The organism is Clostridia bacterium (genome assembly GCA_035628995.1).
Lineage (GTDB): Bacteria > Bacillota > Clostridia > Lutisporales > Lutisporaceae > BRH-c25.
In genome coordinates this window covers 634,385-692,055 of sequence record DASPIR010000023.1, presented here as the reverse complement: position 1 = coordinate 692,055, position 57,671 = coordinate 634,385, and the positions used below count along the sequence as shown (strand labels likewise).

60 protein-coding genes, 1 pseudogene and 1 riboswitch (2 of these 62 running past the window's edge) are annotated in these 57,671 nt (G+C 40.8%); of the genes and pseudogenes, 42 read left to right on the top strand and 19 right to left on the bottom strand.

The window, feature by feature from the left end:
- From VEB00_10265 to VEB00_10220, 10 genes are all read left to right on the top strand, one after another.
- Positions 1-127 carry the end of a Wzz/FepE/Etk N-terminal domain-containing protein gene (locus VEB00_10265; protein ID HYF83397.1) on the top strand. The gene continues 560 nt to the left of window position 1, outside the view, so 127 of the gene's 687 nt are visible here — the last part of the coding sequence; the start codon falls outside the window, past its left edge; the stop codon is at positions 125-127.
- Positions 128-138: 11 nt separating this feature from the next.
- The gene (locus VEB00_10260; protein HYF83396.1) at positions 139-882 is read left to right on the top strand and encodes a CpsD/CapB family tyrosine-protein kinase; all 744 of its coding nucleotides are present in this window, start codon (positions 139-141) and stop codon (positions 880-882) included.
- Entirely contained in the window at positions 875-1,660 is a 786-nt protein-coding gene (locus VEB00_10255; protein ID HYF83395.1) for a CpsB/CapC family capsule biosynthesis tyrosine phosphatase, read from the top strand. Before VEB00_10260 ends, VEB00_10255 begins: the two co-directional genes overlap by 8 nt.
- 305 nt (positions 1,661-1,965) lie before the next feature.
- On the top strand, positions 1,966-2,526 hold the full coding sequence (locus VEB00_10250; GenBank protein ID HYF83394.1) for a hypothetical protein: 561 nt from the start codon (positions 1,966-1,968) through the stop codon (positions 2,524-2,526).
- A gap of 59 nt (positions 2,527-2,585) precedes the next feature.
- Positions 2,586-4,163, top strand: coding sequence for a GH3 auxin-responsive promoter family protein (locus VEB00_10245; GenBank protein HYF83393.1), 1,578 nt, complete (start codon positions 2,586-2,588; stop codon positions 4,161-4,163).
- Between the two features lie 14 nt (positions 4,164-4,177).
- Entirely contained in the window at positions 4,178-6,688 is a 2,511-nt protein-coding gene (locus VEB00_10240; GenBank protein ID HYF83392.1) for a diguanylate cyclase, read from the top strand.
- A 160-nt stretch (positions 6,689-6,848) separates the two neighbouring features.
- Positions 6,849-7,757, top strand: a complete 909-nt coding sequence (locus VEB00_10235; protein HYF83391.1) for an EamA family transporter — start codon at positions 6,849-6,851, stop codon at positions 7,755-7,757.
- Between the two features lie 164 nt (positions 7,758-7,921).
- Positions 7,922-8,452, top strand: coding sequence for an NADH-quinone oxidoreductase subunit NuoE (gene nuoE, locus VEB00_10230; protein HYF83390.1), 531 nt, complete (start codon positions 7,922-7,924; stop codon positions 8,450-8,452).
- Positions 8,449-10,206, top strand: a complete 1,758-nt coding sequence (locus tag VEB00_10225) for an NADH-quinone oxidoreductase subunit NuoF (GenBank protein ID HYF83389.1) — start codon at positions 8,449-8,451, stop codon at positions 10,204-10,206. Before nuoE ends, VEB00_10225 begins: the two co-directional genes overlap by 4 nt.
- A 16-nt stretch (positions 10,207-10,222) precedes the next feature.
- Positions 10,223-13,831 carry an NAD(P)-binding protein gene (locus VEB00_10220; GenBank protein HYF83388.1) on the top strand — a complete coding sequence of 1,203 codons (3,609 nt, stop codon included), beginning with the start codon at positions 10,223-10,225 and terminating at the stop codon, positions 13,829-13,831.
- Between the two features lie 123 nt (positions 13,832-13,954).
- Here the strand turns inward: VEB00_10220 and VEB00_10215 are convergent, their stop codons facing one another.
- On the bottom strand, positions 13,955-16,144 hold the full coding sequence (locus VEB00_10215; protein ID HYF83387.1) for a DNA topoisomerase III: 2,190 nt from the start codon (positions 16,142-16,144) through the stop codon (positions 13,955-13,957).
- 176 nt (positions 16,145-16,320) lie between these two features.
- Here VEB00_10215 and VEB00_10210 point away from each other — a divergent pair, with 176 nt between their 5' ends.
- Positions 16,321-16,875, top strand: a complete 555-nt coding sequence (locus VEB00_10210; protein ID HYF83386.1) for an NADH peroxidase — start codon at positions 16,321-16,323, stop codon at positions 16,873-16,875.
- A 79-nt stretch (positions 16,876-16,954) separates the two neighbouring features.
- Here VEB00_10210 and VEB00_10205 read toward each other — a convergent pair whose 3' ends face one another.
- On the bottom strand, positions 16,955-18,070 hold the full coding sequence (locus VEB00_10205; protein HYF83385.1) for a hypothetical protein: 1,116 nt from the start codon (positions 18,068-18,070) through the stop codon (positions 16,955-16,957).
- Between the two features lie 536 nt (positions 18,071-18,606).
- Between VEB00_10205 and VEB00_10200 the strand changes: the two genes are divergently transcribed.
- The 9 genes from VEB00_10200 (at position 18,607) to VEB00_10160 (ending at position 28,337) form a co-directional block, all read left to right on the top strand.
- Positions 18,607-19,299: a response regulator transcription factor gene (locus VEB00_10200; GenBank protein ID HYF83384.1), complete on the top strand. Its 693-nt coding sequence runs from the start codon at positions 18,607-18,609 to the stop codon at positions 19,297-19,299.
- A complete protein-coding gene (locus VEB00_10195; GenBank protein ID HYF83383.1) occupies positions 19,300-20,721 on the top strand; it encodes a HAMP domain-containing sensor histidine kinase in 1,422 nt (473 codons plus the stop codon).
- A gap of 86 nt (positions 20,722-20,807) precedes the next feature.
- Positions 20,808-23,324, top strand: a complete 2,517-nt coding sequence (locus VEB00_10190) for an FtsX-like permease family protein (GenBank protein ID HYF83382.1) — start codon at positions 20,808-20,810, stop codon at positions 23,322-23,324.
- A gap of 19 nt (positions 23,325-23,343) precedes the next feature.
- Complete coding sequence (locus VEB00_10185; GenBank protein ID HYF83381.1) at positions 23,344-24,030, top strand: ABC transporter ATP-binding protein; 687 nt, start codon at positions 23,344-23,346, stop codon at positions 24,028-24,030.
- 167 nt (positions 24,031-24,197) lie between these two features.
- Positions 24,198-24,680 carry a flavodoxin domain-containing protein gene (locus tag VEB00_10180; GenBank protein HYF83380.1) on the top strand — a complete coding sequence of 161 codons (483 nt, stop codon included), beginning with the start codon at positions 24,198-24,200 and terminating at the stop codon, positions 24,678-24,680.
- A gap of 230 nt (positions 24,681-24,910) precedes the next feature.
- Complete coding sequence (locus tag VEB00_10175; protein ID HYF83379.1) at positions 24,911-26,104, top strand: radical SAM protein; 1,194 nt, start codon at positions 24,911-24,913, stop codon at positions 26,102-26,104.
- An 18-nt stretch (positions 26,105-26,122) separates the two neighbouring features.
- The gene (locus VEB00_10170; protein HYF83378.1) at positions 26,123-26,524 is read left to right on the top strand and encodes a hypothetical protein; all 402 of its coding nucleotides are present in this window, start codon (positions 26,123-26,125) and stop codon (positions 26,522-26,524) included.
- Positions 26,525-26,526: 2 nt separating this feature from the next.
- On the top strand, positions 26,527-27,063 hold the full coding sequence (locus VEB00_10165; GenBank protein ID HYF83377.1) for a hypothetical protein: 537 nt from the start codon (positions 26,527-26,529) through the stop codon (positions 27,061-27,063).
- Positions 27,060-28,337, top strand: a complete 1,278-nt coding sequence (locus tag VEB00_10160; GenBank protein ID HYF83376.1) for a GMC family oxidoreductase N-terminal domain-containing protein — start codon at positions 27,060-27,062, stop codon at positions 28,335-28,337. Before VEB00_10165 ends, VEB00_10160 begins: the two co-directional genes overlap by 4 nt.
- Before the next feature lie 64 nt (positions 28,338-28,401).
- On the opposite strand, the gene VEB00_10155 is transcribed toward VEB00_10160, so the two are convergent.
- Complete coding sequence (locus tag VEB00_10155; protein HYF83375.1) at positions 28,402-28,899, bottom strand: FMN-binding protein; 498 nt, start codon at positions 28,897-28,899, stop codon at positions 28,402-28,404.
- A gap of 306 nt (positions 28,900-29,205) precedes the next feature.
- Entirely contained in the window at positions 29,206-29,769 is a 564-nt protein-coding gene (locus VEB00_10150; GenBank protein HYF83374.1) for an ECF transporter S component, read from the bottom strand.
- A gap of 69 nt (positions 29,770-29,838) precedes the next feature.
- A riboswitch (FMN riboswitch) is annotated at positions 29,839-29,968 on the bottom strand.
- A gap of 153 nt (positions 29,969-30,121) precedes the next feature.
- Here VEB00_10150 and VEB00_10145 point away from each other — a divergent pair.
- Positions 30,122-30,547: a DUF2383 domain-containing protein gene (locus VEB00_10145; GenBank protein HYF83373.1), complete on the top strand. Its 426-nt coding sequence runs from the start codon at positions 30,122-30,124 to the stop codon at positions 30,545-30,547.
- A 14-nt stretch (positions 30,548-30,561) separates the two neighbouring features.
- Here the strand turns inward: VEB00_10145 and VEB00_10140 are convergent, their stop codons facing one another.
- Entirely contained in the window at positions 30,562-31,662 is a 1,101-nt protein-coding gene (locus VEB00_10140; protein ID HYF83372.1) for a nitronate monooxygenase family protein, read from the bottom strand.
- 191 nt (positions 31,663-31,853) lie between these two features.
- Here VEB00_10140 and VEB00_10135 point away from each other — a divergent pair, with 191 nt between their 5' ends.
- The 4 genes from VEB00_10135 (at position 31,854) to VEB00_10120 (ending at position 36,087) form a co-directional block, all read left to right on the top strand.
- Complete coding sequence (locus VEB00_10135; protein HYF83371.1) at positions 31,854-33,125, top strand: MFS transporter; 1,272 nt, start codon at positions 31,854-31,856, stop codon at positions 33,123-33,125.
- A 107-nt stretch (positions 33,126-33,232) separates the two neighbouring features.
- Positions 33,233-34,873 (top strand): peptide ABC transporter substrate-binding protein, encoded by a 1,641-nt coding sequence (locus tag VEB00_10130; GenBank protein ID HYF83370.1) that lies wholly within the window; start codon positions 33,233-33,235, stop codon positions 34,871-34,873.
- 238 nt (positions 34,874-35,111) lie between these two features.
- Entirely contained in the window at positions 35,112-35,480 is a 369-nt protein-coding gene (locus tag VEB00_10125; protein HYF83369.1) for a hypothetical protein, read from the top strand.
- A 73-nt stretch (positions 35,481-35,553) separates the two neighbouring features.
- The gene (locus VEB00_10120) at positions 35,554-36,087 is read left to right on the top strand and encodes a hypothetical protein (protein HYF83368.1); all 534 of its coding nucleotides are present in this window, start codon (positions 35,554-35,556) and stop codon (positions 36,085-36,087) included.
- A 50-nt stretch (positions 36,088-36,137) separates the two neighbouring features.
- Here the strand turns inward: VEB00_10120 and VEB00_10115 are convergent.
- A pseudogene (locus VEB00_10115) lies at positions 36,138-36,389 on the bottom strand (pyridoxal-phosphate dependent enzyme).
- A 188-nt stretch (positions 36,390-36,577) separates the two neighbouring features.
- On the opposite strand from VEB00_10115, the gene VEB00_10110 reads away from it, so the two are divergent.
- Positions 36,578-37,471: an ATP-binding protein gene (locus VEB00_10110; GenBank protein ID HYF83367.1), complete on the top strand. Its 894-nt coding sequence runs from the start codon at positions 36,578-36,580 to the stop codon at positions 37,469-37,471.
- Between the two features lie 93 nt (positions 37,472-37,564).
- Here the strand turns inward: VEB00_10110 and VEB00_10105 are convergent, their stop codons facing one another.
- A complete protein-coding gene (locus tag VEB00_10105) occupies positions 37,565-37,723 on the bottom strand; it encodes a hypothetical protein (protein HYF83366.1) in 159 nt (52 codons plus the stop codon).
- Between the two features lie 36 nt (positions 37,724-37,759).
- Positions 37,760-37,912, bottom strand: a complete 153-nt coding sequence (locus VEB00_10100; GenBank protein HYF83365.1) for a hypothetical protein — start codon at positions 37,910-37,912, stop codon at positions 37,760-37,762.
- A 421-nt stretch (positions 37,913-38,333) separates the two neighbouring features.
- Here VEB00_10100 and VEB00_10095 point away from each other — a divergent pair, with 421 nt between their 5' ends.
- A complete protein-coding gene (locus VEB00_10095) occupies positions 38,334-39,047 on the top strand; it encodes an AzlC family ABC transporter permease (GenBank protein ID HYF83364.1) in 714 nt (237 codons plus the stop codon).
- A complete protein-coding gene (locus VEB00_10090; protein HYF83363.1) occupies positions 39,040-39,342 on the top strand; it encodes an AzlD domain-containing protein in 303 nt (100 codons plus the stop codon). The genes VEB00_10095 and VEB00_10090 overlap by 8 nt, the downstream gene beginning before the upstream one ends.
- Positions 39,343-39,356: 14 nt before the next feature.
- Here the strand turns inward: VEB00_10090 and VEB00_10085 are convergent, their stop codons facing one another.
- A complete protein-coding gene (locus VEB00_10085; protein ID HYF83362.1) occupies positions 39,357-40,514 on the bottom strand; it encodes an MFS transporter in 1,158 nt (385 codons plus the stop codon).
- Positions 40,515-40,663: 149 nt separating this feature from the next.
- Between VEB00_10085 and VEB00_10080 the strand changes: the two genes are divergently transcribed.
- Together VEB00_10080 and VEB00_10075 are read left to right on the top strand one after the other, a co-directional pair.
- Complete coding sequence (locus VEB00_10080; GenBank protein HYF83361.1) at positions 40,664-41,155, top strand: superoxide dismutase family protein; 492 nt, start codon at positions 40,664-40,666, stop codon at positions 41,153-41,155.
- Between the two features lie 34 nt (positions 41,156-41,189).
- Positions 41,190-41,633, top strand: a complete 444-nt coding sequence (locus VEB00_10075) for an Hsp20/alpha crystallin family protein (protein HYF83360.1) — start codon at positions 41,190-41,192, stop codon at positions 41,631-41,633.
- 9 nt (positions 41,634-41,642) lie between these two features.
- On the opposite strand, the gene VEB00_10070 is transcribed toward VEB00_10075, so the two are convergent.
- From VEB00_10070 to VEB00_10040, 7 genes are all read right to left on the bottom strand, one after another.
- Positions 41,643-42,185, bottom strand: a complete 543-nt coding sequence (locus tag VEB00_10070) for an Hsp20/alpha crystallin family protein (GenBank protein HYF83359.1) — start codon at positions 42,183-42,185, stop codon at positions 41,643-41,645.
- 42 nt (positions 42,186-42,227) lie between these two features.
- A complete protein-coding gene (locus VEB00_10065) occupies positions 42,228-42,554 on the bottom strand; it encodes a hypothetical protein (GenBank protein ID HYF83358.1) in 327 nt (108 codons plus the stop codon).
- Positions 42,554-42,865, bottom strand: coding sequence for a hypothetical protein (locus tag VEB00_10060; protein ID HYF83357.1), 312 nt, complete (start codon positions 42,863-42,865; stop codon positions 42,554-42,556). The genes VEB00_10065 and VEB00_10060 overlap by 1 nt, the downstream gene beginning before the upstream one ends.
- 36 nt (positions 42,866-42,901) lie before the next feature.
- The gene (locus VEB00_10055; protein HYF83356.1) at positions 42,902-43,099 is read right to left on the bottom strand and encodes a hypothetical protein; all 198 of its coding nucleotides are present in this window, start codon (positions 43,097-43,099) and stop codon (positions 42,902-42,904) included.
- A complete protein-coding gene (locus tag VEB00_10050) occupies positions 43,100-43,369 on the bottom strand; it encodes a hypothetical protein (GenBank protein ID HYF83355.1) in 270 nt (89 codons plus the stop codon). It abuts the gene before it with no gap.
- 88 nt (positions 43,370-43,457) lie between these two features.
- Complete coding sequence (locus VEB00_10045; GenBank protein ID HYF83354.1) at positions 43,458-43,760, bottom strand: hypothetical protein; 303 nt, start codon at positions 43,758-43,760, stop codon at positions 43,458-43,460.
- A 12-nt stretch (positions 43,761-43,772) separates the two neighbouring features.
- Positions 43,773-44,018 carry a hypothetical protein gene (locus VEB00_10040; GenBank protein HYF83353.1) on the bottom strand — a complete coding sequence of 82 codons (246 nt, stop codon included), beginning with the start codon at positions 44,016-44,018 and terminating at the stop codon, positions 43,773-43,775.
- 159 nt (positions 44,019-44,177) lie between these two features.
- Between VEB00_10040 and VEB00_10035 the strand changes: the two genes are divergently transcribed.
- The 6 genes from VEB00_10035 (at position 44,178) to VEB00_10010 (ending at position 48,254) form a co-directional block, all read left to right on the top strand.
- Positions 44,178-44,387 carry a hypothetical protein gene (locus VEB00_10035; GenBank protein HYF83352.1) on the top strand — a complete coding sequence of 70 codons (210 nt, stop codon included), beginning with the start codon at positions 44,178-44,180 and terminating at the stop codon, positions 44,385-44,387.
- A gap of 115 nt (positions 44,388-44,502) precedes the next feature.
- Positions 44,503-45,498 carry a dihydroxyacetone kinase subunit DhaK gene (dhaK, locus tag VEB00_10030; protein HYF83351.1) on the top strand — a complete coding sequence of 332 codons (996 nt, stop codon included), beginning with the start codon at positions 44,503-44,505 and terminating at the stop codon, positions 45,496-45,498.
- Between the two features lie 13 nt (positions 45,499-45,511).
- Positions 45,512-46,150, top strand: a complete 639-nt coding sequence (dhaL, locus tag VEB00_10025; protein ID HYF83350.1) for a dihydroxyacetone kinase subunit DhaL — start codon at positions 45,512-45,514, stop codon at positions 46,148-46,150.
- A gap of 3 nt (positions 46,151-46,153) precedes the next feature.
- Complete coding sequence (gene dhaM / locus VEB00_10020; GenBank protein HYF83349.1) at positions 46,154-46,555, top strand: dihydroxyacetone kinase phosphoryl donor subunit DhaM; 402 nt, start codon at positions 46,154-46,156, stop codon at positions 46,553-46,555.
- A 54-nt stretch (positions 46,556-46,609) separates the two neighbouring features.
- Positions 46,610-47,131 carry a type 1 glutamine amidotransferase domain-containing protein gene (locus VEB00_10015; protein ID HYF83348.1) on the top strand — a complete coding sequence of 174 codons (522 nt, stop codon included), beginning with the start codon at positions 46,610-46,612 and terminating at the stop codon, positions 47,129-47,131.
- Positions 47,132-47,276: 145 nt separating this feature from the next.
- Positions 47,277-48,254, top strand: coding sequence for a D-glycerate dehydrogenase (locus tag VEB00_10010; protein ID HYF83347.1), 978 nt, complete (start codon positions 47,277-47,279; stop codon positions 48,252-48,254).
- 103 nt (positions 48,255-48,357) lie between these two features.
- Here VEB00_10010 and VEB00_10005 read toward each other — a convergent pair whose 3' ends face one another.
- On the bottom strand, positions 48,358-48,939 hold the full coding sequence (locus VEB00_10005; protein HYF83346.1) for a class I SAM-dependent methyltransferase: 582 nt from the start codon (positions 48,937-48,939) through the stop codon (positions 48,358-48,360).
- 175 nt (positions 48,940-49,114) lie between these two features.
- Here VEB00_10005 and VEB00_10000 point away from each other — a divergent pair, with 175 nt between their 5' ends.
- From VEB00_10000 to glgA, 6 genes are all read left to right on the top strand, one after another.
- A complete protein-coding gene (locus tag VEB00_10000) occupies positions 49,115-50,065 on the top strand; it encodes a radical SAM protein (protein ID HYF83345.1) in 951 nt (316 codons plus the stop codon).
- Positions 50,066-50,218: 153 nt separating this feature from the next.
- The gene (locus VEB00_09995; protein HYF83344.1) at positions 50,219-51,229 is read left to right on the top strand and encodes a substrate-binding domain-containing protein; all 1,011 of its coding nucleotides are present in this window, start codon (positions 50,219-50,221) and stop codon (positions 51,227-51,229) included.
- Positions 51,230-51,240: 11 nt separating this feature from the next.
- On the top strand, positions 51,241-52,770 hold the full coding sequence (locus VEB00_09990; protein HYF83343.1) for a sensor histidine kinase: 1,530 nt from the start codon (positions 51,241-51,243) through the stop codon (positions 52,768-52,770).
- Positions 52,745-54,367 carry a response regulator gene (locus VEB00_09985; protein HYF83342.1) on the top strand — a complete coding sequence of 541 codons (1,623 nt, stop codon included), beginning with the start codon at positions 52,745-52,747 and terminating at the stop codon, positions 54,365-54,367. Before VEB00_09990 ends, VEB00_09985 begins: the two co-directional genes overlap by 26 nt.
- Positions 54,368-54,428: 61 nt before the next feature.
- Positions 54,429-55,424: a substrate-binding domain-containing protein gene (locus VEB00_09980; GenBank protein HYF83341.1), complete on the top strand. Its 996-nt coding sequence runs from the start codon at positions 54,429-54,431 to the stop codon at positions 55,422-55,424.
- A 110-nt stretch (positions 55,425-55,534) separates the two neighbouring features.
- Positions 55,535-56,989 (top strand): glycogen synthase GlgA, encoded by a 1,455-nt coding sequence (glgA, locus tag VEB00_09975; GenBank protein HYF83340.1) that lies wholly within the window; start codon positions 55,535-55,537, stop codon positions 56,987-56,989.
- Between the two features lie 108 nt (positions 56,990-57,097).
- On the opposite strand, the gene VEB00_09970 is transcribed toward glgA, so the two are convergent.
- Entirely contained in the window at positions 57,098-57,568 is a 471-nt protein-coding gene (locus tag VEB00_09970; GenBank protein ID HYF83339.1) for a DUF4429 domain-containing protein, read from the bottom strand.
- Positions 57,569-57,611: 43 nt separating this feature from the next.
- Positions 57,612-57,671, bottom strand: the end of a protein-coding gene (locus VEB00_09965) for an EamA family transporter (GenBank protein ID HYF83338.1). Its footprint extends 291 nt past the window's final position; 60 of the gene's 351 nt are visible here — the last part of the coding sequence; its start codon lies beyond the right edge, outside the window — the gene reads right to left on this strand; its stop codon occupies positions 57,612-57,614.

Sequence of the window (57,671 nt, the reverse complement as noted above, 5' to 3'; positions counted from 1 at the left end):
GGGTGGTGTGGGATTGACCTTCCTGATGGAGTATCTTGACCATACGATAAAGACGCCGCAAGATGTAGAAAAATATTTGGAGCTTCCGATAATAGGGGTTATTCCGGATGCTGCAAATATGAATTAGGGGTGAGCGATATGATTAATACAAGCCTTATTACATATAATGATCCTAAATCACATGTAGCAGAAGCCTATAGGATGCTCAGGACGAATATAATGTTTTCCAGTATAGACAAGAAAATAAAGACCATCGTGGTTACCAGTGCCGGTCCTGGAGAAGGAAAAAGTACGGTGGCAGCCAATTTTGGCATAACACTGGCACATGCAGACAGCAAGGTGCTGATAATTGACTGTGATCTGAGAAAACCTACAATCCACAAGAAGTTTGGGCTATCCAACAGAGTGGGTTTGACGAATATTCTGGCGCAGAAGCTTGACTTCAGGAAAAATATGCAGAATGTAGCTCAGATACCCAATCTGTACTTTATAACCAGCGGACCATTGCCTCCCAACCCATCGGAATTAGTGGGCTCAGAGAAAATGAGGAATTTTATGTGGGAGATATATGAAGAGTTTGACTATATTATATTTGATACTCCACCTGTAGGTGTGGTTACTGATGCTGCACAGCTTTCGTCATTTATGGACGGAGTGATATTGGTATTGGAGTCGGGGAGTGTAGAGATTGAAGCAGCTCAGAGGGCAAAAGCCTTATTGAGTAATGTGAAGGCTAATATACTTGGGGTAGTGCTTAACAAGATAGAAGCCAAGGCAAACGATTATTACAATTATTATTATGCTGATGAGGAAGAACCTAAGCAGAACAAGAAAAAAGTCAGGCATATAGGGGATAGGGGGAAAGTGGTAAATTATGATTGATATCCATTGTCATGTGCTGTATGGGGTCGATGACGGGCCCTTTGACCTGGAAGCTTCGCTGCAGCTGTGCAAGTTATCCTTTAAAGAAGGTATAAGAAAGATAATTTCTACTCCGCATTATATAATAGGTGAAAATTGCGGTCATGATATAAAAGAGAGAATAACGGTCTTAAATAACGAGCTAAGAAAGAATTATATAAAAATGGAGATATACCCTGGCAATGAAGCTTTCATAGACTATAATCTGGTGGACAAGCTGGTAAGTGGTGAATGCCTTACTCTAAACAATTCCAGGTATATGCTCCTTGAGCTGCCCATGCTGGAGGTGCCAAGGTTTACAGCTGAAGTAATTTATGAAATACAGCTGAAAGGGTATGTCCCAATTATTGCACATCCGGAGCGGAACAGGGTGATATGTGAGAAGCCCGAAATCATATATAAGCTGGTCAAGGATGGCTGTTTAGTACAGCTTAACTCTACCAGTCTTATGGGACATTCGGGTGAAAAATCACAGAATGCTGCGAAGCAGCTGCTTAAGCATAACCTTGCTCACTTTATTGCAACTGATGCTCATTCAACAGGAGTACGCAGGCCTATAATGCTGGGGGTAAAGCATATGCTTCTGGAGCTATGCGGCAGCCAGGCTGCTGAAAGGATATTGGGCGCAAACCCAAATGCGGTGCTGCAGGATGGGGATATAGATATTGGAGAGCCAATACCAATTGAGAAAACGCACAAGTTCTGGCAGGTATTCAAAAGCATAGATATAAAACAATAGGGATATGGAGTAAGCTCTGCGTCTCTATTTTTTTATCAAAAACGTATGACTTAATTCGACAAAAGTGAATTTGAATATGCTGAATAAGCATTTGGCAAGTTGCTGGTAACAAACAAACATTCAAAAAATGCAAATTGAACGCAATGAAAACCAGCACTATTATTGTCAATAAATGGAATAATTTGTGCTAATTAGTTGTACGATTGTTGACATTAATGGAAAGGATTTGAAAGAGTATTGTAGAATCTATTTTTCTACAAAGTTTAATTCCAACCGGATATAATTAGTCGAAAAGCAGGTGCAGCATGAAGTATATAATTCTTGGAGCGGTAGGCTTTTTATTCATTCTCTTGTTTGATATTTATACCTTGAAAACCGATGGCCTCAAAAGAAAGGCGCTAGGCTTATCAGGGGTTGTCCTTATTGCATATTCAGCAATAATGGCGACAATAGTATCGGAAAAAATAGCTATCCCGGCAGCAATACGAATAGCCGCATGGATATTATGGGCTGCAGCGGCATTCTTATTGGTTTATTCACTCTTTCTGGAGCTGCCCTTTAAAAAGACATATGGGGAGGCGAAGTACAGCAGTGAGCTGGTGGATACAGGGACTTATGCATTATGCCGACATCCGGGGGTGTTGTGGTTCGGTTTGATGTTTTCCTTCTATTTTCTTGCAACAGGAGCCGTACTGATAATACCGGCGGGTATAATTTGGACAGCTATTGATATTATTCATGTTTATATTGAGGACAAGTTTTTCTTTCCAAGGATGTTTGCAAGCTACAAAGGTTATACAGAGTCAACTCCGATGCTGATTCCCAACAAGAAGAGCATAAGGAGATGCATATCCACTATATTTTAATAAACTGAGGCAAAAAGCGGAGCGGTATACTGAATCACAGATTGAATGGAGGATTGGACATGACAAATTTAGAAGAAATGTTGAGGCAAGAAGAGTACGGGAAAATCTGGGATAAGTACTGCGGCTTCCTGGATCTGAATCTTGATGAGTTCATGCATATTCAGGAGAGGCTTTTGATGGAGCAGATAGAGCTGCTCTCGCACTGCAAGCTGGGGCAGAAAATGATGGGGAAGGGCGCAAAACCCGCAACAGTTGAGGAGTTCAGGCAAAGAGTGCCCATGACCACCTATGAGGATTATGCCGACATGCTGTTGAATAAAAATGAGGAAGTATTGCCTGCAAAGCCAATGTATTGGATAAAGACCACCTGGAAGGGCGGAACCAACGAAATAAAGCTGGCTCCTTATACCGAAAGCATGATTGAGGAGCATACAAGGGCTTTTATTGCAAGCCTGATTCTTGCAACAAGCAAGAAACGAGGGGATTTTACTTTAAGGGAGAATGACAAATTCCTGTACGGAATGGCACCGCTCCCATATCTGACTGGCTTGGCACCTTACGGGGTAAGGAATGAAATAGACTTTGAATACCTGCCTCCTATAGAGGATGCTGAGCACCTGAGCTTTGAAGAAAGAAACAAGGTAGGTTTTGAACTTGCACTTGCAAAGGGAGTAGATCTATTTTTCGGACTATCCAGTGTACTTGTTAAGATAGGGGAAGACTTTGCAAAAGGCACCACAAAGAGTGGCAAGCTGTCGGCAAGACCTACAAATATAAAAATGGCATACAAGCTGCTCAAAGCCTATTTTAAAAAGAAATTCATGAGACAAACGATACTGCCAAAGGATTTATGGGATATAAAGGGCATACTCTGTGCCGGCACTGATACTCACGCTTTTAAAGAGAAGATTGAATACTATTGGGGAAAACGTCCTATAGAGATTTATGGCGGAACTGAAATAGCCACTGTGGCCACAGAAACTTGGGGAGACAGCGGACTCACCTTCTTCCCTGATGTTAATTTCCTCGAGTTCATTCCTGAGAAGGATTCAATAAGGAGTATCCAGGACAAAAGCTATATTCCCAAGACAATACTTATAAATGAAATAAAGCCCAATGAGAGATATGAGTTGGTAATAACGAAGTTCAGGGGTGGAGCCTTTGTGCGATACAGGGTCGGTGATGTTATCGAGTGCCTTTCGCTCAGCAATGAAGCAAACAAAATAAACCTTCCTCAGATAAGATTTGTAGACAGGATATCAAACATAATAGATTTGGCAGGGTTTACAAGGATCACAAAGGCTACTATTGAGAAGGCCCTTGAGGGAACGGAATTTACAGTACATGATTGGGTCGCCTGCAAGCAGTATGAGGATAAAGAACCGGTACTGCATATATATATGGAAGTACATGATGGCGGGGCTGATGCTGCAGTGCTGAAACATTTAGTAAACCAGAATCTGCAGAGACTGGATTCGGATTATAAGGACATAGAGACTATGCTGGGAAGAGATCCTCTAAGAGTAACATTACTTCCTGCAGGAGCTTTTGTAAATTATAGGCTGGTAAGCAACAACCAGCTGTTAAAAATGAACCCTTCGAGACAAAACATAGATACTTTGATTAAATGCGGTTAATATGAGGTGATACTGTGCAAGCTCTTTCATACTTGATTCTTATACCATTAGTGTCGTTTTTATTTTATACTGTCCTTTTAATGATTCTGTTGGGGTCAAGAAAAAGTAAAATTGCCAGGTACTACACTTTCTACATTGTTTCAATGATTATCTGGAGCTTTGGTTCTTTTATAATGAGGACCAATTTCCCGCCAGGTGCACTATTTTGGAACCGTATATTATGTACAGGCTTAATAAGCATGCCTGTAGTTTTCTACCATTTTACCCTAGTACTTACAGAAACCAACAATCAGAAGGGAAAGCTCTATTTTGGCTATGCGTCTGCATTTTTGCTGCTTATATGCAATTTTGCAGGACTCATAATGAAAGATGCATACGCACAGAACAATGTATTTTATTACACTTTGGGACCATTAGCTTCTGTAATGGCCGTTTGGAGTCTTTGCTATCTGCTGCTGGCGTTTATAAACATCATTCAAAAGGTAAGATCCAACAAAATACCCTTTGCAAGAGTCAAATATATTATGTGCGGATTGACCCTTGTAATAATAGGGGGGCTGCTCAATCTTCTGCCCAGCCTTGGAAAGTACCCTCTGGATATCGCTTCAAATACAATTAACGCCCTTTTTATTGCATATTCCATATACAGATACAGATTCCTGGAAATAAAGCTCATAGTAAAAAAGGGTATAGCATACTCGGTATATACTTTGATTTTATCGGGGGTTTATATAATTGCAATTTTCGGAGTCCAGCAGGTTATAACAAGCCTTATGGGTTATACCACTATGACAATTACTTTGTCGATAGCAGTGCTGCTGGCTATGATCTTCCAGCCCATAAAGAATGTGCTGCAGCATTGGATTGATAGAATATTTTACAGAGAAAAGCTGAGTCATCAGTCTATACTCAAGGATTTCAGCAGAATAATAAACAATGTGCTGAATCTTGATGAACTGACAGACTCGCTTATTTATGCAGTGGGACAGGGTATGCAGCCTCGGATAGTATCCTTGGTGCTGAGGCAGAGTAAGGATGACTATAGGTTATTCCGCTCCTCGGTGCAGGATGTATGGACGCAGGATATAAAGTATACCAGGAATCATCCAATAGTGCAGTGGTTTACTCAGGGGAAGCCGTTCCTTACTATTGACGATATTGAAAGCTCCCCATGCTTTGCCGGTCTCTGGAGTATGGAGAAAAAGCAGCTTTATGAGCTTAAGACCCAGCTTATCGTACCAATGTGGCTCAGAGAACAGCTTATCGGATACCTGATCCTGTCCGAAAGGAAAGGCGGAGAGTCGTACTCACAAGAGGAGATTGACTTGCTTTATACCTTGGTCAACAATGCGGCAGTGGTAATTGAAAATGCCAAAATGTATGAGGAAGCAAAACAACAGGCTATAACAGATGGGTTGACCAAGCTTTACAATCATAGATATTTTCATGAGGTTCTTGGGCAGCTCATACATGATAAAATCTACAAGGTTTTCTCGGTTGCTATGATAGATGTGGATTTATTCAAGCTTTATAACGATTTATACGGACACTCAGCGGGAGACAAGGCGCTTGCCAGGTTAGCAGAGGTAATAAGGGAGGCCACCAGGCAGGAGGATATAATTGCACGTTATGGCGGAGAAGAATTTGCAGTAATATTTCCGAATATAGAAGGTTATGAATCCCTGAAGGCTATAGATGCTATCCGCAAGGCAGTGGAAACAAATCTCTTCTCGGACTCTGGCAGCAATGAGCTTCTGACAATCAGTGTAGGTGTGGCTAACTATCCCAAGGATGGCAAAGCTGCAGAGGAATTGCTGGAGTGTGCTGATGGAGCTATGTATACAGCAAAACGGAGTGGAAGGAACCAAAGCGTGCTGTACTCGAAAAAAGATGAGCTTAATTATGGACGCGGACACAATCTTGAAACCGAGAAAATGCAAAACAGCATCAGATCCTCTTATTTCTCGGCTATATATGCGCTGGCAGCCACAATAGATGCAAAGGACCATTATACTTATGGACATTCTGAAAATGTATCAAGCTATGCAGTGGCTTTGGCTAAAGCTGCAGGCTTCGGCGAAGGAAGAATAGATATAGTGAAAAACGCAGGGCTGCTTCATGATATAGGAAAGGTTGGCATACCGGAAAGCATACTGACAAAGGCTGATAAGCTGACTAAAGAGGAATTCGACATTATGAAGAGACATGTGGACATTTCAATTTCGATAATAAAGCATGTTCCAGGACTTATTAAGGTTATCCCTGCAATAATGAGCCACCATGAAAGATATGACGGAAAGGGATATCCAAGAGGAATTGCGGGTGAAAACATCCCGATAGAATCAAGATGTCTGTGCATTGTAGACGCTTTTGATGCTATGACCACAGACCGACCATATAGGAAAGCGCTAAGCGTGGAGCAAGCTATATATGAACTGAAGCTATACAGCGGTACACAGTTTGACCCTCAGCTGGTGGAGGTTTTTGTGAAGCTGATTGAGGAAGGAAAAATTGAAGTTGCATAATTAGTGTCGAAATATAGAGCATTATGGCGCTAATCTGCTGCTCTCTTACATAAGCTTGTATATGGGGATTTGGTATACCCGCTTTTGTTGAGTATAATTAATATAGTATAGGAATTTATGCTATAACTGTATTTGATACTCATACAAAGGAAGAAAATATATGAAAAAAATACATGGAATGATTTATGCTGTTTCTTCAGCTGTTGCATTCGGTTTTGTACCTGTATTTGCCGTCATTGCATATAGAGGAGGTACAAATGCTATTACTGCAGTGTTTTTAAGGTTTTTTGCAGCTGCTTTGATTTTGTTCGGAATACTTTATGTACGAAAAACCAAATTCATATTAAGCAGAAAGCTTTTTGGCAGGATAGCATATCTGAGCATCGTAGGGTATGCAGCAACCTGTGTGACACTTTTTTTATCCTATAACTACATGTCTATAGGTCTAGCTACTACACTGCATTACATATATCCCGCCATAGTAACAGTAATGTCGCTTTTCATTTTCAAAGAAAAAATCGGGAAGATAAAAATCCTTTCACTTATAATGTCTATTTTGGGAGTTTACATACTTGCAGGTTCAAAGGAAAATGCAGTCAGCATGACAGGCGTGGCTTTGGCACTTGCTTCAGGCGGATTCTATTCCTTATATACAATAGAGCTTGGGAGAGAGGATATCAAGTCAATTGATGGTCTTCTGCTCACCTTTTACGTCTCATTGTTCTCAGCTACTTCAACTTTTATATATGGTGCGGCAACCAGAAGCTTGAAGCTTGATATACAGCCGATCGGTATATTCTCTGTATTGGGGCTTGCATTAATATGCACTGTTTTTGCAATTCTTGCGTATTCAAGAGCTGTAAATATAATCGGTCCGTCGGATACAGCGATATTGAGCACTTTTGAACCAGTCACCGGCGTTGTTCTGGGCATATTTGTGTTTGGAGAAAGACTTAACTATTCATTGGCGGCAGGAAGCTTTCTAATAATTTTAGCTGTTCTGTTTTTCTCGTATAATGAGAGGAAACGAAATCCTGAGATTGCAGCTTTAGGTGTTTCACAAAACTGAATGCTTTTGCAAGGCTTTGATACAAAATTATCATAGCCTTTTAAATTTTCATGCATGAATTGGAATTTACCCTGTGTAAGTAAAGTGATAGAATATATTAATGAGGATTTTTAATAAATTAAAATATAGTTAAATATATTATCTTTATAGGAGGGGATCTGCTTATGGAATGTTCTTGCGAAAAGAAACTGGAATCAAATTTTGACAATAATGAGGTTGATCTGATGCTGCTTGATCCTGTTTTTGAGAAATACAAGGGTCAAAGTGCTAGCTTGATAAGCATACTTCAGGATACGCAAGGTATTTACGGATATCTGCCACTGGAAGCATTGAAAGTCATAGCTGAAAGAACAGGGAACAAGAAAGCAAAGATATACGGTATTGCAACCTTCTACTCTCAGTTCAGATTGGATCCTACAGGCAAGTATATAATACTTCAATGCCAAGGAACTGCCTGCCATGTAAACGGCTCTGATAAAATAAGCGAAGCCATATGTGACGAGCTGGGAATAGTACCAGGGGGGACAAGCTCTGACGGGATGTTTACCTTGGAGGATGTTGCTTGTCTCGGCTGCTGCAGCTTAGCACCGGTTATGATGATCAATGGAGAAGCATACGGTAATCTTACTCCTAATAGCGTAAGAGAAGTGATTAGAGGTATTTACGAAAAAGAAAAAGGAGGTGCCTCCAATTGAAGATAAGGATAGGTCTCGGCAGTTGCGGCATTGCAGCTGGCGGAAGAAAAATCAAGGAAGCTTTGCTGAATTGTTTGAAAGAAAAGGGATTCGATATTGAAATATCATCAACAGGATGTATTGGAATGTGCTTCTATGAGCCTTTGCTGGATGTAATTGATGATGAAGGTGAAGTATCAACCTACGTAAATGTTACACCGGCGATGGCAAAAGAGATTGTAGAACAACATATTATAAACGGCACTCCAATAGAGAGGTATATTGCATCAACCAGTAAAAAACCATTCCAGCAGTTAGATAAACAGGTTAGAGTTGTTCTTCAGAACTGTGGTGTTATAAATCCTGAAAAAATTGAGGACTATTTAGCAAACGATGGATATAAAGCACTTAATAAGTGTGTTAATGAAATGACGCCTGAGGAAGTAATTGAAGAGATTAAAAAATCAGGTTTAAGGGGAAGAGGCGGAGCCGGTTTTCCAACCTGGTTCAAATGGGATGCTGCAAGGAAGGCAAAGGGAAATGAAAAGTATGTAGTTTGTAATGCTGACGAGGGAGACCCCGGTGCATTCATGGACAGAAGCGTACTTGAGGGAGACCCCCATGGACTTCTTGAAGGAATGATTATCGCAGGATATGCCATAGGCGCGAACTATGGATATATTTATTGCAGAGCAGAATATCCTCTGGCTATAGAAAGGCTTGAGGGAGCAATAGTTCAGGCTCACGCTGCCAATTACCTGGGCGAAAATATATTGGGTTCAGGCTTTAACTTCAATATCAAGATTAAGAAGGGTGCAGGAGCCTTTGTATGTGGCGAAGAGACTGCTCTTATTGCATCCCTCGAGGGAGAAAGAGGAATGCCAAGGCTTAAGCCGCCATTCCCAGCTCAGTCGGGTTATTTCGGAAAGCCTACAAACATAAACAATGTTGAAACTTATGCAAATGTGCCATGGATAATGAGAAACAGCGGAGCAGCCTTCGCTGCTTACGGAACAGAAAAGAGTAATGGAACCAAGGTTTTTGCTCTTGCCGGAAAGGTTAAGAACGGCGGTTTGGTTGAAGTTCCAATGGGAATGCCTTTAAAGGATGTAATATATGGAATCGGCGGCGGAATCAAGAAGGACAAGGATTTCAAAGCTGTCCAGATGGGAGGACCTTCAGGCGGGTGTATACCAAAGTCGCTGATTGATACTCCTGTTGATTATGAGTCTATTACCAAAACAGGGGCAATAATGGGCTCCGGCGGTATGGTTGTTATGGATGAAACTACATGTATGGTTGACATGGCAAGATTCTTCCTTGATTTTACCTGTAAGGAATCCTGTGGGAAATGTATATATTGCAGGATTGGTACAAAGAGAATGCTTGAAATCCTTGAGAGAATTACTCATGGAGAAGGCAGGATGGAAGACATCGATGAACTGGAGCAGCTTTGCACCAGCATTAAAGACGGTTCCTTGTGCGGGCTTGGACAGACAGCTCCGAATCCGGTGCTTACAACCCTGAGATATTTTAAGGATGAATATATAGCTCATATTAAGGATAAGAAGTGCCCTGCCAAGCAGTGCAAGAGCCTTATCACGTATAGTATCCTCGAGGATAAGTGCACCGGTTGTACAGCATGTGCAAGAAAATGCCCAACAGCAGCTATTTCCGGTGAAATAAAGAAACCTCATAGCATTGATCCGGAAAAATGTACAAAATGCGGAAACTGCGCTATCACTTGCAAGTTTGGTGCAATAAATGTTGAATAGTAAAGGAAGTGAGAAAATGGCACTGGTCAGAGTAAATATTAATAATAGGGAATTAGCTGCCAATGAAGGCAGTACAATATTAAAAATTGCATTAGATAACGGAATTGATATCCCGAATCTTTGCTATGATGAAAATCTCAAGCCTTACGGCGCTTGCGGCATGTGCGTAGTAGAAGTGGAAGGAAATCCAAAGCTGGTAAGAGCCTGTTCAACTCCTGCAATGGATGGAATGATAATAAAGACAGATACTCCAAGAACCATTGCTGCAAGAAAGACAGCGCTTACTTTACTATCATCGGATCACAAGGGAGATTGTCGTCCTCCTTGCGCAACTGCTTGTCCGGGGAATACGGATTGTCAGGGATATGTAGGACTAGTTGCAAATGGACAGTATGATGAAGCTATCAAATTAGTTAAAGCTGTTATTCCGATGCCTGCAAGCATAGGAAGAGTTTGCCCGCATCCTTGTGAAACTGCATGCAGAAGGGCAAATGTAGATGAGCCTATAGCAATTGCAGATATTAAGAGATTCATTGGTGATATTGATATTAAGCAAGGAACCTATGTACCGGATATGGAGGAGCCTACAGGGAAAACAGTTGCTGTTGTAGGAGCGGGACCTGCCGGAGTTTCATGTGCATACTTCCTGGCAGCAAAAGGTCACAAGGTAGTATTATATGAGGATAAGCCATATCCCGGTGGAATGCTGAGATACGGAATTCCTCAGTATCGTCTCCCGAAAGAGCTTTTGGATGCAGAAATAGATACTCTTACAAAAATGGGAGTAGACCTTAAGTGCAACGTAAAACTCGGTGAAGATATTACAATAACATACCTCAAGAAGACTTATGATGCTGTATTTGTTGCAATAGGTGCCTGGGCAAGCATGAATATGGGCTGCAAAGGCGAAGATATGGAAGGTGTAATGGGTGGTATTGAATTCTTGAGAAAAGCTACCCTTGCAGAGCCGATATATCTGGGGCAGCACGTTATAGTCATAGGCGGCGGAAACACAGCCATGGACGTAGCCAGAACAGCAGTGAGATTGGGTGCAGAGCATGTTCAGGTTCTATACAGAAGAACCAGGGATGAAATGCCTGCAGAGGAAATAGAAATAGATGAAGCAGAAGAAGAAGGCGTAGAATTCACTTATCTTGTTGCTCCTATAGAAGTTATTGAAGGGAATGGAAGGGCAAAGGCTGTAAGATGCCAGAGAATGAAGCTGGGTGCTCCTGACAAGTCAGGAAGAAGAAGCCCGGAACCTATTCCCGGAGACGAAGTTACAATTTCTGCAGATCTTATAGTTTCTGCAATAGGTCAGAGAGTAAATGCAGAAAATGTAAAAGAGTTGGATATTACGAAGAAGGGTACGATTTCAGCTAATGCTAATACCTTTGCGACCAGTATGCCGGGAATTTTCGCCGGCGGCGAAGCTGTAACCGGGCCAAAGATAGCTATAGAAGCTATTGCTCAGGGTAAGAATGCGGCTCATGTAATCGACAGCTACTTAAATGGAGAAATAAGATCAGTTGCAAATCCGTGCTACATTGAGCAGGAAGATTTAACCGCTGAAGATTTTGCAGACAGAGAAAAGAAAGACAGAGAACACCTTAAGGTAATACCGGCACAGACAAGAAGAATGAGTTTCGGAGCAATTTCAGAGACCTTTGATGAAGAAGCTGCTGTAAAGGAAGCTTCCAGGTGCTTGGAATGCGGCTGCCATGACTATTTTGAATGCAAGCTTGTTAAATATATAGGACAGCATGACATTGACACTAAGGCATTAAAGGGTGAGATCCACAGGGAAGAAGAAGCAGATACACATCCATTCATTAAGAGGAATGCGGAAAAGTGCATACTCTGTGGTCTGTGCTTCAGGGCATGTGAAGAAGTAACCGGAGTAACTGCTCTTGGACTTCTGGACAGAGGCTTTGATTCAGTGGTTATTCCTGAATTCGGCTTGCCGCTTGAGGAAAGTGCCTGTATATCCTGCGGACATTGCGTAGATGTCTGCCCGACAGGTGCATGCATGGAAAAAGAAGCTATTAAAAAGCAGGTTCCCGTAGAACTTGAGGACTCAGCTTCCATTTGCAGCTACTGTGGAGTTGGATGTAATATAATTCATCAGTCAAAGGGCAGCCTGGTATTTAAATCACGACCTAATAAGGCAAAAGGCGAAGAGACATTATGTGCAAAAGGCCGTTTCGGCATCTACCATATTAATGATGAGAAGAGATTGCTGAAACCGATAATAAGAAGAGGTGACAATACTGTTGAAGCAGAATTTGATGATGCAATAGCTCTTGCTGCCAAGAAGCTGCAGCTTATTAGAGGACAATATGGCAAGAACAGCATTGCAATGTTTATATCTCCTAAATTTACTAATGAAGAGGCGTATGTTGCGAAAAAAATTGCCGATAAGCTAGATACTGAAATAATCGGAACCATGTCAGTAAAAGAAGCATCCGGAATAAAGGCAGTTCTTGGCTGCAATGCTTCCACCAACAGCTATGACGAGCTATATAACACAGACCTGATTATTTCTATAGGCAATGTTGCGGAAAACCATCCTGTGTTAGGAATAAATATGAAGGATGCAGCAGCGAAGAAGGCTAAGTTAGTATCAATCAGCAATTCAGACACTAGATTGGCTGAACATGCGAATGTTGCTCTGAAGATAGAGAACAACATGGAATTCCTGAAAAGCTTCATTAAGTCATTGATGGATCAGAAGTTTGCAGACAAGGATAAGATTGAGAAGATAGCCAACGGCTTTGACGCATTAGCTGAGTTTGTTAAAAAGGCTGCCGACAATACGGATGCTGCAAAAGTTGCAAAAATGTACGGTGAAGCCAAGAAAGCCATAATCGTAGTTGATGAGGATACAGTTTCCGAAGCTGGCATTAAGCTCATTGCTGATGCAGCTGTTATAACGGAAAAGGTTGGAAAGCCGCACAGAGGTATTATTATTGTCCGTTCGAAGGCTAATACCCAGGGAATAATCGATATGGGCTTTACAACTCCGGCAAACCAGCTTCTTTCAGGCATCGAAAAAGGAGAAATCAAAGGTGCTGTTATAATAGGTGAAGATTTGGCAGGTGCTGATGAAAAGACCAGGAAGCTTATTGCCAAGCTGGAATTTACAGTTTGCTTAGATCTTTTCATGACAAAGACTGCAAAGCTTGCAAACGTTGTTATACCTGTAAGCAGTGCAGCTGAATCAGAGGGAACCTTTACAAGGTCAGACAGGAAAATTCAGAGACTAGCAGCAGCTGTTAAACCATTGACGGTCAGGAATACCTTTGATATACTTTCAAAGCTGGGTGCACAGATGGGCGTGGTTATTGAAACGGTTAAGAAGGCAGATGAAAAGATAGCCAACGAGGTAAGACCTTACGGCGGATTATATGCTGCAGCTGTGAAGGGTATTGATATATATACTCCTTGCAGCAGAGATAATGTTGAGGGTTCACAGGTACTGCACACAGAAGGCTTCATGACGGAAGACAAGAAGGCAAACCTCAGCATTCCTGAAGATGGGCATATGTTTAAAGAAAGAAAGATTTATGATACAATTCAGATGCAATTTGAAGAGTACTTGGCTGAAAATGGTTTAAAATCATAGGTATAAAATAGAAAAGGAACGGGTAACACTGAAAACACTGAAATCCACTGAATACACGGCTGGGAAATATATTATTGCCGTGGTCTTCCGTGAGAAATCCGTGTGTTCGGTGTTACCCGTTTCCTATTTTTCCTGTGATGCTTTCCACTTTGCCAAGGCATCAGCCATGGCGTTGTTTACAGGCTCTTCTTTTTTCTGCTGCTGCATGTAACTTTGAACCGTTCGTTTGTCGCTGCTCTCAGTTCTTTCCTCCATGCGCTTGTTGAAGCTGGAAAGCTTCTCGCGGAAGCCGCAGCTGCAAGTGAAGAGTCTGCCTTCTCCTTCGCCTTTAAGCTCCATTCTTTTTTTACACTCAGGGCATCGGGCGTTTGATTGCTGAGCCACACCTTTGCGGTAGCCGCAATCCCTATCTGCACAGACCAGCATTTTGCCCTTTTTTCCGTTGACCTCCAATAAGAACTTTCCGCACTCAGGACAACGTGAACGGGTAATATTGTCGTGCTTATATGCTTCGGTGCTGGCTACAACTGAGGAGACCAGCTTGGAGGCATGAGTTCTGATATGAGTCATGAAAGCACTGGCATTAGCCTTTCCCTTACTTATATCATATAGCTGCTGCTCCCATTTGGCAGTGAGCTCAGCTGACCTAAGCTCCGAGGGAGCAAGATCTATAATCTGTATTCCTTTTGCCGTGGGGAAAATATCCTTGCCTCTTCTTTCCACATAAAAGGTGTTGAACAATTTTTCAATGATATCTGCTCTGGTAGCGGGAGTGCCTAAGCCGCTGGTTCTATCAAGCGCTTCTTTAAGAGCTTCATCCTCGATAAATTTACCCGGATGCTCCATTGCAGTTAGCAGAGTTGCCTCTGTATAACGTGCCGGAGGCTTTGTTTTTCTATTATTAGAGTTAACAGATGCGAACTTAAGTTTATCACCCTTCTGCATAGGGGGAAGGGACTGTTCTCTATCTTCCTCAGAACTATCACCCTCTGAATTGCCTCTGTCATCATACACAGCCTTCCAACCCATGGCTTTGGTCACTTTACCCCTAGCAAAGAGCTGTTCACCGGAAGCTTCAACCTTTACCGTGGTCTGCTCATACATGTAGGCAGGGCTCAGGACTGCAAGAAAGCGCTTGACAACCAAGTCAAATATATTGCGCTCTTCGGTACTCAAACCAGAGAGCTTTACAGGCTGCTCAGTGGGAATAATCGCATGATGGTCGCTGACCTTGCTGTTATCTACCAAGCGGCTTGTGGTATTTATTCTGCTTCGAAGCAGGTTTTGTGCCATTGGGGCATAGGGTCCTACCGCTATACTTTTTAGCCTGTCCGGCAGTGTCGGAACGATATCCGTTGTAATGTGGCGGGAGTCGGTCCTGGGATAAGTCAATATCTTGTGACGCTCGTACAAAGCCTGCATAATGGACAGCGTCTGTTTGGCAGAATAGCCGTATCGCTTGTTGGCGTCCCTCTGCAATTCCGTCAGGTCATAAGCTAACGGGTGGAGTTCACTTTTTGCTTCCTTCTTTATGTCCGTTATTTCGCCTGTCTGTCCTTTAAGCTTTGAAACAATCGCTTCCGCCTTTTCCCTATCAAACAACTGTGTATTGCTGCTGGATTTGTCTCTCCAAAGCAATGAGAACCCATTGACTTTAGCTTCAATAGTCCAATAATCCTTGGGTATAAAGCTTTTTATCTCATTTTCTCTTTGTACAATCAGTGCCAAGGTAGGGGTCTGAACTCTGCCTGCTGACAGTTGCGCATTGTACTTGCACGTAAGAGCACGGGTCACATTAAGACCAATCAGCCAATCAGCTTCGGCTCTGCACTGGGCTGCTCTATACAGATTTTCATATTCTTTGCCGGGCTTGAGCTGGTTAAAACCATCCTTAATCGCCTTGTCAGTCTGAGAGGATATCCATAATCGTTTTACCGGCTTTCTGAAGCCTGCCTTTTCCATAATCCAACGGGCTACCAATTCACCTTCACGCCCTGCATCAGTTGCAATTACTAGCTCATCGATGTCAGGCTGCTTCAAAAGGCCGCGGACAATTCCGTATTGCTTTGAGGTTTCCTTAATTACAGCCAGCTCCATTTTATCAGGCAGCATCGGCAGGTCTTCAAGGTTCCATGTTTTATATTTATTGTTATAGGCTTCAGGGTCAGCCAGAGTTACCAAGTGGCCAAGAGCCCAAGTCACTATGTATTTTGGACCCATCAGACAGCCATTTCCACCTTGATTGCAGTTCAAAACCTTTGCCAAGTCCCGTCCAACAGACGGTTTCTCAGCCAATACCAATATTTTTCCCATTTATTTCTCCTTTGCGTAGGGGCGATTCACGAATCGCCCGTTTTCCTCTACATTATAGTTTATCATTTAAAATATATTTTAAAAACCCTCTTGATAAAATTAAGTCGATATGGTAAATTATTAATAGAGATAATAATTATTTATAGATAATAATTAAATATAAAGGAGATAGTAAAATGAAAAAGTTTGTATGTTCGATATGTGGGTATGTTCACGAGGGAATGGAGGCACCGGAGAACTGTCCTCAGTGTAAGGCAGCAAAAGAAAAGTTCACAGTAAAAGAAGAAGGTGCACGTCAGTGGGCTGATGAACATAGAATAGGTGTGGCAAAGGATGTAGATCCTGAGGTTTATGAGGGACTTAAGGCTAATTTTATGGGAGAGTGCACTGAAGTAGGAATGTACCTGGCAATGAGCCGTCAGGCTGATAGAGAAGGTTATCCGGAGATTGCTGAAGCGTTTAAGAGATATGCTTTTGAAGAAGCAGATCATGCAGCCAGATTCGCTGAGCTTATCGGGGAAGTCGTATTCCCGGATACAAAGAAAAATCTTGAACTCAGAGCAGAAGCAGAGTTCGGTGCATGTACCGGCAAAAAGCACTTGGCAACAAGAGCAAAAGAACTGAACTATGACGCAATTCATGATACTGTACATGAAATGTGCAAGGATGAAGCAAGACATGGATCAGCATTTGAAGGGCTTTTGAAGAGGTATTTCGGTAAGTCAATATAGTCATATCATTTCAAATCTACCTAAAAAAAGTCTTGACACTCAGCTTGTGAGTATCAAGACTTTTAATTACTAAAATAAATTATTTAGTTCCAGCTTTAATAATGCTATCAGCCAATTTCAGATATTTGCCTACATCAACGGAACAACTTGTGATGGCGTCAACTTTTGCAGCTTCTGATCTTTGTGCACCTTTAAGTTTTGTTGTATCAATTGCTCCATTTGTTTCACTTACTGTATAAGCCTTATACTTACCATCAAGCATCTTATTGAAGTCAAGAACAGATGGGTGATTTGCATCTCTTTGAGAAGTTGGGAATTGGCTTATATCAAAACCAGATTTTATGTATGCAGCAATCACAGCTGATATTTGTTTATCCCAAGATAAAATCGTATCTGCTGGTCTCTCAGCAGAAGGTTGTACCATAACATATTGACCTGCTTTTGAATAAGATACTTTGCCCCAGTTTCCTTGTCCGCCTGAAGATAAAATACCTGGTTTCATGAAGTAAGCAGGACCCATAACATCTATCAAAACATTATGAGCTTTGCCATCTTTGAAAGTAACAGCAGCTTTCATCATGTCACCGCTTGTAGCAGATTCACTGTACTTAGCGTAGTTTGTAATGGTTTGAGGTTTTAGATTACTTGGAAGCTTATTTCCAGCTACCCAAACATCGCCTTTGATCGTAACGTCATTGAACTTTGCAGAATCATATAGTTCTTGTGTAGCAAAGCCCAATTGACCTGTGATAGTACAGTTAGTGAGATTAAAGCCCTTAGCTTGAACCCTTACGTTGCCATCAAGTGTTCCATAAGCAAGATTTGCGTTTTCAGCGTTAACAATCAAAACAGGAACTTTTAATGTAAACAACTGTTCGCCACCAATATTTGGTGCTGAGTGATAGTATAAACCAAGTTTTCTACCTGGTGCTGTACCACCCTCTTTTCTAATGTCACCTGACCATACAAGATCATTTGAAACAGTAACATTGCTACCAAGTGTAGTAATCCAAGTTCCTTTTTCTCCCAAGGAGTTCTGTAATTCTTGTTCAGCTGTAAGATTTACCGAAGCAGTAGATACAACATCAGGATAAATACCTTGTCCTCTTGTTGTTGGGTCTTCAGCCAATGCAGTCACGCCTAAGGTAGACAAAACTAAGGTTGTAGCCACAAGAGTCGCAATCAGTTTTTTCATAAAATCCCTCCTAAATAATGAATTTGATATTCATTATTAATTTTATGCCAATGTTAATAACTTGTCAATCCATATTATGGGCAACTTGATAAATTTTACAATGAGAATTCGGAGTACTTATTATCACCGCCACTGACATTCTTAGATGCATCATAACCGTCAAGCTTAAGTTACCTAGCTTTGTGCTGTCAATTTTCCCTCCATCCTGTTTAAGCCCTGATCAGCATCACCTTTAAGATAATATTTAGTCTCGGGAATCTCAACTTTACTTAACTCTTCTCGAATATTGGGGCTACAGCCGCAGGTTTTTCCATTTTTATGAATTATTCCATTCCGTTTATTTGTTTCTCCATATATAATATAGTTAAATTCAATTTTGAAGGATTGGTGTGCGTTATTATATTTCCGTACAGCATGCTGTTTATAAATGATGTAAGGTAAAATTAACAATGGAGGTGAGATCATTGTTTGAGGATAATAGAAGCTCAGTACCAAAAGAAAAAAAAGACTGGGCAGATGTTTCAAACAAAAAAATAATGCTTGTAGACGACGAAAAAGACATTACAGATTTGATTGAAGAAGTGCTGAGAATAGATGGTTTTCATAATATTATCAAGGCGTACAATGGTATGGATGCAATTGATTTGTGTAGGAACCATAACCCCGAAGCAATTATATTGGATATCATGCTCCCCGATATCGATGGAATTGAGGTATGCAAACGGATTCGTGAATTTTCGTATTGTCCGATTCTCTTTCTATCCTCGAAAAATGATGATATTGATAAAATCCTTGGACTGAATAGCGGTGGGGATGATTATGTGACAAAACCTTTTAGTCCAAGGGAAATTGTGTTCCGCATTAAAGCGCAAATTCGAAGACAGCAGTACAGTCAAGCTGCTAAGAAAAACTTGGAATCAAAAACGTTCCAAATAGGAAATGTATTTATTGATTCCGATGGCTACCAGGTATATAAAAACGGAATCGAGATAGAATTGACGGCAAGAGAGTTTGGACTACTTATGTTTCTGGCAGAAAACGCTAATAAAATAATCAGTAAAGAACGGCTGTATGAACAGGTTTGGGGAGAATACGGTGCTATCTGTGACAATACGATTATGGTCCATATCAGACATTTGAGAGAAAAAATAGAAGATGATCCATCAAAGCCTCAAATACTTTTAACTGTAAAAGGGCTTGGGTACAAGCTTGTAGAGAGAGATGATTAGATGAAAAGATCAGGCTACAAATCAGTTTTTCATATATACCTTATTTTTTTCATTCTGCTGATTGGTATGATTGCGGCAGGTATAGGCATGCTCTTTTATGTATTTACCATACAGAAGCCGGATGGACAGTCAGACTTAAGCAACTGGCCGAAAGTTTTTACCCAAGACTTCTCCGAACAGATTGTTTTTGCTGGAAACAAACCGCAAGTGAAGCAGTCTGGACTGGAAGAACTGAAAAAGAATAATTTATGGCTTCAAGTCATCGATGAAGATGGTGTAGAAGTGCTCAGCTACAGAACACCACAGAAGGCTTTGAACCACTATACGCCATCCGAACTGTTATATTTGTATCAAACAGGTGGTAATGGAAATTCAACGGTTTTTATTGGAGGTATACAACATGGGGGTACGGACTGGACATATATCATTGGCTTTCCTGTGCGGATTTCAAAAGTTACCGCATACTTGAATGCAGACAAATTTACCGGAGGCAAGTCCATTTTCATTGGGCTAATGGGAATAATGTTTCTATTGGTCATTATTTCCGGTGTGGTTTACGGGCTTTGGATAACAAAACGGATGTCACGAATGATAAGTGCAGTTGGGGAAATTGCGTCGAGGTCATATAGTCCAATCGAAAGCAAAGGGGCATTTCGTGATGTGTACGACAGTTTAAATGCTCTGGATGCTGAAATTAAGGCAAGTGATGAAGTGCGTGAAAGAAATGAGAAGGCACGCGAAGAATGGATTGCCAATATCACTCACGACTTGAAAACGCCCATATCACCCATAAAAGGCTATGCTGAGCTTATCACCGATCCTAATTATGAAATTACGTTAGATCAAATAAAAAAATATGGAAAAATGATACTAAAAAACACAGCTTATGCAGAAGAACTCATTGATGATTTGAAATTAACCTATCAGCTTGAAAATGAAATGATACCACTGAATAAAAGAGAAAATAGCATTGTAAGATTTACTAAGGAAATTGTGATAGATATTCTGAATCATCCTGAGTATGAATCCAGAAATATTAGCTTTTACAGCGGAAATGAGGATATTACTTTAATCTTTGATTCTATGCTTTTAAAACGGGCATTGAACAATCTGATTTATAACGCACTTGTTCATAATAGTAAAGAAACTAAAATTGCCATTTCTATAAAAGCAGAAGATAAGATACAAATCCGCATTCAGGACAACGGCAGGGGCATGAGCGAAGAAGAACTTAGAAATTTATTTACACGATATTATCGGGGAACAAATACGGGAGAAAAGCCGGAAGGGTCAGGGCTTGGCATGGCGATTGCCAAGCAAATCATTGAACTTCACGGCGGCAGTATTTTTGTAGAAAGCAAGCTGGGAATCGGCACAAGCTTTTTTGTGGAGTTTCCTCATTCAAACTTAAGATTAAATTAAGGTTTACTGAAAGATAGAATAAGGTTGATGGCTTATCGTTTAGATATAAGCCATCAACCTTTTTGTATGCAAAAAAGGGTTGAAAAATGACAAGGAAAGCAGGTGCTTATTTGAAAATCATTCTGAAATACTTATTAAACAATTTGAAAGAAAGGAAAACGCGAACAGCTGTCATGTTGTTGTCGGTCGTCCTTGCCACAACGTTGCTTTTTGTTTCCCTTGCCATTGGCGATTCATATTCAAGTGCACAGAAAAAAATGGCAAAAGGAATCGCTGGAACGGCTGCCATATCTGTTTCGGCTTTGCCGGATGCGAATGGTGAAATGGGCAGGATTTCAGAAGAAGCCATACCCAAGCTTGCTTCAATTAAATATAAAGTTGGCATTTTGCAGACACCAGGACTTTACAATGAGGATGGATATTTTGAAAACTTCGATATTATAGCCGCAGATTTGAACAAGTTGAGCCAAATCAACAAGCCACGACTAATGGATGGTGGTGAGCTGCATGATTTTACAGGCTACCAGGTTGTTCTGCCAGAAAAATTTACATTTAAATACGGCACTCAAGCAGGAGACAATGTAAAGCTGCGAATCGGAGGAAGCTCCTTCGAATTTCATGTAGCTGCCATTGCTGCTTACGATACGGTGTTTTTGCGTCAGACACGGGGATTTAACGCATTGATTCCCAAAGCTACTCTGGAAAAGATATTGAACACTCAGAACGGGTATAGCGAAATATTAATAGAGCCAAGCGTTGGAGTAGATACAGATACTTTAGAATCAGAACTATCTGATTCTCTGCCGTCTGAAAGCTACCGAGTTAAAAAAGTTGTTAATGAAAAGCAGGTTGAAGCAGACGCAAGGGAAAAATCAATGCCCTTTTTCCTCATTAGCTTTTTTGCATTGACCATGAGTGTTTTTATTATTTACAGCAGCTACAAAGTTATTACGATAGAAAGGCTGCCGGTGATAGGAACCTTCCGAAGCATAGGAGCCACCGAAAAGGCAGTTACCAAAATACTAATGATAGAAAGCCTTCTATATGGAATATTTGGGGGACTGCTTGGGATACCGCTCGGTTTTGCAGTCTTGAAGCTTATGCTTGGGGGATTGGGAGAATCCTCGTGGCAGGGTGTTGAGATACCAATGGTTGTATCCCCTTTGAACATTTTCCTGTCCTGTGTTGCGGCGATTGTCGTATCGCTGCTCAGTGCCTATATTCCTGTAAAACGTGCAAGCAAACTTCCCGTAAAGGATGTTGTCTTGGGAATGGCAGAAGAAGAAAATATATCAAATTCGGCAAAATCTGGTTTTGGCATGATCCTCCTTGCTCTGTCCATTATACTGCCCCGTATTGCCGGTGGGCAGATGTTGATACTTGCAGGAGGATTTTCATTGTTAGGCTTGATTATTGCAACGATTGTTGTAATTCCCTATATCATGACAGGTCTTTCATCTTTGCTTGAACGGGTATATGGGATTGTTTTGGGCAATGAGGGGCGATTGGCGGCTCGCAATATGAAATGGAATAAAAATATCAATCAGAATATTACACTGTTGTTCATCAGCATATCGGCAATAATTGCAATAAGTGTGGTCGGCAGCTTTGTAAACACCTATATAGGTGATGTTTTTAAAGGTGCGGATTTAGATGGGTTTGCCGATGCGAATATGGATAAAGTGTTTGTCCGGGAGGTAAAAAATATAGAAGGCATGAAGGCGGTATTGCCTGTCTATGTTTTGAATGGCAATATTCTTGCGGATGGGCAGTCTTTAGGACGAGTGGAAGCAGTAGAAGATTTAAGTCTGTATAATTCTATGCTTGCCATAAAATATGACAGTGAAAACATCAGAAATGATATAGAAACGTCTTTTAGCAACGCAAGGAACATTTTATTAAGCAGCGATTCCATACGTCGGCAAGGTATAAAAGTTGGTGACACAGTAAGCCTTTCTTTCAGCGGCGCAGAGTACGAATACCATGTCATTGGCAGTTACAAATCAAGAGCAAGCAGTGCGGCGGCGATTATCCCATCCGCATGTGGGGTGAATGACTTTAGAGCTACAGATTACGGCTTTTTAGCTTTTCAAGCTGTCGATCCTGATGCGGCTATGATTCAAATTCGGGATTTATTCGGCAATAAGACAAATTGGAGCCGGACGGTAAAAGAATTTAATGCCGATGCACTTGGTGTTGTCGGTGCGTTTCTGGAACCACTGAGAAAGCTCACCTATTTTATCCTGCTGCTTGCCGCTATAGGAATTATCAATAACCTACTCATTAACTACATTCAAAAGCGTCATTCCATTGCAATGTATAAATCGGTCGGACTCAGTAACAAGCAAAATATAAAGATAACGCTGATAGAGGGTTTTTCATCCGGCTTAATCGGAGCGATATTTGGAATCGCAGTAGCATATTTGGAAATCAAAACTATATTTCTTGTTGCGGGTCCGAGAATCTCAATGGAGCCGGAGCTTGAAGCGTCCGTATTTATCATGGCGGGTGCTATGGGAATTGTTATCACATTGATCGGCTCAATCGTACCCATTCTAAAAGGCTCACAGATGAAAATTGTCGAGGAAATTAAATTTGAATAAGTAATCGGGAGGAAAGCACATGAATCGCTTAAATGGGCATTATGCCATAGAGGGAAGAAACATCATTAAAGAATACAAGATGGGAGATGTCGTGTCTAGAGTATTGAAAGATGTATCCCTGCAAGTCACAGTGGGAGAATTTGTTTCCATTATGGGGCCATCAGGCTCAGGGAAAAGCACGCTCCTTTATATTCTAGGAGGGCTGGATAATCCTTCAAGAGGAAGTGTGCTTATGAACGGCAAGGATATTTCAAAGTTTGATGACAGTCAAAAAAGCGTCATGCGAAGAAGAAACATTGGATTCGTATTTCAATTTTATAATTTGATTCCAAACCTGAATGTGGAAGAAAACATTCTCTTGCCTGTACTTCTGGACGGGAAGAGTATGAAGGATTATAAACATCAGCTCAATGAAATATTGGACATCGTTGGACTGACCGACAGAAGGAAACACACTCCATGGGAATTGTCCGGTGGCCAGCAGCAAAGAGTAGCAATCGCCAGAGCATTGATCAACACCCCCGAAATTCTCTTTGCTGATGAACCAACAGGTAACTTGGACAGCAAAACCGGCGCTGAAATTATAGAGCTGTTACGCGAAATCAATCAAGATAGCAATAAAACTATTATTATGGTGACCCACTCTGTTGAGGCTGCAGAATACAGTGACCGAATTATCAATGTCAGAGATGGCGTAATTGCATAATCTGAATTAGGGATCTGAATGATTAATGGATAAAAAAGTTTATGGAAACACTTAACAATTGTCTAAAAATAAAGAAGACTATAGACAAAGTATATTGAATAATTGGGAAAAACAGTATATGATAGAATAAATGAAATGTATAAAGAATATGAAAAGGTGGTTTTTTTATGAAAATACTTATTATATATGCAACAAAATATGGCTGTACTCAAAAGGCTGTAACATTATTAAAATCAAAGCTGGGTGAAAATGTTTCATCGATTAATATTATGAAAGATAAGGTGCCGGAACTTAAAGAGTATGACACTGTGATTCTGGGTGGTTCTATATACGTAGGTAAAATCCAAAAACAAATGCACAAATATATGCTTAAGCATGCAGAAGAATTAAAGACAAAGAGACTTGGATTATTTATCTGTGCTGGAGAGCAAGACTCTGTTATAATAGAAAAAGAATTAAAAGCTTCTTTTCCTGAAGAGCTATTTAGCCATGCTGTTATAATGGAAACATTTGGTGGCGAATTGCATATTGATAAGATAAGCTTTATCGAAAAGCATGTGATACGGATTGTAAAAGGAATAACACAAGATTATTCAAGGCTTTCGAAAGATAAGATTGACAAGTACGCTAAAAATATTTTATCAAAATAGGATAGAAAAGCATATCATCGGTTTTCGTGTTTCATCGCCCCCACTTGGGGGTTTTTGTTTTATCCATGTAAGAGCGTCCAATAATTTGCCTTAAGGTTTTCAATTTATTTAATAATTTTTATAAGGGTTTAAAGAATATGAAGCTGACATTAAAAATTTCAGACATTGAAAAATTAATTTCGTATAATTGGAGTATAATGTTAAATATTTAATTTGTGAGGTTTAGAAACATGGCTGGATTTAAAAATAAAATTATCTTGGTTAAAACACTATTGTCAAATATTCAGATCATAAGGGTAAAGCCTTCAATCAATTGGTTCCTGACTAAGTATATGGGGAAGTTCAATTTGTTGAATGTAGGCGGGCAGCTCATAATTCATTCGCATCTGCCTTCGGTGAACAGCAAAGCCTTTACCCGCTTCATAAATGAGCAGCTGCTGGCAAAGAGGTCGGGACCCTCCCACGCTCAAATTTGCTTGACCAATGTCTGCCCCCAGAATTGCCGATATTGTTACAATAAGAATAGAAGCGGGGAGCTTCTAAATACGGCTGAAATCAAGCAGCTCATACAGGAGCTGAAGAAAATGGGCGTTTTCTGGCTGGGCTTCACCGGTGGGGAGCCACTTTTGAACAAAGATATTGTTGAGATTGTAAAAAGTGTCGGGGATGATTGCGCAATAAAGCTGTTTACCACAGGTACCAATCTTACGGAGCAACTGGCAGCGGAGCTTAAGGAAGCAGGTCTTTTGTATGTATCAATCAGCCTGGACCATTGGGAAGAAGAAGAACATGACCGGATCAGGGGATCAAAAGGGGCCTTCCGGACAGCGCTCAGAGCGATAGAAATATTTAAAAACGTAGGAGTTCATGTAAGTGTATCAGCAGTCATATCCAGGAAGATGCTCCAGGGAAATCAGGTACAGGAATTTCTAAATTTCCTGATAAGCCTTGATATCCATGAAGCCTGGCTGAGTGAAACCAAGCCAACGGTAGAGGCCTTCTGGAACGAGGCTTCAGTCATTACCGAAGAGGAAAGGCTGAGCCTTGTACGCTTGCAGGATAAATACAATAAAGAGGGAAAAATTACGGTAAATTATCTTGGACATTTTGAGGGAGGAGAGCACTTCGGCTGTAATGCAGGCAATAAAATGGTCTATATAGATGCATTTGGAGAGGTCAGCCCCTGTGTATTTACGCCCATGACCTTTGGAAATGTACGGGATAAGTCGGTGCAAGCCGTTTTTTCAGAGATGAAAGAGCATTTTCCGTCGGAAAGCTGCTGTTTTATTAACAAAAACTATGAATTGCTGAAAAAATATTATAAGGGACAGTCTCCCATCAGTAAAGAAGATACCATGGAAATGATGAAGGAAGTCCAGTTTAGCCCGCTGTCCGAGTTTTCACGAATGTTATATAAGCGATGAAAGTATGGAGGTGTAAGTATGAGATTGTATAAACTGTTCAGTCTTACAGCAGCAGCGATATTTGCCGTTGTGGGCGTGATCTTTCTATTTTTTCCAGATTCAGCCCTGATTTTTTTTAACAGTATTTCGAGTTATTTCGGATTGCCCCAATCACCAGTACAAGGCACCGGCTTTTATTTGACGCTGGCTTCTGCATATATGTACCTTGTGACTTTGATTGCATGCCTGATGTACCGCTATCCTGAGAATAATATTTATCCGTTTTTATTGGCTCAAGCCAAACTGGCATCTTCAATTATTTCTATTTATCTATTCGTAATTCACCAGCATTACTTGATATATTTCGCCAACTTTATTGTTGACGGTTTTATAGGTATTGCAGCATTATACCTCATGAAGATGAAGAAAGCAGGAGTATGATTATGCTCCTGAAAATAATGCAGCTCTACATACCGGGATTTATTAAGAGGAAAAAGCTGAATGAACTGTTCTGCTTGACGGGTTATGCCTTCCAAAGTGAGCCGTCGGAGATCACGGGGCTTTCTTTTGAGGAGTGCTTGTTAAAGTATGCTTTATTTACAAAGGAGCAGGCTGAGAGCTATTTGCAGAGCAGAGGTCCAATTGAAGAAGTAAAAAACCGGTTGTATCAAAATTCTTATATTTTTGGACAGAACCTGAGAAAAAGCCTTCATATAGCAACCTGGGAAGAAGCTATTACGGCACTTAAGGTTATTTATAAGCTCATCGGAATAGATTTTCAATGTGATAGGCAGGGTGAAATTATAATCAAACAGTGCTATTTCAGTAAATATTATTCCGAAGGAGTTTGCAACCTTATTTCTTCACTGGATGAAGGACTGGCAGCAGGACTTTCAGGAGGCAGGCTGTGTTTTTATGAAAGAATCACTGAAGGCGGCAGCTGCTGTAAAGGATATTTAAGCGGGAGGGCTTTGAAATGAAAAGAGTGATAGTGGTTGGCAGTGGTGCAGGCGGAGCAGCCGCCGCCAAGAAGCTGCAGGGGAAATTTCAAGTGACCGTCCTGGAGGCAGGCAGAGAGTTCAAGCCTTTTTCCTCTAATTTGTCTGTCCTGGAAAAGCTGAAAAAAACAGGACTGTTTTTTGATGAAAGGGAAATACAGCTGCTGTTTCCATCAATGAGAGTGCATAAAACCGAAGATAGGATGGTTATGGTCAGAGGGAGCGGTTTGGGTGGAACTACTACGCTTTCTGCGGGAAATGCGCTTCGTATGGACAAAGGGCTAAAGGCGCTTGGAATTGATTTGGACGATGAATTCGAGGAGCTTTATAAGGAGATTCCCATTACAAAGAATCATCAAAACAAATGGCGGGATACCACAAAGAGATTGTTTGAGATATGCAGGGAAATGGAACTGAACCCCCAACCTATACCGAAACTTGGAGATTATAGTACCTGCACCAGCTGCGGAAGATGCGTCCTTGGCTGTCAGTACGGTGTGAAATGGGACAGCCGCCGAATGCTTACGGCTGCACAGGATTCGGGAGCGAAACTTGTTACAGGCTGCAAGGTTACAAAGGTTGTTGCAGAGAAGGGTTTCGTCAAGGGAGTACAGGTGCAGAAGGACTTCTATCCGGCTGATATTGTCATACTTGCGGCAGGCGGCTTTTCAACCCCTGTAATCCTTCAGAATTCTGGTATTGAATGTGAAAGCAGACTGTTTGTTGATCCGGTCCTCTGCGTAGCTGCCGAGCAGAAGGGAAGCCTTCAGAATAAAGAGCTTTCCATGCCCTTTGCCGTGCAGAGGGAGCATTATATCTTATCCCCGTATTTTGATTATCTAAGCTTTTTCTTTAATAAAAGCTGGCGATATCCTGCTTCGGATACGCTGACACTAATGATTAAGCTGGCAGATTCAAGTATCGGAAGCATTGATAATAAAAATATCAAAAAAACACTTACAGATATTGATAAAGAAAGACTGCAGGAGGGAGTAGAGATCTGCAGGGAGATACTTGGCAGGTATGGTATAAGAAAGGACAATATTTTCCTTGGAACGATAAATGCCGGACATCCCGGTGGTATGCTGCCGCTCACAGGACAGGAAGCGGAAACCTTTCACAATCCTAAGCTTCCTGAAAATCTGTATATTGCCGATGCAACGCTGTTCCCCGAGTCTTTGGGAAATCCGCCTATACTTACTATAATGGCTATGGCTAAGAGAGTCAGTAAAATTATAATGGAGCGATATGTGTAAGATAGGCAAAAGCGGGGTACTGAGAATTTCTCAGTACCCCGCTTATTTTCGGATTTATAATGTTCTATTTTGCACTCTCAAGTGCTTTAGCTGCTAAGGTTTTGAAGTCATTGCTTGTAGCTGTGGCACTAGTTACTGTATCTACAGCTGCTGCATCCTGTTTGCTAAGGAGTGAGCTTTCAAGCTCTACCATAGCCTTTGCGAGGTTTACCTTTGTCTTATCTTCCATTGCTTTTATGTAGCCCTGATCCTCTGATTTCAACTTATTTTCTTTGTTTACATAGTCAAAATCAACAGTGCCGATTTTGCCATCCTTTACTTCAATTGTTATCTGTCCCTTCCAGCCGTAATCATCATATTTGTCTTGTGCAGCATTGTATGATCCATCCTTAAGGCCGTTTGCTGCAGGAGCAGGTTCTGCTGCAGGAGTAGGTGCTGCTGTAGGTTCTACGGTTGGTGCAGGAGTTGGTTCAACTGCTGCAGGTGCGCTTGGGCTGCATGCTGCAAGGCTCAGAACAAGAACAACAGCAAGAGCCAATGTAATTAGTTTTTGTGATTTCATAGATAATTCCCCCATATTTTCATTTATTCATCTATTATAATACAAAATTGTTATATGATTGTCAATCTGTAAAAACGCGCAAATATTGGGTTAAAAGCAGATAATAATATTCATTGTTAATTTTGCTGAGAATTAGTGCCAGTCACGCCGTTTAATTAGTTATTGGAAGACTTTACGATAATAACTATCGTTAATCCCTTGATTTTTTAGTCACTCAATTATTATATATGCACAGGATTTTTCTAAAATATGTAAAAAAATAAGAGACTAATGGGGGAACCCACCAGCCTCTTTTGCATTTGAGTGCTAAGCTGCGTTCTTTTGTGCTCTGTCTGCACCTTTGAAGAATCTGCTCAATGGCTTGTAAACCAATATTACTATTATTGAGTTAGCCAAGGATTTAATCAGGTTAAATGGCAGGATTGCAGTCGGAAGCATTGCTACTACTGCATCATATGGAACCCCGTAAAATTTTACTGTGAAAAACAGGTTGCAGGGTATCATTACAAGTGTCATGCAAATTGAACCTGCTGCCAAAGCTGCAAAGGCTCCCTTGATTGTGTGGAATCTTCTGTAGATGGCACCGGATACGACAACAAAGGTGCCAGTAGCTATCACGTGCATCACCAATCCAACCCAGCCTGCTGCAGCACTTACAGTAAAGGCTTGTATGGTTGATACAATAACAGTCATAGCGAGACCTGCCAAGGGACCATACATAAAGGCTGCTATCAGCATCGGTACATCTCCTGGCTCATACTCCAGGAATGGTGCTGATGGAATGATGGGGAACTTGACCAGCATTACCAGCACAATAGAAAGTGCTGAAAGCATAGCGATTCTAACCAGTTTGTTTGTGTTATTATTCATTATAAAACCCTCCGAAAATATAAAAATTCCCTGAAGAATAATCTCAGGGAATGTCAACTTGCTCAAAAAATGCATCTTCTTCTATCCAGACTTTACTGTCGGCCCCGGAATCTAACCGGGTCTGCTTTCGCTCGCGGGCTAACAGTTCAATGACTGCGTTACCGCCGATCGGGAATTTCACCCTGCCCTGAAGATTATATTCAGTTTATGAGATAATTTTAACATAACAATATTCTGATGTAAAGATTATTCCCTTATTAATTCTGCTGAATATTGTTGAATGTTATCTATTCGGATAAATACTTATGGGCAGGGAAATCTAATTTAAAGTAATGATAGAGGAGCGTAGGAGATGGATAAGAAAGTCATAAATGAATTGAATGCATATTTAAAAGGTGAGTATATGGCAATAAAAGCATATGATAGCTTCATACATAGAATTAAAGATCCTGCTATGAGGCTGGAGCTGCAGAAAATTCAAAGGGATCATAAGCAGCACGCTTCTAAGGTGTCCGATAGGATACGCAGTCTCGGAGGTACCCCAGTAAAAGGTGCTGGCTTGATGGGAACAATGGCTGACATGAAGAATTTAGTGAAAAGAAACAGTGATGATACGAAGTTTATTCTAAAGGATGCTGGAAATGGAGAATACAGAGGAATTCAGATGGCTGAGGAGGTAGTGAAGGGGGACTTGGATGCGGAAAGCATGAAGCTGATAAAGGGTTTGTTGGAGGAAGACCGCAGCCATGTAGGAAAATTGAGCGGTTTCATACATTAATAAAAAAAGTCGCCTTAAAGCGACTTTTCATTATCTGCAGCATCAGCATATTCTTTTTGAAGTGTGTTCATAAGCTCTTTCACAGAAACGATTTTATCCGATCTGTAAGCATTTTCTCCTGCAAAGGCAAAGCCATTTTCAAGGTCGCCTTTTTGTGCATTTGTCAATGCCATAGCTATGCAATAGGGGCTATTCTTATAATCACATGTGACTATGCAATGGTATGGGCATTTGAATGGTTTTTTCGCACCCATGGAGATATCATCGGTGAACTCATTTCTGATAGCCCTACCCGGCATGCCTACAGGACTCTTTATAATAGTCACATCTCCTTTTTTGGAGTTGATGTAAGTGTTCTTGAAATCTATAGAGGCATCGCACTCTTCTGTTGTAACAAAACGTGTTGCCATTTGAACTCCGGAAGCACCAAGCTTCATAAACTTATAAATATCCTCACCGGAATATATGCCGCCGCCGGCTATTACAGGAATCGGTCTGCCGACTTTGTCCTCATAGGGTTTTACTTCGTTTATAACTTCGGGAATAATTTTTTCCAGTGAGTATTCGGGATTGTATATTTGATCTTCTTTGAAGCCCAAGTGTCCACCGGCCTTAGGACCTTCCACAACTATAGCGTCTGGAAGATAGTTGTACTTATCCAGCCATTTTTTGCAGATAACACTGGCTGCGCGTGCTGAAGATACAATAGGAACCAGCTTGGTTTCATACTTTCCCTCCAGATACTGCGGAAGATTGAGAGGAAGACCTGCACCAGAAAAAATTATATCTATGCCTTCTTCAATAGAGGCCTTTACAAACTCTGCATAGTTAGTCAAAGCAACCATTATATTAACACCGATGATGCCTTTGGTTTTCTCTCGTGCTTTTCTTATTTCACTTTTCAACCTTTCAAGATTTGCTTCCAGAAATTTAGTGGAGAAATCGTAGTCTAACATACCGATTCCAGCTGCTGCTATTACGCCAACACCGCCTTCGTTTGCTACCGCTGCTGCAAGACCGGACAGTGATATTCCAACTCCCATGCCCCCCTGTATAATAGGCAGTCTAGCCGTCAGATCACCTATTTTTAATTCCCTTAGTCCATTGATGTTCATAAAAACCTCCCAATTATGTATAATCTTTAGCTTATATTGTACATTATTGCCTTTTACTGTAGTATATCATAACTGAATGCTTGTGAATATTGAAGTTTTTTTAATTTAGTGGTTAAATGGTTCTATTAGGTGTATAAATATGAATATAGTTTAGGACTTTATTTGTTTTTTATTTCTTAGGGGGTTGTATCGTGGGGTTAAATAAGAGGTTGCACATATATTCAGGACTTCCAAGGTCGATATATGTGCTTTTCATCGTAAGAATAATAAATGCGATGGGCAACTTTGTCTATCCGTTTCTTACATTCTTTCTGACTGAAAGATTGGGTTTCAGCGCAGAAGCTGCCGGCGAGTTTTTTTTGCTAAGTGCGGTTTTTCAAATGGTAGGCTCCATAACGGGGGGCAAGCTCACTGACCATATAGGGAGGAAGAAGCTGCTTCTGGGATTTTTGGGACTGTCGGCTTTATGCTTTTTTCCATGTCCTTTTTTAGGCAGCTCAATACTAATTCCTGTATTTCTCATATTGTCAGGAATGTTTGCTGGGGCGGCACAGCCGGTGAGTTCGGCTATGTTAACCGATCTTACGAACAAGGACAACAGAAGACAAGCGTTCTCACTGCTTTACATGGGTACAAATATAGGCTTTTCCATAGGTCCTATGATAGCTGGTTTTTTATATAGGAACCATACAAACTGGATTTTTTACGGAAACGCTTTTGCCATATTGATATCTTTAGTGTTAATATTGCTTTTCATTAAAGAGACAATGCCGAATGCAGAGGATATGGAGCAGGAGGAAGCTGAAGGGGATGACGAGGCCGCTGAGGAAGGAAGCGCATGGGATGCCTTTAAGAAAAGGCCTGTACTTATGCTTTTCAGTGTGGGTCGGCTAATCAATCAGTTGGTTTATTCATGCATAGGGTTTGCAATACCTCTTCAGCTTGCAAAAAGCTTTGGGAGCAGCTTGGGACCGAGGTATTTTGGCATTATAATGTCTTTCACTGGTCTTGTGGTCATATCCTTTACAGTACCTGCGACAAAGCTTACTTTAAGGCTGAAGCCGCTGATAAACATGGCTCTTGCAGGCTTCTTCTATGCTGTAGGCTTTGGTATGATTGGATTCATAGGCACATTGCCGTTATTCCTGCTGTCTGCATTTATTTTTACGGTGGGGGAGGTATTGGAAGCCACAAACGCAGGGGTGTATATTGCCAACCATTCTCCGATAACTCACAGGGGAAGGTTCAATGCACTTATTACGATGATAATGGGTACAGGAAATGCATTAGGCCCATTCTTTTTCGGCAAATATATAACCGCATTTGGATTATTCGAATTGTGGATTCTATGCTTTTCACTTACATTTGCATCGGGGCTTTTTATGCTCTGGCTGAGACACTATGAAAGAAGCCGGGAAATAAGGGTGCTTGAGCAGCGCCAAGACCAGTCATGGAAGGCATAATCATGCTTTAGGCGTTATTACCTATAGTTAGACATAATTTGACAATAATAATTTATTTGGTTACAATTATACATATTGATGTAAGAATATGAGAGGGGATGATATTAATGGAAAATAAAAGAATTTTGTCAATAGCTTTGTCGGTTATACTTATACTGTCATCTATGATGATGGTTTTCGCAGACACCTCAACAAACAGTGTTGTGAATACGCCTCTAAAAGATAAGCAGGAGCTTAACATCAGTCTGTATGATGTTCCGGAGACTCTTGATTTCCAGGCAGCTTATTACACAGGGGATATCCAAGTTTATAATTGGATAATGGAGGGTCTTACCAGACACGCAGGGAACGGAAAGATAAAGCCTGGCATAGCAGAAAAATGGGAAGTGAGCCCTAACGGTAAAGAGTGGACATTTCATTTGCGGAACGCAAAGTGGATGGATGGCAAAGTAATTACAGCACAGGATTTTGTGTATGGCTGGTTTAGGGCTATAGACCCGGAAGATCCAAAAGATTATGGATACTTTTTGTATGACATAGTAAATGCTGAAGAATACAGTATCGGTGATGCCAAAATGGAAGATGTCGGTATCAAGCTAGTTGATAATAAGACCATAAAGGTCACATTGGAGCAACCGGTTACATACTTTGATTATTTGGTATCATTCCCTGTTTTTGCCCCTGTAAGGCAGGACGTGTTTGAAAAGTATGGAGAGAACTACAATACAGAGGCAGCGTACCTTGTAACAAATGGGCCTTTTAAATTGGAGAAATGGGAACTGGAAAGCGAAATGGTCTTTGTGAAAAACCCCACATACTGGGATGCAGTAAACATTAAGCTTGAGAAGGTTACTGGTATTTTAACCGATGATGAGGAAACTGAGGTTTCGATGTATAAAACCGGTGCTCTTGACATGATTAATCATTTGTATTACACCGATAAGTCGACTTTCTCCAAGGATGAGTTAGGATCATATAGTGACGCTAGTGTTTGGTATTTTGATTTTAACTGCACAAATGCGGTTTTGAAGAATAAGAATATTAGAAAAGCTTTGACATATGCCATAAATAGGCAAGAGTTCATCAATAATGTGGCAGAAATGCCTTGGAAGCCCGCGCTTGCATTTGTAACACCGGGTATTGTGCTCGACGCTGATGGAAAGACATTTGGAGAAAAGAAGCCGGTTTATTTCACGGATAATGATGTTGTAACAGCAAAACAGCTTCTGAATCAAGGCATGGCGGAACTTGGACTGAAAGAATTACCAAAACTTACGCTGTTGGTTAATGACACCGAATCTGCGCAGTCGTATGGGAAAGCATTCATAGAAATGTGGAAGAAGAATCTCGGAGTGAATGTAGAAATTCAGGCGGTTACAGCAGTTGAAAGGATAGAAAGACAAAGTAAACAAGATTATCAGATTTCGTTAGCGGGTTGGGGTGCAGATTATCCAGACGCTATGACGTTTTTGGATTTGTTTGTAACAGATGGTTGGGTCAACGATGCAGCGTACAGCAACGCACAGTATGATTCGTATATCAGTGCAGCAAAGGCTGAGCCGGACAAGGCAAAAAGATCTGTATTGCTGCATTGGGCTGAGCAGCTTCTCATGGATGAAATGCCGATAGGACCTTTGTATTTCAGGTATAAGGATTATGCAGTCAAGAGTTATGTTAAGAATTTTAAGAGGGATTCCTTTGCACCTGATATAGATTTTATTTACAGCTATATCGAAGGGAAAAAGTAATAGAATGTGAACCGGGCTTTATCTGATCACTTGAGATCAGGTAAAGCCTTTTTCTATAGGGTCACAGCATGTACAATCCTCATAAGATGTATTAGAAAATGCTGAATCTGAGTTATACAACCGGAAATACCGGTTGTTTTTTTGCATATATTATTTACTTTTGCAAATGTATGAAATATAATATAATCAAGAATGTTAAAAAAATAACAATGTTGATTGGATTTGGGAGTGCGTATTTATGTTAGAGCTGGAGTTTTATATAGTCGGTGGTTATATAAAGATGGAGAACAAGGCTTTTCTTCAGGAAATGCTGGGGAAGGGCAGCTGCCTTCGCCAGATTTTGAATTGGAAGGGTACAAAGGATTTTGCTGAAAAGCATCCAATAGTAAGTGAACCGGATGAAAACGGAATAGTGACCATAGACTTCAATTATACTGTACATGTTGAGCTGGGACAGTCAGCCACTGAGCTTCTGGGCAAGCTTAAGGCAGGATACCGGGATAGGGTCAAAGGCAGGATTTGCTGCAGATGGCTGGCAGGATACAGTATGAGCAACTTTACGATTGATTTGGACTCGGACGATGATAAGATACGACATGGGGATTAGACTGGATAATATTTTAATCAATAGAAATATGTGGTATAATATATATATTATTTATTAAAAAGGGGAGATTTATATGTCCCTTCAAGTAGGTTCAGGTGGGTATAACTTTATAAGTCAATATTCGAAAAACAATCCAGGGGTACCTGACGCTTCAGCACAACAGCAAGCGCCAGGTGCAAATAATGCTAATGAGCAAACGTCTGCTGTCGGAAACAGCCAGGAAGCGATATTGATGAAGAAGATGGGTGCGGTAGAGTGCTCAACCTGCCAGAACCGTAAGTATGTTGACGGGTCTGACGATCCAGGGGTATCCTTTAAAGCTCCTACCCATGTTTCTCCAGAAAGCTCAGGTGCAGCGGTAATGGCTCATGAGCAGGAACATGTTTCAAGGGAAGGTGCAAAAGCACAGGTTGAAGGGCGAGCGGTTACATCGCAGTCTGTCCAGATTTTTATGGATGTGTGCCCGGAATGCGGAAGGGCATATACATCTGGAGGAAAGACCACTACGACTACAAAAACAGATAATAAGAATGACGATTATTTTTTGAATAATATGAGAAAATTCTTCGGAAATCATTATGGAAAGTATATCGATATAAAAGTATAGATTATATGATTATAAAACAACCTCTTCCCGTTGCAGGGGAGAGGTTGTTTCTAGAATTCAAACAAATTTATCTCTGGAAAGAGTCCGAAAAGTCCTCCGGTATGAATGAAGAGGATATTTTTATAATCCTTAAACCTTCCCTTCTTTATCTCATCTGTTAGTCCGTACATAGCCTTTCCGGTATAAACAGGATCAAGGATTACTCCCTCCGATTTAGCCAGAGAATGAATGAAATCAAGCTCCTCTTGACGGCTTAAGGCATACCCTCTGCCTACATAGCCATCAATAATATTGATTTCATCCCCACCTATCAAAACACCTCACAGCATTATAATTAATTAAATTATATCAAATACTTCTTATAATGACCAATGAAGGGGATAAATAAGGTGAAGTATTGTTTTACTAAGGATTGTAGGATATATTATGATATGGGATAATATTAAAGTATTGATAATCAAAAAGCAGTACGAAGGGTGATGTTTAAATAATGAGCGATATAGCCGGAGAAGGCTGTGAAATACTGGTGCCTTTCAGTGAAAGGAAGCCGCTTCCTGAAATAGAAAGAAGTATTATAAAGACATATAGAAAGCACATATGGTCAAAGTTTTTAAAAGCAATAAGGGAGTTTAACCTTATTGAAGAAGGGGATAAGGTAGCAGTGGGTGTTTCGGGAGGAAAGGACAGCATGCTTATGGCCAAGCTCTTTCAAGAGCTGCAGAAGCATGGAAACGTCCCCTTTGAGCTGGAGTTCATAGCTATGGACCCGGGCTATCATGAGAATATTAAGGGGCTTCTGATAGAAAACTGCAAATATCTTGATATACCTATTCATTTGTTTGAATCAGGAATATTCGAGATTGTAGACAAAATCGCAAAGGACTACCCTTGCTATATGTGTGCTAAAATGCGCAGAGGTGCACTTTACTCAAAGGCGACGGAGCTGGGCTGCAACAAGCTTGCCCTGGGACATCATTTCAATGATGCAATTGAGACTACGATGTTGAATATACTATATACCGGAAGCTTCAAGACGATGCTGCCAAAGTTGAAATCCGCAAACTTCAAGGGTCTGGAGCTTATTAGACCGCTTTACTTTGTTGATGAGCTTTATATTGAAAGGTTCACACAGAACAGCGGCATATGGCCTTTGAACTGTGCCTGCATGGTTTCTGCAGGGAAGATAGCCAACAAACGCCATGAAATAAAAGCTTTGATAAAGGAATTGAAGGAAAAGATAGAAAACGTGGATACTAATATTCTCAGAGCTACGCAGAACGTCAACATGGAAGCTATATTGGGCTGGCATAAAGGCGGAAAGCAGTATTCCTATCTGGACTTCTATGATGATGAAGCATTGGAGTCGGAAATTTCTGAAGAATAATGAGATATAAAATTAAAAAAGAGCTCCTTAGTGAAGTGCACCCCAAATATTAGATGTGTCTAACCTTTGGGGTGCACTTTATAGAGCGCTTTCTTAATGCCAGCTGCCTTCTGGTTTATCCCGCTTGTAGGCTATCAAAACTACATCTTCGCCAAACTCCTCTCCAAACTTGTTCTTAAATTCAGAGAGCCTTTTTTCTATTCTTTTATCTCTCTCAATATCAGAAGGATGAGAATGTTCGTTTGCTTTCATTTATTCAACACTCCTCTTATGGCTGCAAAATTTGTACTAGCTATTCTCTTCATCATTACGCTTATAGGCAATCAGAACTACATCCCCGCCTATCTGTTCTCCAAGCTTGTTTTCAAACTCAGTTAGCAATTGTATTGTTTTTTTATCTTCCTTGACTTCTGCAAGATGAAAATGTTTATTTATTTCCATTTGTTTCGCCTCCTTTGTTTATACGTATTTATAATCCCTTCTATTTTTCACATAAGAAAATGAAAATATGTGAGGTACTATCTACAAAAAAATAAATCTCCCGTAAAATATAATTTCTGCGGGAGGTGATTTATATATCTATTTTATTCATAAATGTAATCAAAAAATTTGAATTCCAAGGTTAAATGCATTCCTGTGCTTTAATAGGGAGCTTTTAATCCGGTCATCGATGTTGTGCCCTGCTGCCAGAAACGAATTCTATTACAGGGCACATAGTTGACAAAAATGCTTTATGTAAATATAATATATAGTAATTTACGTAAGGCTAAGCTCTCATCCTTGAGACGTGAAGTCAAAGGGATGAGGGCTTTAATATTTTTTGAAAGGCCTGTAGGAGATTATGCAGGAAAGAGGTAATATCATGGAAGCTGGGACAAGTTTTAAAAGAGGAATAAAAGCGGGGGTTCCTATTGCGGTAGGATATCTGCCAATAGCCATAGCCTTCGGAGTGTTGGCAAAAACCTTGGGAATACCAAGTATTGTAGCGATGTTGATGTCTTTGATTGTGTTTGCTGGAGCAAGCCAGTTTGTCGGCATCAAGCTTATGAGCCTTGGAGCGCTGCCAATTGAAATCGTACTGGCTACATTTATATTGAACTTGAGGCATTTTCTCATGACTTCATTTATTGCGCAAAACCTGGAAAAGGGTACTTCAAAGAAGCTTATGCCCTACCTGGCCTTTGGGATTACAGATGAAACCTTTGCTGTGGCTTCTATAGAAGAAAAAGGGGAAATAAGTCCTCAATTCATGCTTGGATTAAATCTTATGGCTTTCTGTTTCTGGAATATAGGGACCCTTACAGGGCTGCTTATGTCCTCATGGATACCTGAATACATAATAAACGGAATGGGAATTGCGCTATATGCTATGTTTATCGGGTTAGTGGTTCCCAGTATGAGGACTGCAAGTCCCATACTTATAGTTGCTTTGGCAGCTATGGCTGTGAATTCCGCATTTTATTTCGTACCTGTATTAAGCTTTGTCTCCCCAAGCTGGGCGATTATAATCTCAACTGTAACTGCTGCTTTGCTTGGTTCATTCCTGGATGGGAAGGGAGAGGTGACCAATGACTAGATTGTTTGTTATAGTGATTTTAATGGCGCTGGTGACATATATACCAAGGTTAATCCCAATGCTGTTCCTGAACGGCATCAAGCTTCCGGCAAAGCTTGAAGTATTTCTGAAATATATACCCTACGCAGCGCTTGGGGCATTGATTTTTCCCGGGATACTGGATTCTACAGGAGACAGGCTTACAGCAGCTGTGGGAGGTTTGGTTTCTATTATATTTGCCTATTATAGACTGAATGTCATATTTGTGGTATTCGGAGGAATTGGCGGGGTGTTATTATGCAACTGGCTGATATAAAAAAAGGTCCTATGCTAAGACTGCATAGAACCTTTTTTTAAAGTATAAGCGAATATCACAAGCAGCAAGGATAGTACCAGCATTGCGTATGAGAGCACGGCAATGCTGAAGGTATCAGCTGCTCGCCCGATTAGAGCCGGAATGAAGAAACCACTTAGGCCTGCGAATACTGAAATAAATGCAGCAGTCACACCCGATTTTCCCGGGAAATGAGCAGTTGCAATTGCCATAGCAGTTGGATACTGACCTGACAGCATAAGTCCCAATACGCCGACTATAACCAGAGTCCAGTTCCCTGCAGGCAGAACACTCCATAAAGCCGATAGCAGCAGCGTTCCGAAACCTGCTGCAAGCATGTATTTTGAAAGGCCTATGCGATCCGCGATTTTACCAGAGAACAGTCTCCCTACTGTAAGGCAAAGCCAGAATATAGTAGCAGTCAAGGATGCTGGTATAGCACTGTCAGGAATCATTGTATTCCAATAAACTGAAATCCAACCGCCTGTAGACACTTCCACACCTACATAGAAAAATGCGGTAAGTCCAGCAGTCCACAGAAAAAGGCTTTTGTATGGGTTGGAGTTTTTATTTCCAGCTTTCTTGACTTTTTCATGGATAAGCTTATGCTCTTCAATTCTATTTCTTATTAGTAAGATACTTACAATAACAGGAGCAATCAGTGCAAATCCAAAGCAATATTTCCAATTGCCCAAGTATTCAGTACTTGCAAATGCGAGTAGGGGAGCAGCTATAGCACCGACTCCGTAAAAGAAATGTAAGAAATTCATATCGCTGCCTTTGTTTTCCTCAGATGAATCCGCACATAGAGCATTTATTCCTACTTCATATATACCATATCCAAAGCCTGTTATAAGATTTAATGCATATAAGAACATAAAGCTTTTAGCAGTCATGGAGCCCGCAAGTCCGACAATTATCATTGCACTGCCGGCAAGCATAAAAGGCCTCTTTCCTGATTTGTCCATAAAGTATCCGCCAATAAGTGCCGTAATGAGCATTCCTACAAACTGTCCTGAAAGTAATAATCCTCCCTGACTGTAGTTGATGTTGATATCAGTGCGTATTGCAGGAAGGAGAGGACCTATGATATTTGCAATGATGCCTACTGAGATAAAACCTATGTATTGTACCCATTTTGAAGTATGTCTCAATCATTTCACCCCATTAAAAAATTCAAACAAAAATTCTTATAAACAATTGTAATACTTAAAACAGCAATAATCAAGGAGAACAAGCAAAATAGCACATTTTCCGGCTGTTTGAATAATATGAATATATATTGTTATTAGGGGTGGGTAATATGTATTATAGGGAATATAGACAGGACAAGGCGCAGACGGCTGTTGCAAGAATAAAAGGCGGTCCTCTTGCACCACAGTTGGAAGGGATGGTTATGTTCAGAAACGTACCTGGTGGAGTCTGGATATGTGTAAATGTAAAGGGACTTCCCAAATATCAGCCGGGCAAAGAGGTCAAACAGCCGATAGGCCCTCACGGCTTTCATATTCATGGCAGCGGAAGCTGTGAAGTCGGGGATCCTAAGGAACCTTTCAAAGCGGCAGGAGAACATTGGAATCCAACAAATCAGCCTCATGGCAACCATGCAGGAGATTTCCCGGTATTGTTTTCAAACAATGGCATAGCAAGGATGTGCTTCTTTACCAATAAGTTCAGGGTTGCCGATATAATCGGGAAAGCAGTAATAATCCACGAAAGCCCTGACGATTACAGATCTCAGCCTGCAGGCAACGCGGGAAAAAGGCTGGGCTGCGGGGTGATAAGTGCAGTCTAGCTGACAGGCAGCTATAACTTGGAGGTGTTTGGTAATGCCGGATGGAAAAGGAAAGATATTTGAATGGAAGGGTATGCCTGAAAAGGCACAGCAGATATTGGGGGAAGACTTTTGGTACGAGATAAACAAAATGATTCCAAAGCAGGGACCACCTATTGACATATATAAGACAGATGAACAGGTGGTTGTAGTGGTTGAGACACCGGGGCTTATGTCGGCGGATAAATTGACAATAAGAATTAAAGGGATGAAGCTCTTTATCAGTGGTGAAATTCCTACGACATACACGGTAACAGAGGAGGAAATTCTTCAAAGGGAGAGGTTTCGTGGGAGCTTCAAACGAGAAATTCTATTGCCTGATGATATTGTTCCCGATGGTCCTATAGAGGCACAATTCAAAGGCGGCCTTGTGGAAATCCACATACCAAGGCTTACAGTTGGAGATGAAAAAGAAATATCAATTAATTTTAGTGAATAGCGTCTCTGTCTACAGATATTGTACAGTAACCTCATCGAAAGTTAGAGCTTCTATTTCCCTTGGAATTTGAACCTCCAATATTCTATTCTTGAAGGCTGCAGTAGCACCTTCTTTTTTTGTACCCTGTGGAAGAGGGATAATGTGGTCGTTGCCAGAAGGATCACCTTTTATAGTTACATGGCTGGGTGCGATTAATACTTTAATATCATTCTCGTCTACACCTTCAGGTATTGGAGTTCTAATGACCACAAAGCCATGTATCTCAAAAAGCTGTGGATTCAAGCTGTTTGTGTTTGTTGGTGTAGGCTCCGCATATATCACAGACTCACTTTTTACATTCTGAGACATTGGACTGCTGAAGTACTGAGAAAGGGGTGCCGCCAAGGATTGGGCCAAAGGAGCCAACAGAGCCTGAGTCAATGGATTGGCGATGGACTGCATCAATACCTCCTGAATGAAGCTGGGAAGCTCTGATGTATCGCCTTTCAAAAACATATTTTTAAGCTTGGCGCTCATCTGTGTGGGATCATAGTATTGTCCGGGATTACTCAACAAAATCACTTCCTATAAGTTATATTTATATTTTGATATTTTTTATTTAAATTTGTGTTCGGATTTGGACTGCCTGGATGATTCTTTATCACCAAGGCTGAATTTTTCAGAGGCCAGTCTCTTCACCCAGTCTGGAACCTCATCATTGCCCGATTGATTCAGCATGTCTACCACGTTTGTATCTTTAAGCACTGAGCACAACTCAGCAATATCATTATTATCACCGCATATAGAACCAAAGCCCTGATTCTGCTTCTTAAAGCTCTGAAAACCCACAGGCAGGTTATTGCCCAGATTAATGCAGGAAGCTCCCTCAACTGTGCCGATACGGATATTACCTATGAAAAATACCGGAGATAGGTTATCCATTAGGACTCCTCCTTGTCTTTACTGTTTTTTTTGCCCTTGCCTTTTTTGCTGTTTTTTTCAACCACGTTGCAAGAAGTTTTTTTTGTATCGAAATTATTGCCTATATTTAGAGTACCGCTTAAATCCTTTATATCCAGTGTGTCAAGGCGGAAAATGAGGTTTTCCAGCTGCTGCACATCCAACTTTTCTACTTTAATATGGTATTCAGGTCTGCTTTTAAGCTTTTCCACTTCTCCTTCGATAGACATTAGCTTCTTGTAGATTTCCCGCAGCAGGAGATTATCAGAATTACTTTCATCACGTTTTCCCATCAGAATTCACTCCGCCTCTCATAATAGCAGCGGTTGTTACTTGTCTTCCATGCACGTTCTTATTACTGCACTTTGATTATTTAAAGAATTATTGAAATCTCCTTCTAAAGTACCGAAGCCCTCGTCAACTTTCATCCATGAACGCCACTTCGCCTGAAAATTGTCACCGGAAAACACCCCTGAGGAGTCTGAAAGCTGCTCGATTATTAAGTCCCCAAATTCTATTCTGACCATTTATATTCCCCGCTTTCCAATTCTTGCACTTAACAGTTCTTCCAGGTATTTTATCAGTTCGCTGCTGCTGTCAGGATCGGTTACTACATTAAAGGGGCTTTCCAAGGTATTGTTTTCCCCTGTGACAGTACCAAAGCCGGATTGAGTGGTTCTGTTTGAACGCCACAGGTATTGAATATTACGCCCTGCAAATACCCCGGAGTTGGACACTATTGAGTTTATGCAGATGTTATTTAAAGTGATATCGATACGTGGCTTTTCTACAAGCATTCAGACCACTCCAAGCTTTATATATGAATGGAATCCAGCCATTCTATATTATCTTATGAGTAAAGTCATAAATCTGTGCCAAAACAATTTAATCGGCATGTTCTTTTTTTATTCTATGGCACCCATAGATTGTTATATTATCCTTCCCCTTCGTGCTGGGGGGCAGTGCTGCCCCATTAAAAATTGGGGTGTCTATCAAGTCGTTGTCCATGAATATATTGACTGCATGGCTTACTACATTTCTGGCTCCCAGAACGGAGCCGAAGCCTGACTTGTTATTATTGTTGGAATTCCAATTAACTTGGGAATTTGTACCGACAAAAATCCCTGAGTTTGTATACACTGAATTTACCAGTATGTTATTAAAAGTGACCATATTGTTCTGAGGCATACAAATCACATCCTATGCTTGAACTGCTGGAGCTGATTCTACATCACTATCAACAATCGGAGTATCAATGATGTCATTATCGTTCAACATTGTCAGTATGGCTGTAAAAACGTTTGCTGCGCCAACAGTCTGGTTTATGACATTCTCGATCTTGTTATTGGAATCCCAGCCGGAGGCAGAATTATCCCCAACGAATATAGCAGCATTTTTATTCATGTTGTTTGCAGCAATACAATTAAAAATAATCAGGTCAGGCATGCAGTACACCCCTTTCGTAAATACAAGCAAATTTTCTCTCTACATAATATGCCGTGCTTTTGGCAAGTGCCACAAGAACAGACGGAACAACCAGGGAAGTTGTTGAATATGATGTTATAGACTTTATTTTCTATAGAGAAAAGAAAGAAGCGGTGAGGTATGAGCGTTATACAAAATCCGGTGCGTATATCCACGAGAAGGATTACTACTCAAGACGATATGGTGACAATTGACTATCCTGCAGTGAAGGATATGGAAAGCCCAACTGTTCAGCATAGTATAAACAGAGCGATAGTATCTCAGGTAGATAAGATTCAGGATATTATCGATGAAGAAGGGGCCTTGGGTATAATGACTGCGGGGGATTGAACTGCCTTAGGGCAGTTTTTTCTTTTTTATCTTTGGAATTTTAGTCTTATTTCGAACTAAGCGTAGTACAATTTACTGTACAAGTTTAGTACAAATAAAAAAGGGGGTTATCACAATGAAAAAGATAATTAATAATCCTGAAAATGTTGTTGATGAAATGCTTAAGGGGGTAGTAGCTGCACATCCTGCCTATATAAGACGTTTGGAAGGAACAAACGTATTAGTAAGAGCAAGTGCTCCTAACCCAAAGGTTGCACTGGTGAGCGGCGGCGGAAGCGGGCATGAGCCTACCCATGGGGGATTCGTCGGTAAAGGTATGCTTGATGGAGCTGTAGCTGGAGCTGTATTTACCTCACCTACTCCTGACCAGGTTTTTGAGGCAATAAAGGCTGTAGATGGTGGAAAGGGTGTATTGCTGGTAATAAAGAATTACACAGGCGATATATTGAACTTTGAAATGGCTGCAGAGATGGCCGAGGCTGAAGGCATAAAAGTAGACAGTGTTGTTGTAAACGATGACGTTGCAGTTGAAAACAGTACTTGGACATCGGGAAGAAGAGGAATAGCAGGCACAATCTTTGTCCATAAAGTAGCGGGTGCAAAGGCTGAAACCGGAGCAGAGCTTAATGAAGTAAAGCGGACAGCAGAGAAAGTAATTGCAAACGTGCGATCAATGGGAATGGCTCTTTCTCCGTGTATTGTCCCAGCTGCCGGAAAATCCAGCTTTACTTTGGAAGAAAATGAAGTGGAGATTGGCATGGGAATTCATGGGGAGCCAGGTACCCACAGGGAAGAAATAAGAACTGCCAACGAGATTGCAGATCATTTGCTTGCGAAGATATTGGAAGATATGCCTTTAGATGCCGATAATGAAGTGGCAGTTATGATAAACGGTTTGGGTGGTACGCCTTTAATGGAGCTCTATATTGTGAACAGAAGAGTAGCTGAAGTGCTGAACGAAAAGGGCATAAAGATTGTGCACACATATGTAGGAAACAATATGACTTCACTTGAAATGGCCGGATTCTCCATAACTGTCTTGAAGCTGGATGGGGAGTTAAAGGAATTGCTGCTTGCTCCTGCTGATACGCCAGCCTTTGTTCAGATATAGGGAGGGGAGTAAAATGCACTCCCAAATATATGAAGCAATTTATACTATATCTGATGCCATAAATGAAAATAAAGAGATGCTTACAAACCTTGATGCGGCTATAGGAGATGCAGATCATGGCATAAATATGTCAAGAGGTTTTGATGCAGTGAGAGCTAAGCTTTTGGATTCGGGGGAAGAAGACATCTCGGCGGTTCTTAAAAAAGTAGGAATGACCCTCATATCAACAGTTGGGGGAGCTTCAGGCCCTCTATATGGTACTGCGTTTTTAAGAGCTTCAAGTGCAGCACAAGGGGCTGGGTTTATAACCAGAGAAAAAGCTATGGAAATGCTCTCTGCAGCAATACAGGGTATAAAGGATAGAGGCAAGGCTGTAAAGGGTGAAAAGACAATGCTGGATGCACTTGAACCTGCGCTCGAAGCCTTTTCTCGGGGAATAAAGGAGGATAAAAGTCTTACGGACTGTCTTGAGTCGGCATGTAAGGCGGCAGAAGAGGGAGTTGAATACACAAAGACGATAAAGGCTACTAAAGGAAGGGCCTCGTATTTGGGGGAAAGAAGTATAGGGCATCAGGATCCCGGGGCAACATCCTCCCTTATATTGCTCAAGGTATTGAAGGATTATTGCAAATCCTCTATCCGGGAGGCATGAGAGATGGTTGGTATAGTAATTGTGTCCCATAGTGCAAAAGCAGCTGAGGGAATTAAGGAATTGGCGGATCAAATGGCGGGTGAAAAAGAAGCAATCGCTGCAGTAGGCGGTTTGGAGGACGGAAGTATTGGGACAGATGCAATCAGAATTATGGAAGCTATAAAAAAAGTTGATACCGGCGATGGAGTCGTTGTAATGGTTGATCTTGGCAGCGCAGTATTAAGCAGTACCTTAGCTATAGAGCTTTTGGAGGACAGTATTAGGAAAAGGATAAGAATTGCTGATGCTCCGATTCTGGAAGGGACAATAATTGCTGCCGTACAGGCATCTATCGGCGATAGCATTGATAACGTACTGGCTGCTGCAGAAGAATCCCGCAGCCTTCTTAAGAAAGTTTATGGATGATAAATAATAGAAGGTGTAATATGTAAGCAAAGGTATTGATGGAGGTGTGGGTTAATGAACAAAAACTGCAGGGTAATCTGTCTCATAGACGATCAATTTGAGGATTTGGAGCTGTGGTATCCGATTCTGAGGCTTAGAGAGGAAGGTGTCACTGTTCATATAGTCGGGGAAAAGGCAAATACCAAATATATTGGGAAATATGGGGTTCCTGCTGTTTCAGATTTCTGTTTCTCGGACATACGTTGTGATGAATATGATGGACTTCTTGTACCGGGTGGATGGGCACCGGATAAATTGAGAAGATTCCCCGAAGTGCTTGAGCTTGTTAAGAGAATGAATGAAGCGGGAAAACCTATTGGGCAAATCTGTCATGCGGGTTGGGTACTTATCTCTGCAAATATTCTCAAGGGTAAAAGGGTAACGAGCACCCCGGGAATAAAGGATGATATGACAAATGCAGGAGGGATATGGGTAGATGAGCCTGTGGTGGTGGACAGCAACATAGTTTCGAGCCGTAAGCCCCAGGATCTGCCTGATTATATGAAAGCTTATGTGGAGCTTCTATGTAACAGCTAAATACTCAATATTTAAAACCTATGAGGGTTAAAGCTTCATGGGTTTTTTGTTTTATAAGTGCGTTCAATTATACGTTTTGATATAATAAACTAAACAGATGAAACGATAATTATATAAGTAGAATGACAAATGTGGAGGAAGAAAGATGATGAGAAAAAAAGTGTATGTTACAAGGCAGATTCCAGAAGCTGCAATTGATAGCTTGAGAGAACAATTTGATGTGACAGTAAATCCTCACGACAGAGTACTTGAAAGGGAAGAATTGCTGGCTGGAGTAAGAGGTATGGACGCTGTACTTTGCTTGCTTACAGATGTAATAGATTCAGAGGTTTTTGATGCCGCAGGTTCACAATGCAGGATATTTGCCAACTATGCAGTAGGATACAATAATATTGATGTTGCTGAGGCTTCAAAGAGAGGCATAATAGTTACCAATACTCCAGATGTGCTCAATGATGCAACGGCAGACCTGGCTTGGGCGCTTTTGTTCGCGGTATCCAGAAGGATTGCTGAGTCAGACAGATTTGCCAGAGCAGGAAAATTCAAGGGATGGGGGCCAATGCTGCTGTTGGGCAGGGATATTACTGGCAAGAAGCTTGGAGTAATTGGAGCAGGCCGCATAGGCTTCAATTTTGCCAGTAAGGCAAAGGGCTTCGATATGGAGATTTTATATACCAGTACAAAACCGAATGCCGAGATGGAAAAGCAGCTTGGTGCGAGGTTCGTTGACAAAGAGACACTTCTAAGAGAAGCGGATTTTATATCCGTTCATGTACCCTTGACGCCAACTACGAGGCACTATATAGGTGAAACGGAATTCAAGCTTATGAAGAATACAGCAGTGTTCATTAATACCTCCCGTGGGCCTGTTGTTGATGAAAAGGCTCTGATATATGCCTTAAAGAATGGTGAGATATGGGGTGCAGGACTGGATGTCTTTGAGAACGAGCCGGATATAGAGCCGGGACTCAAAGAGCTGGACAATGCTGTTATAGTACCGCATATCGCTTCTGCTACCATAGAAACAAGGACTAATATGGGACTTATAGCAGCACGTAACATCGTCAGTGTGCTTACAGGAGGTATGCCTGAAGCTTGTATTAACCCGGAGGTTCTGAAGTAGGGGTGAGTATTGCCACTCACCACTGCTTCAAAGAAAAAATGCATGGTCTATAATTGTTACCAAGTTTTTGGAAAAGCTTGTATTTTACATTTTTGATAATCGATTAGCTCAAGGCAGCGACGAAAAACAGTTTTTTATAAAGGAGTAACTGACTGAAACGCTTCATGATCCGCGTCTCATAGTCAAATCGGTCGAACATTTCTAAATATTCATCTTCGCTTCTTAAATATTTCCCTTTATCAAACCGAGACATATAGAAGTTGCTAAAACAATTCCCCTTAAATAGACAAGGCTCTATGACCAATATTTTTCCGGTGCAGGTCAATACCCTTCTAAACTCATTCAAATAGCTGTTCACATCCATGGAAGAAATATGATGCAGTACAGAAACAACTAGGATATAATCCACCGATGAGTCGGGAATCGGCAGTTTGTTTTCCGCCAATACGCCAAAGTTATATTCCGGGTTGATTTTTCTTGCATACACCACCCTCCTGATATCACAATCCAGACCAAGATATGACGAGGGCATGAATAATGCTGCGCTTGAACCTACTCCACATCCAAAATCAATGACTTTCTTATTCTCAAAATTAAAATTGTCTTTAAGAATATTATAAATATATCTGTTCAAAAACCAGGTTGGCCTTATGAGACGGTGATAAAGTCTTGGCGATAACTCCACTGCTATTCACACTTCCCTTGCATAAAAGGATTTTACTTTAGAAAAATAATAAAAAAGGCTCAGATATAAATATTTTAACCACTAAATTGCTAATTATTATGACTATTCTTGGTTCTATGGTCTGAGCTTTCTAATAAGGAGCAATAGTTTTACATGTAGGATTTGAGGCTTATAGATGCTTAATAAAAATAGGAAAGAGGAGCGGAAGATGCATAAAGCTGGTTATTTGACACTGCTTGAAAGTGGCGAACTATTAGGTCGGGTTGAGGTATTAAATAAAATGCTTGAAGACTGTGTGCTGTGTCCTCATCAATGCAAGGTAAACAGGATGAAGGGCGAAAAAGGATACTGCAAAACTCTAAAGAACGTAGTAGTGTCGGGCGCTCAGCCGCATTTTGGAGAAGAAGAGGAGTTGGTAGGAGCTAATGGGTCAGGAACAATATTCTTTTCTAACTGCAATCTGAGGTGTGCTTTCTGTCAGAACTATGAGATAAGCTACTGCGGAGAGGGGAAAGAGGTGTCAGTGCAGGATCTTGCAGAAATCATGCTATCACTTCAGCAAAGAGGATGCCATAATATCAATTTGGTCTCTCCCAGCCATATAGTACCTCAGGTAGTTGAAGCCATTTATACTGCATCCCGGGCAGGGCTGAAAATACCTATCGTATATAATTCAGGTGGATATGACCTTACTGACACTCTCATGCTTATAGAAGGCATTGTTGATATCTATATGCCGGACATCAAGTTCTCTAATGATGAGCTTGCCATGCGGTATATAGGGGTGAAAGAATATTTTAAGATTTCAAGTGCTGCAGTGAAGGAGATGTACAGGCAGGTTGGGAACCTTAAGACGGATGAGGAAAATATTGCGTATAAAGGCCTTATTATAAGACATCTTGTGCTTCCTCAGAATCTCGCGGGTACGGGAGAGATAATGGAGTTCATTGCAAAGGAGCTCTCAAAGGATGTATATGTGAATATTATGGCCCAGTACTATCCAGAACACAAAGCATATGGAATTCCGGAGCTTAACAGGAGGATCACCAGGGAGGAGTATAGGAAGGCAATTGAAGCTGCAAGAAAAGCCGGTTTAACCAGATATACAGCATATGATATTCAATGAGCGAAGATGTTAGGATTGCAAAGTTGTAGAGGATAATACAATCTAGCAGCTAAGAAGAAGGAGAATAGTTTGTTCTGTAGAATTATTAACTACAGAAATATATCAAAAGAAGAGAAAGAATGCATTAGAGCTCAGGGGGAATATATCATAACTATGAAAGCAATAAAAAAATTGATTTATCATATAAATAGACATGCAATTCTTATACTGATGGTTCTAATATGTATGACCAGCGCTTTTCTTTTCTGGATTCAGAGAGAGGAAGCCAATGTCTTCATATCCAAGCCAAGGTTTCATTTTTATTTTATAGCTCAGAATTCAGTGGACCCCTTTTGGAAGGAAGTCAGGCATGGCCTTGAGGACGCTGCAAAAGAAAATAAGGTTGTGGTTGAATTTAATGCTCCCAGATTCAACAGCCACCAGGAAGAGCTCAGGTTCCTTGACATAGCTGTGACGTCGGAGGTGGACGGAATAATAACCCATGTGTCCAGCGGGACTGATTTTACGGAGCTGATAAATAAAGCAAAAAATAATGGCATACCTGTAGTGACTATTGAGAATGATGACAAAAACAGCGACAGGAATTCCTTCGTCGGCACCAGCAGCTTTCAGCAGGGAAAGGCAGCAGCAGAGCTAATGGTAAAAGCCACCGGGGGCAAAGCCAATATTGCTGTTATTGTAAGCAATGACCAGGAGCTTGATTCGACCAGCCAGAACCTCAAAATGAACGGCTTCTTAAGTACCTTAAAGAATTACCCGGATATCAAGGTTGTTAAGAACTATACCTCCAGAATGGGAATACTGAGTGCTGAGGAAATCACACAGACCATAGTCAGCAGTGAAGACAACATAAATGCGATATTCGCAACGAATTCAGTAGATACAATAGGTTCAGCCCAGCTTATAGTGGATCGGAACAAGGTTGGCAGCATAGCAATTGTAGGCTACGGAGATACAGAGGATATTCTAAGATATATAAGCAAAGACATCATTTACGGAACAGTTATGAGTGATCCGTACAAGATGGGTTTTGAAAGCCTCAAGGCATTGATAGACATAAAGGAAAAGAACAATGTTTCCACCTTTATAGATACCGGAGTCAAGGTTATCACAAAGGAAAACATTGATGAATACGAGAAAAAATCCGCTACAATGGAAGAATAGCTGGTGATGGCATGAATAAAGAAATGTTCACATTTACAGGTATTAGAAAAAAACTAATCATATATTATCTAATTATGACTATGCTGCTTGGCGTTACAAGTCTATTTTCCTATTATAACGCTAAGGTCATACTGATAAAGATGAACACGGTTATTACGGACTATGTGTATCTGAACAGCTTGAACAGCAACGTAAACCTCTTAATGACAGAGCTTGAAAAGTATCTGACAACCAAATCCTCAGAGAATCTTCTTAGCTATTACAATATTTACAACAACCTTCAGGAGAAGTCATTGAATATACCGAGAGAAGCACTGTATGACAATGATTATCTCATGCTGAAGGATATAGGCTTTATGATTGATAACCTGCTTATTGAGGCGGATAATGCCGTCAAAGCTAAGAGAGGCAGGATAAGCAGCGAATATATCTCACATTTCACCAGATCAAACCAAATAAGCGAGAATATTAAGTTTTATATAAACATGCTTTTGGGGGACAAGCTCCAAAAGGGTTCTGAAAAATACACAGCAATTACTAAAAATATGAATTACCTGAGCTATGTGAACTTATTCATAATAATAGGCTCGGTATTTATAAGCCTGTCTCTCGCTGTTGTATCTACATATAGACTGACTAAACCGATAATTCAGCTTTCCCACTCGGCCGAAAGGGTATCAGCAGGTGATTTTGACGTAAACCTGTCGAAAATAAAAACTGACGATGAAATAAATATACTTGCCACTGCATTTAACAAAATGATAATTAGTATAAAAAGCTATATTGATGAGCTTAAGAGTCAGGCAGAGGTGGAAAAGCTCCTGAAAGAGCAGGAGATGCAAAACCTGAGGATGAAGAGCCTTTTAAAGGATGCGGAGCTAAAATCCTTGCAGTCTCAGATAAACCCGCATTTTCTTTTCAATACCTTGAATGCGGCATCACAGCTTTCCATGATGGAGGGCGCAGACAGAACCTCTGAGTTTGTTGAGAATATTTCAGAGCTTTTCAGATACAATCTCAGGAAGCTTGATGAGCCTGCGACATTGGCTGATGAAATCAAATATGCCAAGAATTATATGTTCATACTGAAGACAAGGTTCGGAAGCAGGATAGAATTTCATACTGATGTAGATGAGCGGGTGCAGAATGTAAAAATACCCTGCACTATAATACAGCCGATTATAGAAAATGCTTTTATACATGGACTTCAGAACCTGGAGAGGGATGGAGAAATACTACTTTCTGTAAGGCTCTGGGGTGGAAGTATATTGATAGAGGTTGAGGACAATGGCGAGGGGATGACTGAGGAACAGGTAGCGGCACTGCTCTCGCATAGAAACGTTGAAAACCAGCAGAAAAAACATGTTACAGGGATAGGAATATCAAATGTTACTGAGAGGCTGCAGCTTTATTATAATATAACAGATATTAAGGATGTTATTGAAATAGAAAGCACACAAGGACATGGAACCAGGGTTACCTTGAAAATACCTTATGAAGAGGAAGTGGTGCAGGATGATGAAACTGTTGATTGCGGATGATGAGTACCTTGTTATTGACTCATTGAAATATATGGTTGAGCGATTTGTAGATAATGTGGAAGTGGTAGGCACAGCCAAATCAGGTCGTGAAGCAATAGAAAAAGCCATGGAGCTCAAACCGGAAATTGTATTTATGGATATTCACATGCCTGGTATAGATGGTATAGAGGCGATAAAGCAGATAAGGGCAATAAACCGTGATACTGTATTTGTCATTATTACTGCATATGAGTATTTCAATTATGCAAAAGAAGCAATCAATCTTGGAGTTCATGATTACCTGCTCAAACCTATAAACAGGAGCAAGGTGGTAGAAACACTTGAAGGCATTTGCACTGCAATTGCTTCAAAAAGAGAGGCTGTTCAAAGGGAGATATTGCTGAAGGAAAAAATGAATAAGGTAATACCGCACTTGGAAGGTCAATTCATATACTCACAATTGTTTGATGGGAATGCTGTAAAGGATGCTGCCTTTTATGAAGAAGTATTCGGGATGGGAATTGGTAATGGCTATGTTATGATGGCAATTGTGGATGATATGGAAAACCAAGAATCTCAGGAGGTTATGGAAATCAGCCTGGATAAGCAGAGGTTTTATAATATATTCAGCCTTGAACTGAAGAATCTGTGCCAATGCCTTATAGGTCCACCCCTTCTGGACAAAGTCGTGGCTTATATACCGATAGATGAAAGAGTCGACGCCTATGAGATAAGAAATATGTCCATTGAAATTGCCTCGAAACTGGTAGAAAAGATAAATAGGAATGTTCACATCAAATATAGCATAGGTATTGGAAGGGGCTATGACCTCGGTAATTTTTCCAAATCATGCAATGAGGCCAACATGTCAGCATCCTTGAAGAAAGAAGATAATGTAATGCATTTTGAGGATATAATGACAAAGGGCAGTATTGTGGACATGTATCCCGAGAGCCAGGAAAAGGAATTGATCCGTAAGCTGCTATCAGCTGATGCAGAAGGTGCCATGGATGCTTTTGAACGCATATTCCTATGGCTGACTATGAATTATAAGGATGATATGGACAGGATAAAGTCACGAATAATAGAGTTGTTTTTCCTTATAAAAAGGTCAGTGCCATATTATGTGGAAATTGACAGCTTAAGAGAGCAGGACTTTTTGAACAGCGTACTCAAAACACAAGACTTGCGTGAGCTGAAGGTTACTTGCAAAGGACGTCTCGAGCGGATAATAACTGACATGAGGGAAGCCAGGGAGATGGAAATAAACAGCCTCAGCGCGAAGGTGAAGAAATATATCATTGAGAACTTTAATAAAGACATCAGTATGGATGATGCAGCTAAGGAAACCAACTTGAGCTACCATTATTTCAGCAAGTTTTTCAAGGATTCTACAGGGAAGAGCTTTGTAGAGTACCTGACTGAGCTGAGGGTAGCTAAATCCAGGGAGCTTCTAAGGGATACCGATGACAGCATTAAGGAAATCTGCTACAAGATAGGCTACAGTGACCCCAACTATTATTGTAAGATATTCAAGAGAGTGACTGGCATGACACCTACCGAATACAGGGATAATCAACAATCTGATGAGGTGATGAACTTTGCAGCGGAAAGATAAACTTCGGAAAGGAATACTGGTTTTGCTTATCTTCGTACTTGTACTGCTCTTTTACTTTGTAATGAAAAGATTGGATATAATAGATATTGAGAGCTACTTTAGCCAAAATACTATTGAACAGAAGGACGAAAAACTGGTAATTGGCTTTTCCCTGGGTACTCTTAAGGAGGAGCGGTGGCTGAAGGACAGGGATATTCTCATTGCGAAGGTAAAAGAAATGGGAGCGGATATAATTGTGCAGAATGCAAACAACGATGACCAGGATCAGCTGAAGCAGGTGAAATACCTCCTGGAGCAAAACATTGATGTGCTTATTATAGTTCCCAATGACCTGGAGAAGGCCTTGAGTGCGGTTGAACTGGCGAAAAGGCAGGGAGTAAAGGTTATATCATATGACAGGCTGGTATTGAAATCCAATGCAGACCTGTATATATCCTTTGACAACGAAAGAGTCGGGGAGCTAATGGCAAAATATGTAGTGGATAAGATTCACGAAGGTAATTTGCTTATAGTAAACGGAGCAAAACGGGATTATAACACTAAGATAATAAAGCAGGGCTATGATAAAGTATTAGGAGATAAAGTCAAGGATGAAAGTATTGATATTATTGCGGAGGAATGGGCTGACAACTGGATGAAGGAATATGCTTTCGAAGAGACAGTAAAGGTGATACAGGATGGGAAGCGAGTTGACGGCATCATAGCTGGAAACGACAGCCTGGCTGAGGGTGCTATTGAAGCTCTCTCGGAGCACCGTATGGCCGGCAAGGTTTTTGTGGTCGGACAGGACGCGGATCTGTCAGCATGCCAGAGGATAGTAGAAGGAACTCAGCTTATGACTGTGTATAAGCCAATAGAGAAGTTGGCGGGTGAAACAGCCAGACTGGCTGTATTGCTTGCTAAGGGAGAAAATCTCAAAATAGAGAAGACTATCTACGATGGCAAGTATGACATTCCATATTATGAGCTTGAACCAATAGCCGTAGATAAGGGGAATATGGATTCTACGATAATTAAGGACGGTTTTCATATGATGGAAGAAGTATATAGGAATTAGACGGGTGCGAGGTTCGAGGTGCGGGGAGTAGGGGCGATTCATGAATCGCCCGTACGAGGTTACGGGTAGTAGGGGCGAACAGTGTTCGCCTGTTGTAAGGGAGGATAATTATGAGTGAAATAAAGGTACTTTTTGCAGCTTCGGAAGCAGTGCCTTTTGCAAAGACAGGCGGATTGGCAGACGTTGCCGGCACTTTACCCCGGGAGCTTGTTAAGCTTGGCGCTGATGTAAGACTTATAATGCCGAAGTACAAATCCATTCCGCAATGCTTCATAGAAAGGATGGAGTACATAGGCTATGTGTATGTCGATCTTGCCTGGAGGCATCAGTATTGTGCAGTGTTGAAACTGGAGCATGAAGGTGTAGTAGTATATTTCATAGACAATGAATACTATTTTAATAGAGATACACTGTATGGCCATTTTGATGAAGCAGAACAGTTTGCCTTTTTTAGCAAGGCGCTGCTTAAGGTGCTTCCAATGATTGATTTTAAACCTGATATTATACACTGCAATGATTGGCAGACAGGAGTTGTAGGTGCTTTCTTGAAGGCTCAGTTTAAACTTGAGGAGTTTTATAAGGAGATCCGGACTGTCTATACAATTCACAACCTTAAATATCAGGGCATTTTCTCAAAGGAGACCCTTGGGGATATACTTGGACTGGGTTGGGAATATTTTAATGCTGAGGGACTGGAGTTTAAAGACTGTGTAAACTACATGAAGGCAGCCATAGTGTATTCGGACATTATTACAACAGTCAGTAAAACCTATGCGGAAGAAATAAAGAATGACTTCTTTGGCGAGAACCTGAATGGAATAATAAACAAGCGTGCTGACAGTCTTTATGGAATAGTGAACGGGATAGATTACCAGGAGAATGACCCAGAGACAGATAAAAGAATTTATCAGAACTTCAATGCCGGGGATATTAAGGGCAAGTATGAGAATAAGAGGATGCTGCAGCAAAGCCTTGGGCTTCCTGAAAGAGAAGATATACCCATAATTAGCATTGTATCCAGGCTTGTAGACCAGAAGGGATTAGATCTGATAGCCTGTGTATTCGACGAACTGCTGCAGTTGGATATACAGCTGGTGGTGCTGGGAACAGGAGATAAAAAGTATGAAGAGATGTTCAGCGCGGCGGCTTCTAAATATCCCGACAAGGTATCTGCCAATTTGAAATATGATGGAGTATTGGCTCAGAGAATTTATGCTGGCTCTGACATGTTTCTGATGCCCTCGCTTTATGAACCCTGCGGTTTAAGCCAGCTTTTCAGTCTGAGATACGGAACAGTTCCGATAGTAAGGGAAACTGGTGGACTTAATGATACAATCATGTCATACAATGAGTTTACTGAAGAAGGGACAGGATTTACCTTTGCAAACTACAATGCTCATGAAATGCTGGACTCAATAAAACGTGCAATAAGCTTCTATGGGCAGAAGTTTACCTGGGAAGTCATTATAAAGAACGGAATGAAGCAGGACTTCTCATGGAACAAGTCAGCATTGGAGTATATGGAGCTGTATAGAAAAGTATTGGCAATAGGGGATGGGCAATAGGCAATGGGCAATGGGTACAGGATTATTTAAGCACCTGAACTATTGGATCAGTAGAACAGGTGCTTTTAAAGCATAAAGAACAGTTTTATATACAATATCAAAAAGCAATTAAAGACCAAGCAAATCTTTCTTCTTTTTATTGAACTCCTCTTCTGTAATGATGCCGTCATCTAGTAATTCCTTGTATTTTTTAATTTCATCAGCGGGACTTAGGGAATTTATTACTGTACCAGTTTTATTTAATGACGTCTTCAATTCTTCAATTTTGTCTTTAATTCTACTTACCAAATCATTGTCTTTCTTTGAAAAGATCACAGCGTTTTCATCTTTTGTAGCATCAAAGATACCTTTAGTATTTTCGTTGCCACCAGATAATGTAAACTGTATATATCCATTAGTTGCCCAAGTTCCGGGTTTTACTTGTATTTCTGATATCTGGCTAAGATATATACTTTTATCACCCTTGAAAAAACCTTGGGTTAGCTTGGATAATGCACCTTTTCGCTTCATTACTATTTTATCTTCATAAAGCTCCAATTGTCCGTTTATCCCTTTTAATTCCATTAACGCATCCGACATGCTATGACCTCCTGAATATTACTTCTTCACATATTATAGCCAACTACCTGATGTTTATCACTATCACTCCAAATATTATAAGTGCAGTGCCCAAAAGCTTCGT

Bases quoted from the DNA above. Each gene is read 5' to 3' on its own strand.
- VEB00_10080 (HYF83361.1), top strand. From the start codon at position 40,664: ATGTATTATAGGGAATATAGACAGGACAAGGCGCAGACGGCTGTTGCA.
- VEB00_10090 (HYF83363.1), top strand. From the start codon at position 39,040: ATGACTAGATTGTTTGTTATAGTGATTTTAATGGCGCTGGTGACATAT.
- VEB00_10060 (HYF83357.1), bottom strand. From the start codon at position 42,865: ATGGGAAAACGTGATGAAAGTAATTCTGATAATCTCCTGCTGCGGGAA.
- dhaK (HYF83351.1), top strand. From the start codon at position 44,503: ATGAAAAAGATAATTAATAATCCTGAAAATGTTGTTGATGAAATGCTT.
- VEB00_10210 (HYF83386.1), top strand. From the start codon at position 16,321: ATGAAAAAGTTTGTATGTTCGATATGTGGGTATGTTCACGAGGGAATG.
- VEB00_10220 (HYF83388.1), top strand. From the start codon at position 10,223: ATGGCACTGGTCAGAGTAAATATTAATAATAGGGAATTAGCTGCCAAT.
- VEB00_10185 (HYF83381.1), top strand. From the start codon at position 23,344: ATGAATCGCTTAAATGGGCATTATGCCATAGAGGGAAGAAACATCATT.
- VEB00_10055 (HYF83356.1), bottom strand. From the start codon at position 43,099: ATGGTCAGAATAGAATTTGGGGACTTAATAATCGAGCAGCTTTCAGAC.
- VEB00_10075 (HYF83360.1), top strand. From the start codon at position 41,190: ATGCCGGATGGAAAAGGAAAGATATTTGAATGGAAGGGTATGCCTGAA.
- nuoE (HYF83390.1), top strand. From the start codon at position 7,922: ATGGAATGTTCTTGCGAAAAGAAACTGGAATCAAATTTTGACAATAAT.
- VEB00_10175 (HYF83379.1), top strand. From the start codon at position 24,911: ATGGCTGGATTTAAAAATAAAATTATCTTGGTTAAAACACTATTGTCA.
- VEB00_10110 (HYF83367.1), top strand. From the start codon at position 36,578: ATGAGCGATATAGCCGGAGAAGGCTGTGAAATACTGGTGCCTTTCAGT.
- VEB00_10130 (HYF83370.1), top strand. From the start codon at position 33,233: ATGGAAAATAAAAGAATTTTGTCAATAGCTTTGTCGGTTATACTTATA.
- VEB00_09995 (HYF83344.1), top strand. From the start codon at position 50,219: ATGAAAGCAATAAAAAAATTGATTTATCATATAAATAGACATGCAATT.
- VEB00_10125 (HYF83369.1), top strand. From the start codon at position 35,112: ATGTTAGAGCTGGAGTTTTATATAGTCGGTGGTTATATAAAGATGGAG.
- VEB00_10015 (HYF83348.1), top strand. From the start codon at position 46,610: ATGAACAAAAACTGCAGGGTAATCTGTCTCATAGACGATCAATTTGAG.
- VEB00_10035 (HYF83352.1), top strand. From the start codon at position 44,178: ATGAGCGTTATACAAAATCCGGTGCGTATATCCACGAGAAGGATTACT.
- VEB00_10065 (HYF83358.1), bottom strand. From the start codon at position 42,554: ATGGATAACCTATCTCCGGTATTTTTCATAGGTAATATCCGTATCGGC.
- dhaL (HYF83350.1), top strand. From the start codon at position 45,512: ATGCACTCCCAAATATATGAAGCAATTTATACTATATCTGATGCCATA.
- VEB00_10160 (HYF83376.1), top strand. From the start codon at position 27,060: ATGAAAAGAGTGATAGTGGTTGGCAGTGGTGCAGGCGGAGCAGCCGCC.
- VEB00_10165 (HYF83377.1), top strand. From the start codon at position 26,527: ATGCTCCTGAAAATAATGCAGCTCTACATACCGGGATTTATTAAGAGG.
- VEB00_10045 (HYF83354.1), bottom strand. From the start codon at position 43,760: ATGCCTCAGAACAATATGGTCACTTTTAATAACATACTGGTAAATTCA.
- VEB00_10150 (HYF83374.1), bottom strand. From the start codon at position 29,769: ATGAATAATAACACAAACAAACTGGTTAGAATCGCTATGCTTTCAGCA.
- VEB00_10255 (HYF83395.1), top strand. From the start codon at position 875: ATGATTGATATCCATTGTCATGTGCTGTATGGGGTCGATGACGGGCCC.
- VEB00_09990 (HYF83343.1), top strand. From the start codon at position 51,241: ATGAATAAAGAAATGTTCACATTTACAGGTATTAGAAAAAAACTAATC.
- VEB00_10105 (HYF83366.1), bottom strand. From the start codon at position 37,723: ATGAAAGCAAACGAACATTCTCATCCTTCTGATATTGAGAGAGATAAA.
- VEB00_10095 (HYF83364.1), top strand. From the start codon at position 38,334: ATGGAAGCTGGGACAAGTTTTAAAAGAGGAATAAAAGCGGGGGTTCCT.
- VEB00_10200 (HYF83384.1), top strand. From the start codon at position 18,607: ATGCTTGTAGACGACGAAAAAGACATTACAGATTTGATTGAAGAAGTG.
- VEB00_10100 (HYF83365.1), bottom strand. From the start codon at position 37,912: ATGGAAATAAATAAACATTTTCATCTTGCAGAAGTCAAGGAAGATAAA.
- VEB00_10170 (HYF83378.1), top strand. From the start codon at position 26,123: ATGAGATTGTATAAACTGTTCAGTCTTACAGCAGCAGCGATATTTGCC.
- VEB00_10260 (HYF83396.1), top strand. From the start codon at position 139: ATGATTAATACAAGCCTTATTACATATAATGATCCTAAATCACATGTA.
- VEB00_10040 (HYF83353.1), bottom strand. From the start codon at position 44,018: ATGCCTGACCTGATTATTTTTAATTGTATTGCTGCAAACAACATGAAT.
- VEB00_10145 (HYF83373.1), top strand. From the start codon at position 30,122: ATGGATAAGAAAGTCATAAATGAATTGAATGCATATTTAAAAGGTGAG.
- VEB00_10215 (HYF83387.1), bottom strand. From the start codon at position 16,144: ATGGGAAAAATATTGGTATTGGCTGAGAAACCGTCTGTTGGACGGGAC.
- VEB00_10195 (HYF83383.1), top strand. From the start codon at position 19,300: ATGAAAAGATCAGGCTACAAATCAGTTTTTCATATATACCTTATTTTT.
- VEB00_10140 (HYF83372.1), bottom strand. From the start codon at position 31,662: ATGAACATCAATGGACTAAGGGAATTAAAAATAGGTGATCTGACGGCT.
- VEB00_09985 (HYF83342.1), top strand. From the start codon at position 52,745: ATGATGAAACTGTTGATTGCGGATGATGAGTACCTTGTTATTGACTCA.
- VEB00_10120 (HYF83368.1), top strand. From the start codon at position 35,554: ATGTCCCTTCAAGTAGGTTCAGGTGGGTATAACTTTATAAGTCAATAT.
- glgA (HYF83340.1), top strand. From the start codon at position 55,535: ATGAGTGAAATAAAGGTACTTTTTGCAGCTTCGGAAGCAGTGCCTTTT.
- VEB00_10205 (HYF83385.1), bottom strand. From the start codon at position 18,070: ATGAAAAAACTGATTGCGACTCTTGTGGCTACAACCTTAGTTTTGTCT.
- VEB00_09970 (HYF83339.1), bottom strand. From the start codon at position 57,568: ATGTCGGATGCGTTAATGGAATTAAAAGGGATAAACGGACAATTGGAG.
- VEB00_10245 (HYF83393.1), top strand. From the start codon at position 2,586: ATGACAAATTTAGAAGAAATGTTGAGGCAAGAAGAGTACGGGAAAATC.
- VEB00_10250 (HYF83394.1), top strand. From the start codon at position 1,966: ATGAAGTATATAATTCTTGGAGCGGTAGGCTTTTTATTCATTCTCTTG.
- VEB00_09980 (HYF83341.1), top strand. From the start codon at position 54,429: ATGAAAAGATTGGATATAATAGATATTGAGAGCTACTTTAGCCAAAAT.
- dhaM (HYF83349.1), top strand. From the start codon at position 46,154: ATGGTTGGTATAGTAATTGTGTCCCATAGTGCAAAAGCAGCTGAGGGA.
- VEB00_10050 (HYF83355.1), bottom strand. From the start codon at position 43,369: ATGCTTGTAGAAAAGCCACGTATCGATATCACTTTAAATAACATCTGC.
- VEB00_10180 (HYF83380.1), top strand. From the start codon at position 24,198: ATGAAAATACTTATTATATATGCAACAAAATATGGCTGTACTCAAAAG.
- VEB00_10010 (HYF83347.1), top strand. From the start codon at position 47,277: ATGATGAGAAAAAAAGTGTATGTTACAAGGCAGATTCCAGAAGCTGCA.
- VEB00_10190 (HYF83382.1), top strand. From the start codon at position 20,808: ATGACAAGGAAAGCAGGTGCTTATTTGAAAATCATTCTGAAATACTTA.
- VEB00_10235 (HYF83391.1), top strand. From the start codon at position 6,849: ATGAAAAAAATACATGGAATGATTTATGCTGTTTCTTCAGCTGTTGCA.
- VEB00_10155 (HYF83375.1), bottom strand. From the start codon at position 28,899: ATGAAATCACAAAAACTAATTACATTGGCTCTTGCTGTTGTTCTTGTT.
- VEB00_10000 (HYF83345.1), top strand. From the start codon at position 49,115: ATGCTTAATAAAAATAGGAAAGAGGAGCGGAAGATGCATAAAGCTGGT.